Genomic DNA, 57671 nt, shown 5'->3' on the forward strand with positions numbered 1-57671 from the left:
TGCTGTATTTAGCAGGCTGTGTGACATCTACTTGGTACGTCACACCATCAATCACATCAAAATTATATGAGCGGTATTCTTCGTTTAAAATAGGCTGTTCATTTGAAGTATTTGGTTTAATTTGGTTAAACTGACCTACAGACATTTCAAGCCAGTCTTTTACTTCACTGCCTTTTAGTTTTACAATCTGTACGGTGTTATCGTAAAGATAGAGATCGCCGATGTTTTTAATCGCTAAATCACCTTTTGCGATATTTGTATAATAGTTCACACCGTTGCGTCCGCCGGCTTTAAATGGCGCACCCGCAGAGAGAATCGGCAAGTTTTTGTACGAAGTATCTTTCATTTTTTCTTGTGCATACCATTTCTGGGCATCTGTCACGATTTGAATAGAAGGGTCATCCATTACTTGAGCGAAAAAGCTGTTAATGTCTGCTTCTGTTTTTCCAACTGGCTTTCTGACATAATCTAGGGTGTTTTGGTGAGTTGTTTGAATGGCATTTTTCACTGTACTGTTTTGAGATGTTACCCCGGCAACGGATTCAATTTTGCCTGTTCCGTCTGTGACTTTCCAGTTGCTGCCGTCTGGTTCTAGCGTTAGATCAATGACCCCGAGGTAGCTTCCCCAGTTTTTTGACATGACGACAGGAATGCCATTAATGGTTCCCTTTGCGACATCAAATTTGTCAACGCCGCTATATTCAGCGCTTGGGAATGTGCCATGCTGGTGGCCAGACACAATCGCATCAATGCCTTTTGTTTTCGTGGCAAGGTCAAAGATCATATTTTCTGATCCTTTAGGTGAAGCTGTTTTTTCAATTCCTGTATGAGCAAGAGCGACGATGACATCTGCGCCTTTTGCTTTCATTTCTGGAATGGTTTCATTGGCAGACTCCACAATATCTTGCACTTGAACTTGTCCATCTAAATGTTTCTTATCCCACGTCATAATTTGTGGTGGTACGAATCCTATGTAACCGACTTTCACAGTTTGGGAGGCTCCGTTTGCATCTTTAAAGGTTTTATCCTGAATGACATAAGGAGTAAATCGGTGTTCTCCGTTTAACTTTTTGACGTTCGCATTGACAATCGGGAAGTTGGCGCCCGCAATGGTACCGTCAAGAAAAGATAAACCGTAGTTAAATTCATGATTGCCGAGTGTACCTGCATCATATTTTAATTTGTTGAGTGTATGAATAATGGGGTGAACCTTTGTTTGATTGATGATGCTGTCTTTTTCATTTTTATAAACGTATTCTCCAAGAGGGGTTCCTTGAATCAGGTCTCCGTTATCAACAAGGAGTGTATTGGGATTTTGTGAACGGTGCTTGTCAATCAGCTCGGCTGTTTTTGCCAAACCGAATTCATTTGTTTCTTTGTCGCTGTAGTAATCGTAATTCATCATGTTCGCATGAACATCCGTTGTGGCTAAGATACTGACCTTTACGGCGCTGCCGCTTTCTGTTTCTGCATGAGTAGGTACTGCTGGGAGAATGAGACTAATCAACATCATGGAAGTGAGCAGAATAGACAGGTTTTTCCTTCGTTTAGACCTATGTGCTTGCTTCTTCACCTGATCTCCGCCTTTCTAATTTTTTTGACCACAATACCTATTGTAGAAATGTTTCGTTAACTTTTGTAGTTATTTTTTGCAGATTATTGTAAAGATAACATAAATCATACGAATTACCTTGTTAAGGGAATGTGAATGAGTCTAAATGCTTATTTTTCTGAAAGGGGGTTTTCTCATAGGGATAGGATGTTTGATTTCAATTGGCGGGGGTATAGTGTGTAGTGTAAACGATAATCAAGCAGGAGGGTTTCTACATGGGTAAGAAAATTGCAGTTGTCTTAACAGATTACTTTGAGGATGTTGAATTCACCGAGCCTGCAAAAGCCTTTAAAGACGCAGGCCATGAGATCACAGTAATTGAAAACGAAAAAGGAAAAACAGTGAAAGGAAAGCAAGGAGAGGCAGAAGTAAGAGTCGATGCGTCTATCGATAACGTGAAACCAGAAGACTTCGATGCACTTCTGATTCCTGGCGGCTTCTCACCAGACATTCTGCGTGCGGATGATCGCTACGTGCAATTCACAAAAGCCTTTATGGACGAGAAAAAACCAGTATTTGCGATCTGTCATGGGCCGCAATTGCTTATTACAGCGAAGACGCTGGAAGGAAGAGGCGCGACCGGCTATACATCCATTCAAGTAGATATGGAAAACGCAGGCGCCAAATTCAAAGATGAAGAAGTCGTCGTTTGTCAGGATCAGCTTGTCACAAGCCGTACACCTGATGACATTCCAGCATTTAACCGTGAATCATTAAAACTGCTCGCCAAATAAGTAGTTTTGACAGGATAAACAAAGCCAGCACCTTGCGAGGTGCTGGCTTTTTCTGTGCATGGATGTAAGAAAGCGGCGTCAACCGCAATTCAGTATCAGGTGCACGATTATTTTCTTAAGCTTTTCAGCTCGCTTGCAATGGCTTGCATTTCACTTGGGCTGAATGAAGATTTTTTCATCACCATTTGGTGAAGAAATTCAATATCTTCATACTTATCTGGACTGAAGTCTTCGGCTTTGATGACTCCAATATTCAGCATATTGAGCTTTTGCGAAATGTCTTCAATCAGCTGATTGACTTCAGCCGCTTTTTGCTGTGACAAGGGCGGCACGTCCTTTCCTGCATGTGTCGAATAATATGTCTATTTTAACAGAAAAGCAAAAGAATAAAAGGGCTATTATGACGACACTGAAATGTTTTTTTCCTTTTTCTCCTCTTTGATCTTATCAATGATTCGTTTGGATTCAAACACCACAACACCTGATAAACCGATGAGGCCAATTAAGTTTGGAATGGCCATCAGTCCATTGAGCATGTCTGCTACGCCCCAAACGAAGTCATTCTTAAACACGGCACCGAAAAAGACAGCTATCACAAACACGATACGGTAATACATGACGTACGAATCCTTCGCCAAATATGTAAAGCATTTCTCTCCATAATAGGACCAGCCAATGATGGTTGAATAGGCAAACAGGAGCAGCCCGATTGCCACGATGGTTGAGCCAGCTGGACCGAGGAAGTGAGCAAAGGATAACGAAGTCAGCGCATCACTTTTTTCTGTTAAATACATATCTGCCATGACAATCGTAATGCCAGTGATAGAACAAACAATGATGGTGTCAATAAACACTTGCGTCATAGAGACGAGAGCTTGACGGGCAGGCATATCCGTTTTCGCAGCTGCAGCAGCAATTGGTGCTGATCCAAGACCAGCTTCATTGGAAAAGACTCCTCGTGCGACACCCCAGCGAATGACAGTTCCAATTGCACCACCTGCTACGGCTTGACCTGTAAAGGCATCTGAGAAAATAAGACTGACTGCACCAGGAACAAGATCAGCATTCATGACAAGAATGATGAGCCCGCAAATGACGTAAAATAAAGCCATGACTGGTACAAAAATAGATGTCACTCGGCCGATACTTTTAATTCCGCCTAAAATCACGAGTGCCGTAAAGGCAGTAATGATGATACCTGTTACCCATGTTGGAATTTGAAAAGTAGAATTCATGACGCCTGAGATGGAATTAGACTGTACCAGGTTGCCGATCCCAAAGGCAGCACTGGCACCGAAAACAGCAAATAGCACCCCTAGCCATCTCTGTTTTAAGCCATGCTCTAAATAATACATAGGTCCGCCAGACATTTCGCCTTTTTCGTTTTTGACCCTGTATTTTACAGCCAGAACAGCTTCTGCAAACTTGGTGGCCATCCCGAAAAATGCAGCAAACCACATCCAAAATACTGCACCAGGACCACCTGCAATGACAGCTGAGGCAACACCGACGATATTCCCAGTACCGACAGTTGCAGCAAGAGCCGTCATTAATGCTTGGAAATGGGAGATATCTCCCTCTGATGTTTTGTCTTGTTTTGAAAAAGCGAGCTTTAAAGAATAAGGAAGTAATCTAATTTGAATGAAGAGGATCCGAAAGGTGAGGTAGATTCCAGTACCAACAATTAAAATTAATAGGGGAGGCCCCCACAAAAAATTGTTCATCGTCGTGACAAACTGCTCAATGATTCCCATCTAATGTCCCCCTTTGTTTGTGTAATTCTCCTAAAGTTTCTCCTTTTTTTGTGTATTTTGTCAATGCCGATGGGAGTTTTTCTTGCAAAGTTTCCAAAAGAAAAAGGGCTTGATATGATAGAGAAAAGGTTTTCCAAAGGGACTCTTAGGGAAAAGATAGGAGGAGAATGAAGGATGATTCATGTATTATTTGTGTGCCTCGGCAATATTTGCAGGTCACCGATGGCAGAGGCGATGTTTAGAAAACGTGTCGAAGACGAAGGGCTGAGTGAACACTTTGTGATTGATTCAGCAGGCATTGGCGGCTGGCATCAAGGCAGTCCTCCGCATGAAGGAACACGTAAGCTGCTTGATGAAAAGGGCATCAGCTATGAAGGAATGACGGCAAGACAAATCATGGATAAGGATATCACCACATACGACTATATCATTGCGATGGATGCTGAAAATGTAGGCGCCCTCCGCAGTTTAGCCGGCTATGGAAAACATCACTTTATTGGCCGTCTTCTTGACTTTGTAGAAGACGACGATCGAGACGATGTGCCAGATCCTTATTACACTGGGAACTTTGAGGAAGTACATGATTTAATTGAAACAGGAATTGATCGTTTTTTGACGTATGTAAAAAAAGAGAAACACCTTTAACGGAAAGGAGATCAGATGAGATGAAAGAGAACAAACAAATCATGCTTCGGGGAGCTGTTATAGGCGCAGCCTGCGGCATATTGCTGACATTATTTCATCGTCCAACAAGAACTGTACTGAAAGAAAAATGGAATGACTGCCAGCAAAAGCTGGATGAATACCGCCTGGAGCCTGGCAAGATGTCTGCTTGCGTAAAGGAAAAAATGGAAGAAACGAAGCAATTGATGAGAACAGTCTCAGATGATTTGTCTTTTCTGAATGAACAGGTGAATCAGTTAAAGGAAACAACACCAAAGGTATTAGAGATTATTGAAGAAACAAAGGATCACTTTCAAAAGAAACAGAAAGATTGATCATTGGAGATGAGACGTATGGGTTTTGTTAAAGCGTTAATTGGACGCTTTTTGCTGCATGAAGGACCGGCAAAATCAGCTGAGCTTGCGTATTTCTTTTTGCTTTCATTATTTCCGTTTCTCATCTTCGTGCTGACGCTTGTTGGTTATTTGCCGCTGACATCAAAGGATGTTCTAAGCGTCATTTCTGGTTATGCGCCAGAGGGAGCGCTTTCGATGATTGAATCCATTGCCGAAGAGACGCTGAATAACCGTAACGGCGGATTGTTGTCATTCGGGATTATTGCGGCACTCTGGTCTGCATCCAACGGTATTAATGCGGTGGTCAGAGCATTTAACCATGCTTACGAAGTTGAGGAAAATCGTTCCTTCATTCTCGTACGTTTAACATCGATCATCTTAACCATTGCGATGGTGCTTACGATTATTTTTGCCTTGATGCTGCCTGTCTTTGGAAAAGAGCTTGGCTTATTCGTTGCCAAATTAGTAGGGCAGTCAGATGCCTTTCTCACCATTTGGACCGCCATGAGATGGATTATTAGTCCACTGATTTTACTGATTGTTTTTACATCCCTATATTATTTTGCCCCTAATATCAGGCTGAAATTGAAATTTGTGCTACCGGGTGCCATATTCGCTTCTGTTGGCTGGATTCTCGTCAGCATGCTGTTCTCATTTTATGTAGGCGAATTTGCCAACTATAGTGCGATGTACGGAAGCATTGGGGGAATCATTATATTAATGATCTGGTTTTATTTAACCGGCATTATGATCATCCTCGGCGGCGAGCTCAATGCGCTTTTACATAAGCGTAAAATCGTACCAGGCAAGCTGTAAAGAAAACCGGGCATCCTAAAGGAGAACGAACATGTTCAATCTTGACGGATGGGGGAATAACGAATGTCTAAACAATCGAAAAAAGGCGGAAGCAACACAAAACAAAACAAAGGCCATCAGCCAAAGCACAAAACAAGTGGAAGTGCGAATGGGCAAAATGGGTATCACTAGATGAAAAAACTCCTCTGCATAGGTGCAGGGGAGTTTTTAATGAGAAATGGATTCGTTTGGAGTGTCGACCACTGACTGTGTACGCCCAAATCGAACACAACAAAACACAAATAAAATCACAATGCTGACAAGGTAAAGTAAATTCATGCCCTCGAACGTCTGCACAAAGAATCCGCCAAGAACCGGACCGAGAATACTTCCTGCACTAAACGCCATACCGCACATCAAATTCCCAGCAGGCAGCAGATGCTTTGGCAATAAGTCCGTCATATAACTGATGCCAAGTGAGAAGGTCGAACCTACAGCCATACCTGCGATAAAGAAACAGATCGCAACAGCCAAAACGGACTGAATGAAAATCCCTGCTAAAAGGAAAAAGAATGAACCGACGAGTGTCACAACTAAAATCATGCGTCGTCTGCCGAAACGGTCACTCAGCATCCCAAGAGGAAGCTGAAAAACAATACTCCCAATCGCAAACGCAGGTAAAATAAACGCAACAGCATCTATCGTCACCCCGCTTCTCAGCGCATACACAGGGAAGTTACTATTGAGCGTCGTTTCTAAAAAGCCATAGCAAAACGGCATCATAAACGCTACCCAGCCAAATTGAAACGCCTTCTTGAAGCGCTTCAAACTATTTGTCTGCTCTGACGTCTGCATTTCACCTGTATCAGGATATGTATTTTTTAAAACAAACACAAGCAGCCAAATACACAAACTAACTGCACCAGACACAATAAACGGCAAGGATGGATTGATTTCAATGAGTGGTGTTAAAAAAGGGCCAGCGGCAAAACCGAGACCAAATGATAACCCATACAATGAAATATTTCGCCCGCGATTTCTAGATGATGAGGCATAGGTTACCCACGTCTGTGTGGAGAAATGAAGCATATGATCACCGATGCCAATCATCAGCCGCAAGAAGAACCAGACGACATAAGATTGAATAAAGACAAAGCTAAACAAACTTAAAAAGACAGCAGCGCCCCCAATGACGATTAATGGTTTAAATCCGAAGCGGCGCAGCGGGGCTTCCATAAAAGGAGACGCAAGCAACACGCCGAGATATAAGCCGGTGGCATGCAGTCCGTTTAACGTCGGGGAAGTGCCGGCATGTTCGAAAATAATCGAAATAACTGGCAGTAACGCTCCCTGCGAAAAACCAGATACGGATACAAGTAAAATTAAAATCATAAAATGAATTCTCGACATAAGAAGCTCCTTACAAGTTCATGCTTTCATCGTACAATGGAACCATAGGGGTTTCAATAGAAAGGTGGAAAAGGAATGAAGCTGATATACGAAAATGATCGGTGGGTCGCAAATGCTGATCAAAGGCAGCTGTCTATTTCGGGAAATAAAGAAGCGGGATACAGGCCGTATCAATTGTTCACCTCGGCTATTGCGGGCTGTTTTGGAGAAATGGTCATTCATGTATGCCGGAAAAAACGAATATCCTATCAAGGACTGACCATTACGCCTGAAACGACAAGAGAAGGAACTGTAAACAAAATCACTCATATTCATTTACATATGATCTTTGAAAGCATCAGCACCTCTGATGAACAGCTGGAAAAAGTAATGAAACTTGCGTTGAAGCATTGCTCCATGGTGCAATCCGTGAAAGGAACGATTGATATCACCCTTTCACACGAACGAATCTAAATGTATATGATGCCGGCACTCACGAAAGAATAACAGTCAGATATGATGTAAAGGAGATTGGCTGTATGAATCGTTTGTTTCTTGTGATTGTCGCAATCGGTGTTCCATTATCTGTAATTGGCAGTTTTCTTCATTTCCCACAGGCTGTCATGTTCGCCGTCTATTGTATCGCCATCATCGGTCTTGCAAGTTTTATGGGAAGAGCGACAGAGAGTCTTGCCATTATAGCGGGACCAAGAATTGGCGGTTTGTTAAACGCTACTTTTGGAAATGCAGTTGAATTAATCATTTCATTTTTTGCATTAAAACAAGGACTCACCGCTATTGTCCTTGCTTCACTCACTGGCTCAGTGATCGGCAATTTACTGCTCGTGGCTGGACTGTCATTTTTCGTTGGCGGATTGAAATTTAAACGACAAGAGTTCAATGTCCACGATGCAAGGCATAACTCTGGGCTGCTTATGTTTGCGATTATTGTGGCATTTGTCATTCCAGAAGTCTTTTCCATGGGGATGGCAGAAGATCGTCAATTTGTTTTAAGTATCGGCATTAGCATCGTGATGATTTTGCTTTATGTCGCAGCACTCTATTTCAAACTGGTCAGCCACAGAGGTGTTTATGTTGCCAAGCAGGAAATTGCTGAAGGGGAAGCAGCGACGGAAAAAGAAACACCAGAGTGGTCGGGGAAGTTTGCCACGGCGATTTTACTCCTTGCGACAATTGCTGTGGCGTATATTTCAGAGCGGCTCGTCCATACATTTGACACAGTCGGAGAACAGTTTGGCTGGAGTGAGCTGTTTATCGGGGTCATCATTGTTGCGATTGTCGGTAATGCAGCAGAACACGCTTCTGCTGTCATTATGGCATATAAAAACAAAATGGATGTCGCGGTCGAAATTGCTTTCGGTTCCACGCTTCAAGTCGCCATGATGGTCGCACCGATCCTTGTGATCAGCTCTCTGTTTTTTGAAAAGCAAATGCCACTGATCTTCTCATTACCAGAGCTCATTGCCATGGCATCCGCTGTTTTACTAACGGTCATCCTTTCAAATGATGGGGATACGAACTGGTTTGAAGGTGCTACATTGCTCGCTGCCTATTTCATTATGGCGATTGGATTTTTCCTTTTATAATCTTTTGTGGATAAGGGACGTCTTTCGGGAAAATACTATGGAAAAATGAATGAGAAAGAGTGATGATATGAAAAAGATGCCCCGCATCATGTTTGTTGTTCTCTTATCCTTAAGTTTTCTATACAGTTTTCCAGCCGAGGCAGCAAAGCCGTTTAAGGTGCCATCGTCTGTCGCCAGTATCTCAAAGGAAAATACGTATCCAAATGCATCACAGGATCAACCGCTGCTCCAGCCGAGCGAGCTGACGGCCGAATTATTTAAAACAACAAGTGTACCAATTGAAAATACACATTTAATTAAAATGCTGAATGAATCCAGTATCTCAGGTACACCGCTAGCAGTTGGCTACAGGGCAACGATTTTTCTTGGAAGATGGGCACTCAGCTATGATTCAAACGAAACCGTCGCCAATTGGGAATACAAAAAGGTGAACACGAATCACATTGATAATAGAGGCGGAAACAAAACAGCCATCGGCAAATATGTGCAAAAGCAACAAGTAAAAGTAAGTGGAGGGCTCACAGCAAAAGTACCAAACCCAGAAGATGTGAAAACATTGATGATGCAAAAAGCCATCCAAAAAACAAAACTTCCGCTCGCCTTCGACACAGTGATTGGTGCAGGAACAAAGCGAGATCAGTCCTACCACGTATCTCCGAAAAAAGCAGCAACCCTGCATGCATACGCTCCAGCCATTAACGAAAAAGGAAAGGTTACTTACGGAGAAGTGTATCTTGTGCTCAAGGGAAATAAACGCAAACTTGTCGTAAAAAATGTGACCTCACAAGGAATCGGCGCTTGGATTCCTGTTCAGGATCACCTGACGTTTGGGTTTCAAGGGATGAATTAAAAACAGTCATCTCCTCTTACCAAGGGGAGATGACTGTTTTTTGATTAAGATGTCCTATCTTTTTTCTTTTTCATTTCATGAATGTAAAAATCAAAGGCGTTATATAAAAACCATACAAAGAAAAGAAAGAGAAAGACTTTAGTGAATATCGTCAAATTGTTGAAAATTAAGCATAGGCCAATAAAAGGGAGGATCATAAAGCCATAATACGAAAACCACCATGTTTTAAAAATGAAACTCAGCTCCTTGGTTATTTGTGGAAACGACTCTTTCTTCATATTACATGGTCTTGAGTAGAACGTAAACCTTACCTAGACAATAAAAAAGCCAACGCGGAAGTTGAATGAATCCAACAACTACGATGGCTTAGCTGATTATTCCCCTAAATCCACATTATGATAAACTTGCTGCACGTCTTCAAGCTCTTCTAATACATCGATTAGTTTCTCGAATTGTGCTTTCGATTCATCATCTAATGTCACTTCGTTTTGAGGCAGCATTGTGATTTCAGCGACAGTAAATTCTTCTACGCCTGCCTGTTTGAACGCTTCTTGAACTTGATGGAATTGATCTGGTTCAGCGTAGACGATCACCGTATCATCTTCTTCCATAATGTCACGTACATCAATGTCTGCTTCCATTAAAAGTTCAAGCGTTTCTTCTTCACTTTTCCCCTCGACACCGATCACCGCTGTTTGGTCAAACATGTAAGCAACAGATCCACTGACGCCCATATTTCCGCCGTTTTTCCCAAATGCTGCACGAACATCAGACGCTGTGCGGTTGACGTTATTGGTCAGGGCATCAACGATCACCATAGATCCGTTTGGACCAAATCCTTCGTAACGCAGCTCATCGAAGTTCTCTTCTGCACCGCCTTTTGCTTTTTCAATCGCACGGTCCACAATGTGTTTTGGGACACTATATGTTTTTGCACGTTCTAGGACAAAACGAAGTGCTTGGTTTGATTCTGGGTTTGGCTCACCTTGCTTGGCAGCCACATAGATTTCACGCCCGAATTTTGCGTAAATACGACTTGTATTGGCATCCTTTGATGCCTTCTTTTCTTTAATGTTGTTCCATTTACGACCCATCTTATTCACTCTCTTTCACTTAGTAAATACACAGTATGAGGGTCCCCATGCTGCATGAAATCAATCTGCTTTCTATTATACATGAATCAGTCAAGAGGATAGAAGTAAGAGGGCTGAAAAGAAAAGGATTCCTTAGCTGATATGTCCAAGTTGTTCAAGCGTCTTATTTTTCTCATGCGGTCTAGTCAGCTCATCACACCGAATGATTCTACCATCTAATAAAGTAAATAACGCCATCACATCTATTAGACCGTGGTCTCCTGTGGACAGCTCAATATGTACAGTGTAACGAAAACACCCTTGCTGAGTCTCTTCATCAAACAACATATCATGAAAGGCGGGGATGTCGAGCTGTTTGGTCATGACTTTTAATGTGGAGAGATGCTTTTTAAATTCATTAAGGGAAGAGACCTTTCCATCAGTGACTTGCTGATAATCTGAAGAAAAATAAGTCTCCACCTTTTCTATATCTAATTGGATTAACACCTCTTGATACATTTGCTTAATAAAAAAATCGCTTCAGTTTTTCTCAATGTAAACACCCTTTCTTTTAGTTAACTGGTGAACTATATAATATTATAATTAACTGGTTAACTAAAAACAATTAAAAAATAACCCCATCACAAATGAGGTTATTTTGCAGGCTGTGGATAGACGAGATCCTCAAGCAATTTCACATCATGCTGGTGAAGTTGTGTGATCATTTCTTTTCGCACAGCGAGGGCGGCTTCGAAGTATTTTTCATCCTCGACCATTCCTTTTACGGTGATCTCAATCCCGCGATTCAATTTATTGAGCCCCATAATGCCATGAACCTGAAAAGGTTCAATGGCGTTTTGGAATTCATCTTTTTTCAGTAAATCATGATGCATTTGATTTAACTGATCACATGCTGTTTCTAGCGCCTTGAAAGCAATGTCAGGATTTTGGTTTGCGCTGATCAAGACTGACTCTGTGATACGCATGTAGTGCATATTGTAGTTTTGGATTTGACGAATGTCTCCGTTTGAAATGGTTAACAGCTTGCCGCTCCATTCTCTAATTTGCAAAGACCGGAGACCAATTTCTTCAATGGTTCCGTTAAAAAGATTATTGACCGTCACATAATCACCTTTATGAATTTGCCTTTCATAAATGAGGAAGATGCCGGCTAAAATATCACGAATCAAGGTCTGAGCGCCAAAACCAATGACAATTCCAGCAACACCAGCCCCCGCAAGAATCTTCCCAAAGTCATGAAAGAATAGAGAAATCACATATAAGACAAAACATATGGAAGCTGTATACTTTGAAACCGATTTGACCAAGCTCTCAATCGTTTTTTTCTTCTTGTCTTCAATGAATTCAGTGCGTTTAAAGAAAATCTGAAGCGCTTTGTTGATCATAAAGACGGCAAGCCAAAGAATGAGGCCAACAAGGAGAATTTCAATGTATTTGTTCTTGACCACTGTCAGAAATGTTTCGTCCATCTATCGGTTACCCCCTGGCTGTACGAGAAGTAAAATCAACATCTTGATAATAACTGTTTTTCACAAGAACATTCGGACCAAGGCATTGCACACTTGGGCAATGACAATTCAGTTCTTTTGCCAATTTTGTGTTCATCCAGCGTGTATAAGCTGATTGCAACGTATCGGTTTCAATATTTCCTAATGGCGGTGTATCGCCAAAGTCTGTCACAATAATATTCCCATCAAAAATATTCACATTCAATCGTGAACGACCATCAGGGTCATTTCGTACTGTCACATTTTTCGCTTGACGCAATCGAGTCAAGAGGCGCTGGTCTTCTTCATCTGTGCTGCATGAATAAAATGGCAATGTGCCAAACAGCATCCATGTGTTCTCATCACGAACATCGAGCAGCTGATGAATCGCATCCCGCATTTGCGGAAGCGACAATGATTCAAGGGCGCTGGCAAAATCACTTGGATACATCGGATGAACTTCATGGCGCTGGCATTTCATCTCGTCCACGATTTGACGATGGATGTGTTCAATATAAGGAAGCGTACGCTTATTCAGCATCGTTTCAGCAGATACGGTTACACCCGCTTTCACAAGTGCTTGACTATTCTCAATCATGCGGTTAAACAATTTCTCGCGCTGCTCAAAGGTTGGCTTTCGGTCCATCATTGCAAAACCAACCGTAGCAAACTCTTCGACTGTTCCCCAGTTATGTGAAATGTGTAGGACATCCAAGTATGGAATAATCTCTTCATATCGAGCCAAATCAAGTGTTAAATTCGAATTAATTTGGGTACGGACGCCGCGTTCATGGGCATACTTTAATAAAGGAACGACATATTCCCGTACAGATTTCAGAGACAGCATCGGCTCTCCGCCTGTGATGCTAAGGGAACGCAAGAGCGGTACTTCATCTAAACGGCGAAGCAGTAAATCGAGTGGCAGTGCATTCGGATCTTTTGGCTGCAAAGTATAGCCAACCGCACAGTGCTCACATCTCATGTTACACAACGTCGTTGTCGTCAATTCAATATTTGTCAGCTTCATTTCTCCGTAATCCTGCACATCGAGATAGGCTTCCCAAGGGTCGAATGCAGGTGTAATCGGGCGAAGTGCTGTTTTTTGGTTCATGGTATCTATCTCCTTTTCATTCGGGCAAACATAGACCCGCCAACAGTTAATTTTAAGCCCCATCACCGTTATACGCAAGAGGGGACACAATTGATTTACAAAGGAAAAAAAGATAAGCTATAAACAAATGCTAAAGGGAGTGTATCTATGGGCAAGGCAGCAGACAGCAAAGAGCAGCAGGTTGATTATTTAAAGAACCGATTAGATATGTTTATGAATGTGATTGATTCATTAGATCCTGAATCCACAGACGTTGAGGATATAGACAGACTCATCCAGATGATTGACGACCTAGAAGCGAAATATGAACGGTTTAAAACCGATTGGAAGGAAGAATAGCTCGCGCTGATGCGGGCTTTTTTCTTTAAATTGGCAGGTCAAAAAGTGTATGAGTACCCGGTATATTCTGCACAATAGAAGAAAAACCGGGAAGTGACGTAAATGAAAAAATGCATACTGATCTGTCTATGTGCGCTTTTTGTATCGATGCCTTTTTCAAACTTAGAAGCCGTGTCTAATCAGCCGATTCATTGGGGATTTGCTAAAAGCAAAGAGCACAAGCCAGCAGATGCCGGCAAGGAACTGACGACACTCTTAAAGAAATATGATGCTTTCTATTTAGGAAATACGAAAAAGAAAGAGATTTATTTTACATTCGACAATGGCTATGAAAATGGGTACACACCCAAAATCTTGGATGTGCTGAAAAAACATCAAGTACCCGGCACCTTTTTTGTGACTGGGCACTTCGTAAAGGACCAGCCTAAGCTCGTCAAACGTATGGCAGAGGAAGGTCATATTATTGGCAACCATTCCTATCACCATCCAGATTTAACAACAAAGAGCACGAAAGAAATCAAAGAAGAGCTAGATCGTGTCAATGAAGCGGTATACAAAATCACAGGAAAACAAGATAACCTCTACCTTCGTCCACCGCGCGGAGTGTTCAGTGAAAGGGTACTAAAGGAAACGAAACAGCTTGGCTACCAAACCGTTTTCTGGTCAGTAGCGTTTGTAGATTGGCACATCCACCATCAAAAAGGAAAGCAGTATGCGTACAATCAAATGATGAAACAGGCGCATCCGGGTGCCATTTACTTACTTCATACCGTCTCAAGGGACAATGCCGAGGCACTTGATGATGCCATCACTGCTTTAAAAAAACAAGGATATACCTTTAAAAGCTTAGACGATCTCATGCTTGAAAAAGTATGGCATCTCCCTCAGCTATAGAAAAAAGCTTGCAGACATCTGCAAGCTTCAGCGTGTAGCCAAACCCTCGCATTCGTTGTCAGTCCTGCGTGCTGGTGCTCACGAATGTGAAATTCGCTCCGCGCCAGTACTCGTCCTTCCTAGACTGCAAAGGTTTTCTATCACGCTGAAAAGAAGACAAAGGGCTAAAATCAAGTTCATTTTAGCCCTTTGTCAACAATCTGAGGCTTGCAGACACTGCAATCTTTTTGACTTATCCTTCTCTTATTTTACGCTGGAACAAAAGGGGACGATGACGAGTAAAGGAGTCAATCAAGCCCTCACCGAAAATCGTGATGCTTTGCTCCCAAGGATGTCCTAGTAAACCCCAAGTCATCTCTTTTGATAAAAAGAAATAGTAATCTCCATTTGGGAGCACAGGAACTCTCCATTCTCCAAATTCATCTTTTTCAAATGAGCCGTATGGTGTGATCCAATAGCAGTCGTGCTGCCAATCAAGTACCTGCATATATTCGTCCGTTCCGGTGATATTCTCCTGAAAAGACAGCAGTGCCTTCTTTTCAAGGTCTTCATCCCCACTTAGGAGAGAAGGGTCCTCGAAATAAGCAGAGATATCATATGTGATGTAAGGAGATGGTGCTTGAAAACCGGGAAAGCGAGAGATGCTTGGGTTAAATTTAAACTTTTGATCAAATGTTTTCCATGCGTACTTTAGTTCTTTGTCTGTCAGTGGAATCCAGTTTTCCATAGTATCTCCCTTTCAAGCACTTCTCTCAAAAAACTATTTAAAAATCCTAAACCATCCTTTATGTTTAAACCACAAAAGCATCCCTGAGACAAGCAAACCCATGAAAATCAGTACGCCAAAATAGCCATATTTCCAGTGTAATTCAGGCATGTTATCAAAGTTCATCCCATACACCCCAACAATAAAGGTCAGTGGAATAAAAATCGTCGAGACAATGGTCAGTGTCATCATGATGGCATTCATTCGATTGGAATTTAGTGTTTGATAGCTGTCTCGTAAATCGGCTGTCATATCACGGTTTGACTCAACGATTTCTGTTAGTTTCAATAGATGATCATAAATATCATTAAAATATGCTTGCCGGTTTGCATCGCTTTTCATCATATTCGTGTTCACAATTCGATATAAGAGGTCCCTCATCGGGATAATGGTTCTGCGCAGTTTGAGCAAATCGGATCGAATACCGAATACTTCGTTCATTAATGTACCATACGTTTTATGCCCTTCTTCATCCTCGATTTCATTGAGCCGGTCCTCAATTTGATAAATAATAGGAAAATAATCATCGACGAGCTGGTCAATCAGCATATAAGCCATATGCTCTGGACCGCTCTCTCGTGCTTTATCAGACCCTTTGAGCTTTCGAATGACTCGATCAATGTAGGGTGCTTCCTTCAAATGAAAAGTAACGATATAGTTTTCTCCAACAAACAGGTCGACTTCTTCAGATCGAAGTGTTTTTTGATTGAGGGCATGAAGGACGAAAAATAAATACCCTTCATAAAAATCAAGCTTTGGCCGCTGTAAATAATGGAAGCAGTCTTCAATCGCAAGCGGATGGAACTGAAAAAATTCCTTTAATAGTGCTGCTTCCTTTTCCGTTGGCGCATAAAAATCAATCCAATACCAGGCAATATCGGGGCTTGAAAGCTGCTGCAATGTTGCATGTTCAATCAAGTCGCCGTTTTTTGTCACTGCAAGTTTTTTCAGCATGTGCACCCCTCCAGACTTGCATTATATCATGAAGCAGCAGCGGTGAACTTATATGTTTTCACCATAAAAAAGCCGATCTCATCGCTGAGATCGGTCCAATGTGCGTGTATGATTGATGGATAAAGCGAGAATTAAGGACGACGGAAGTTGACGAAACCACCGTTACGGTCGAACCAACCTCTAAATGCCCAGTTGATGTAACCGCCATCACCTTTGTTTGTGAAAGATCCATTTTCAAATACCCAAACTCCGTACGTAATGCTTCCGTATTTAACAGTAGCAAACGTTTTAACACCGTTGAAACGAGTCTCATAGCCTTGGCTTAAGTTAAAGACCATGACATTGTATTTTGCGCCAGCAGCATAGAAAGCAGACTCCATTAATCCTTTGACAAAGCCTTCACGGTTCGTGTTAGCATTTGCAGCATTAATTAATGCATTGGCAATTCCAAGTACGTCAAAGTTAATGTTAACATTTGTCGCATTTGTCGTTGCTTTACCTTCAGCAGCTTTGTTTAACACAGTTTGCTGAATAGTTGTTGAAACTGGAGCAGTTTTTTGCTCAGCAGCGTCAGCGAATACTGGTAGTGTCGAAGAAACAGCAGTGGCAAGGGCAACAGAAAGAATTGTTTTTTTCATTGGTCGGATCTCCTTTGTTTTTAAATTTTGGGTCTTCTTTTAGTAAAACGTGAAACTAGGTGAAGCCGGTTATCAATGAGGTAAATATGTTCCTGCAAGATGAAACAAATGATTGCCTAATCCGCTAATTCCTTTGTTCACCTCCTTGATATGTCATAATTATACAAATATTTTTGAAATAGAAGATATCACCCATAGGTTCTATTTCTAATTTAAGGAAAATGATCCTAAAATGTTGAAGATTGCTGTCGAATTTTAGCTGAATTCGACTAAAAATTTTCATCTATCCAAAAGGAGAATGACCATAAATAAGGAAGATATAACTGATAAATTCTTGTACTCTTTATATTTAAAAGTATTCAATATAGAGAATCATTCATGCAAAGTGAAACAATCACATCTGCGTGTGTTGGCAGAAAGGAAGAGGAAAAACATGTGGGAAAAACACTTATTGGTTGAACCGCCCTATCACTTCGATCAAGTGCTGAGACGTTTGTCGAGCGATCCATTAAAGGCGGTCGATCTGGATAAAAGAGAAATCAAAGTACCGATGAGGCTGAATCATAAACCGTACATTGCAGTCGTTCAAGCGACAGGAACAAAAGAAGCACCTTCGTTCCGGGTACAGGCAAACGGGCCGGAGGAAGCCATCCTTTCTGAGGTGAAGCGGATATTTGGCATGGAACATCAATTACATGCCGTGCATGACCATTTTGCTCAAACAAATCTTGCGCCCATTTTTGACCGTCATATCGGAACGCCGCTTATGCTGGATTTCCATCTATATCATTGCTTGATGAAATGCATCATTCATCAGCAGCTCAATCTTGCCTTTGCTTATGAGCTGACGAAACGGTTTGTTCATACGTATGGTGAGCAAATCGACGGCGTCTGGTTTGACCCTTTACCGGAAACCATTGCATCACTTGAAACCGATGATTTGAGAAAACTGCAATTCAGTCAGCGAAAAGCGGAATATGTGATTGATGTCTCAAAGCGAATAGTGAGCGGCTCTCTGAATTTAGAAGAATTACACGACTTAACGGATATTGAAATTGAAGAACGTCTGCTTCCGATTAGAGGGATTGGACCTTGGACGGTTCAAAATGTCCTCATGAATGGACTTGGAAGACCAAATCTCTTTCCAATGGCAGATATCGGGATTCAAAATGCGATCAAACGTCACTTTGACCTGCCAGAAAAGCCAACAAAAGAAGAGATGGCAGTTTTAAGCAAGGAGTGGGCACCGTATTTAAGCTACGCCTCCCTTTATTTATGGAGAAGTATAGAGACAGATAAATAATTGAAAGGCATTTTCTCTCTTCGTTCAAGTCGTGATATACTATTCAGATGGAATAAAATGAGGACAACCGATAAAGGTTTAAATAGAACGGAGAGAATAAACGTGAAAGAAAAACAGCAAGGAGCCCTTCTGCAAAAGGGGCAGCAGTTCCCGCTTACCATTAAACGCCTTGGCATTAATGGGGAAGGGGTCGGTTATTTTAAAAAGCAAGTGGTCTTTGTCCCAGGTGCACTTCCAGGTGAGGAAGTAGTAGTTGAAGCAACGAATGTTCAAGCGAAATATGCAGAAGGTACGGTGAGGAAAGTCCGCAAGCGCTCAGAACATCGAGTGAAACCGCCTTGCCCAGTATACGAAGAGTGCGGAGGCTGTCAGCTTCAGCATTTGGCATACGAGCAGCAGCTAAAGGAAAAACGCGATATTGTCATTCAATCAATGGAGCGTCATACAAAGCTGTCGGTTGAAAAGATCGACATTAGACCAACAATCGGTATGGAAGATCCGTGGCACTATCGGAATAAAAGTCAGTTCCAAGTCGGAAGATCACATAGTGGCGACATCATCGCAGGGCTTTATGGGCTGAATTCCCATAAACTTGTCCCGATCAAGGAATGTATCGTCCAGCATCCGAAAACGAATAAAACAACAGGCGTCGTCCGCAAAATTTTAGAGAAATTCGGCGTATCTGTCTACAACGAGCGGACAAGAAAAGGCGACGTGCGCTCGATTGTTGTGCGTGTCGGCTTTGAAACAGGTGAAGTACAAGTCGTCCTTGTCACATCAAAGCCTGAGTTTCCAAAGAAAAAAGAAATCGCCGAAGCCATTCAAAAACGTCTGCCAGAAGTGACGTCTATTATGCACAATATCAATGGCGAAAAAACGTCAGTCATCTTTGGGCATAAAACATCGCTCCTAGCTGGCAACATGGTCATCCAAGAATTTTTAGGAGACGTCTCATTTGAATTGAGTGCACGGGCTTTCTTCCAATTGAATCCGAAGCAGACATTAAAGCTTTACGACGAAGCGAAAAAAGCGGCCAAACTGACTGGCAAAGAAAAGGTAGTCGATGCGTATTGCGGCGTTGGAACCATTGGAATGTGGCTCTCAGATGGAGCAAAAGAAGTAAGAGGTATGGATGTCATCAAAGAATCAATTGATGACGCGAAGAAAAATGCCAAAAAACACGGCATGAAAAACGCAACTTATGTGACAGGCACAGCCGAACACTGGCTGCCAAAATGGGTCAAAGAAGGCTTCCGTCCCGATGTTATCGTCGTCGACCCGCCAAGAACAGGCTGCGAACGCACTTTCCTAGACACCGTTAAACAAGTCAAACCAAAACGCTTTGTCTACGTCTCTTGCAACCCATCTACACTAGCAAAAGACCTCGAATACATGTCAAAAGACTACAAGATCGAATACATGCAACCAGTGGATATGTTTCCGCATACGGCACATGTGGAGTGTGTGGTGTCTTTAGTCCTTAAATAATAGTGGGCAAAGAACCGCGAAAGGCCATTATGATCATTTAACCTTCTAATATGAAGTAATCACCAAATTTTTTTTAAGTGAGCATAAATATCACCAGTCATGTTTTATCAATGGAAGTTTTATATGAATATATGCATGGTGTTATCGCAGATGGTATATATGGTCCAAAACCAAAGAAAAAGGCGCAGTTCGAAGCCTTCTTGAAGTAAACAAATAGTCCCCTTGAAATTCCAAGGGGACGTTTTTGTTTATTCGATGATTTATCCTCTTTTTAATACTCGCATACTTTATCTTCGCACTCGGGTTTTTCTTTAGCATCTACAGTGAAAGATATGACTTCGTCATTGCCCTTATCATAGATTCCCCATATTTCTTTTTTCTTATTTTCATTGAGATAACCATTAATTTCAATACCGCCCATTGGGTTTATCTCATAATCATCAGTATAATCAATTCGTTTAATATCATTATAGTTTGTTTTAATAAAGTCAGTCATTCTTTTCTTAGCCAAGGAATACAATTCTTCTTTTTTAGCTTCTTGGGCAGCTGTTTTTTTGTCGTGTTGTTCCTTCATAAATATCCCTCCAAGTGTTATAATAACCAAAGTCACAAGGATAATTATGTATTTTTTCATAAAACCATCCTTTCTATCTTAGATTTTACATGAGAGAAGGGGCATTGTACATGAATACAAAGACGGACATACCTAATTTAACAGATAAAGATTATTTTTCTCTGAGCCAAAATACATATAGTGAAAAGAAAATGAGAAAAGCCTATGAGAATAAGACACCACTTGTAAATGATTCAAAAAAAGCTTTTTATGTAGACAAAATCAAAAAAGACCCAGACACAGGGCTAGATGTTTACGTATTTGTCCAAGCCAAGAAAAAAGAAGGTAAATGGGTTAAACCAAAAGAGCCTGAGAATGTTGTCGTAGGTTTTCAAGGAACAAATCAAGAGCAAATCAAAGCTGACGTGATAAGTGCAGATGGCGGCAACGTGGTAATGGGTCAAGACCCGAAAAAGAAAGTCAAATACATCATGAAAAAAGAGGCACCTGAAAACTCTAAAGCGATTACCAAGTATAACGGTAGTATGGAACAAGCCATGTTGTTGAAAAGTGGAGATTACAAAATTGTCACTAAGACATCTCAATTTGATCAAGGTGATAAGCTCGTCGCCAATGAAGTGAAAAAGTATGCTGGCACTAATACAGTGATTTCAACAACGGGTCACTCACTTGGAGGGGCAGATGCGGAATACGCTGGTGTAAACAATCATGTTTACAGTGTAGCCTTTAACAACCCTTCCATTGTTAAGCTGCATGATGAGGAAACACAGAAGAAAATCAGAAACGGCGAATTTGATTTATATCATAAAGCCATCATTAATCCCGATGATATGGTGGGGGCAGGTTGGTTGTTAGAATATGACAGGCACAACGGAACGACAATTTATACGAAAAATCCTAGTCAATCACGAAGAGAGCGTATAGATCGGTTTGTGTCACCGCTTGGTGTTCCTGGGGTTTTAGGAAATTTGATTACTTCCTTCTATGGCCAAGCATTCGCAAAAGATCCGGATACTCATAGTTTAAATGAGTCGAACTTTACTTTTGATAAGAATGGTCATATCAAAAGTGTGGATGGAAGCAAAGGTGTTTATAACCAGAATATCGAATCATTTTCATCTTATTCAGGTATGAATGGACAAACCATCAAAGTGGATGCCAAATATGCAAAAGAATTAGCTCATCGATTACAGGCAGCTATCGAAGACTTAAAAACAAAAAAGCAAGCAATTGAACAATTCCCTCATGATCACAGCAAAATGGTGTATGACGTGAAATCTATTTGCGGAAAGAGATTAGGAGAATTCAAGGATTTAGATCCAAGTGACGTTGAAAAAGCTATATTGTTTCACGCCCCTTTTGTGAAAGATGGAGCAGCATTTTATGACTCAGAAGAACAGTATCAAACTGAGGCTTCTCTACATTATTTGATTAGAGATTTAGAGGATATTAGTGAGTTTATTGTGAAAATGGCGGAGGATTTAAAAGATAAGGATAATGAATTAGCAAGATGGTTACGGTTGTAAGGGGGATTTCAATTGCCATATGGGGTTAATATGGATGCAGATGAGTTTTACAGACGATTACAACAGAATGAGGAATTAAAAAAAATTGTAGGTTCAAGTTTAAAAACGCATTGTCAGCATCTAAAAGAAGACACAAAACATGCGTCAGACTTTTCTTCAGCACAACAGGTTGTAGCTGAAGTGTATGTTGCTTTACTCTCTTCATTTAAAGGAAAAGCTAAGGATGCATTGGTACAAAGACTCAATGAAAATGCGAAGATGCTGACAAATGCAACAGAGAACAGAAGTGCCTTTCTAAGAAGTATAAAGACAAAATAGTGAACATAACCTCTTCGCAACGATGTGACAGAGGTGTTTTTTTATTTGAGAATCGTCTTATAAATTCCTTGACGCTTTATTCACAGCTGGTATCAGCTTATTATTTAATATGACACATAAGCGTTGACGAGCAAGATGATTAATACCGTGCATGTGAAGACAGTTGTATCGATGGTATGAGTGTAAAAAGTGAAATGAATAAAAATGGTTCGTGACTTGAATACTGGCTTCTAGTTTGTACGATCATCACGGACTTTCTTATTAACTTATTCAGAGAGATCGATCAAAGAATTTTTAATTCATGGAAAGGTGGAGGATGAGATTGAGTCAATTTAACATCTTAACAAACTATATCCCTATGCTTCAAGGCGATGATATTGGTGAATGGGTCATAGATCATGAAAATGATGGAACAGCAGAACACCCGATTCAGATGCCCTTTGTGAATTATTCCGAAACGGTCCGTCGTTTTATCGAGGATGTCTATACCTTTGCAGAACAACATCAAGAAATGGAGCTTACCCGCTACAGTGAGATACTCAAAGAAAATGGCATTGAGGGTGGAACGAACGATATGGAGAATGTGGACACCTCAAATGTAAATGCGCAGTGTGTACTGGCTCTCATCATGGGGGTTCTGAGAGCCGAACGATTTTGCGAGGGTGTCATACTCGATGTCTTTACAAAAGGAACTATTGTCAAGTGGCTTGAAAGATTGGAACGTTTGGAGTAAGAGAGACTAGATTTCGGGGTGATCAAATGAAAAACAAAACAGATGTAGCCCACATGTTTCCTCCTACGAAAATAGAAGAAATTGATCATATTTTATTATATGATCTTGATGCAATAAAAATGGAAAAAGAAGATGAACGTATAAAATTCATTTTACAAGATCCCTATTGTCCTGATAAACATCATATTCACAGTGTGTATGTCATCTATAAAAGGTCTATACTCAATTTACTTGAAGGTAGGCTTCGTTCTATTCATAGTCATGAATTCATGACTGCTAAGAAAAAGGATCGAACGATTTCTATAGAAGATATAGAATATGTATTAGAGATCGCTACAGTTGTGGTTCTTGCAAGTGAAAATAATGGAATATTGACGAATTATTTTTATAGTGGAGTCGGAGAAAGGTTAGATTGTATTTTTAATCTATGCTTAGGTTATTCAACAGATTTACAAAAGAAAGAGCATAAAGTAAGTTTGCAACGATTTATGGATGATATAAAGATTGTTGAAGAGATGGGATTGTTAGAAAAAATAGTAGGATAATGAGCAAAACCTAGATTTTAGAGAAATCTAGGTTTTTTCGTGCTTTTGAAAAATTTAATCAACTTCATGTTGACCTTCCCCTTAACTGAAAGGTTTATACTGTGATCAGATCAACAAATCGGAGGAGATGCAGGATGTTCAAGATCGGCGACTTTTCTATGTTAAGTAAAGTGTCTGTCAAAACCTTAAGGTATTATGACCAAATTGATTTATTAAAGCCTCAGCAGATCGATCAAGATTCGGGATACCGTTATTACTCAGCTGAGCAGTTACTTGAGGTCAATCGAATTTTTCTCTATAAGGAATTAGGCTTTACGTTAAAGCAAATGGGGCAGCTTCTTCGTGAAGATATCTCAGTAGAGCAAATTCAGGGCATGTTTCTCTTGAAAGAGAGTGAGATTCAGCAATTGATCGAGAGAGAACAACAGAAATTAGCCCGTATTAAGGAGCGGATGCATCTCATCAAACGAGAGGGGTGTGTTGAAAAAGAACAGGAGGTCATCATTAAATCTGTTGAAAGTAAACGCATCATGTCTTTTCAATCCCACGGAACTGTTGAAGAAATCCCTTCATTCTTTCAAATGTTTCATCATTTATTACATAAACATCAACAAGAATCGATCTCGGGACCACAAGTAGTGTTATGGAGAGAATCATTGGATAAAGAAAGTGAGTTCGAATTTGAGGTGGGGTATTCCGTCAAATCGTTAAGGTGCTCGCTTCCTCAGGGAATGACAATTCGCACGTTACCTGCAGAAGACACCATGGCAACACTCTTATTTCATTCACATTCTCCATCCGCACAAACTGCTTGTGTTGACCTGGCGACATGGATTGAACATAACGGATACCGCGTGAAAGATGATCAGCCGGGCCGAGAAATCTATTACCCATTGTCAGAAAATGAAGAAGGCAGACTCATTGAAATTCAAATTCCTATTAAGAATGAAATCAAATCGTAAACATGGCCCAAAGGAGAAACGTCACGATGCAAAATAAAACCGTTGTCTATTTACTTGCTTTAGCAGCTTTTTTAATCGGAACGATCGAATACATCATTACTGGCATTATTCAAATGGTCGCACATGATTTACATGTCACAACGTCTACTGCAGGCTTATTGGTCACATCTTTAGCACTTTCGGCCGCAATCGGTGCACCGATTGTCATCGCACTAACCATCAATATGGACCGCAGAAAAATATTAACATGGACGCTGATCATTTTTATTTTAAGTAACTTTATCACAAGTATCAGCCATTCGTTTGAAATGGTCATGATCACAAGAATTTTACAAGGAATCAGTGGGGGAACGGCGATTGTAGTGGCGATGGCGGTTGCAACTCGTCTTGTAGAACGGGAAAAAAGAGGAACAGCGATTGGCATCATTTTAATGGGATTAAGCAGCTCCTTGGTTTTAGGCGTTCCAATCGGGACATTTCTAAGCAGTATGATCGGATGGAAAGCATTATTCGCAGCCATTGGAGTGATCACGCTTATTCCGCTGATTGTGGTGTATAGGCGAATCCCCTCTATGAAAGAACAAGAGCCGGTGACGCTTCGTATGCAATTATCGATTTTAAAAGATAAGCGGATATTACTTGCGGTGGCAGTGACGCTATTTTATGTAGGTGGATATTCCACGTTATTTACCTATTTAACGCCCTTCCTGCAAGCATCAGCAAACCTTAGCATCACAGAAATCAGTGGCATTTTGTTACTAGCGGGAATATGCAGCTTTTTAGGATCAAGCCTTGGAGGGATGGCAGCAGATAAAAAAGGACCCATCTTCACGATTTTTTCTGGCATCATCTTGCAAATCATGATGCTCATGCTACTAGCATTTGTCACAGGGAATCTCGTAGTCATGGTGGCTGTTATCATGATATGGATGATCGCTACATGGAGTACATCACCAGCTCAGCAGCTATATCTTGTAACCCTTGTTCCAAAATCTCCTGATATCGCATTAAGTGTTAATACATCATTTATTCAATTCGGATTTGCTTTAGGATCGGGGTTAGGGGGGATTGTGTTAAACGGAACCTCTGTATTGAACCTAAGCTGGCTCAGCGCCGGTACGGTTTTCCTTGCGTTACTCATGACCATTCTCATGGTGGCGTTTGACCGATTTTCTCAACATAAGCGTTTGAAGGTGATCGAGCAAGGAAGGTAACTTAAATTCAATTTTGTATGGAAGGGACTACTTATTTCGGGTAGTTCCTTTTTGGTTTGAAGAATGCACCAGTAAAGTTGTTTATTTGATACAATAGGGGGCAATATCCAAAGATTGAAGGCATTCATATATTTCTTTTAAAAACGATGAATATCAAACAAAAGAACCACTAGACGAGGAGAGAAAATAAATGCAAATAAGCGAAGAGATCATCAATCGAAAAGGTGCTCGAAAGGGAACTGATATCCCTCATGACGTCTTGTTCCTTTTGAATCAGGGAAAAATAGAGAGTGTGAATTTAACTGAATGGCTGGCTGTCAATCATATGACGTTATTACGTCATGTTTTGCCATCCGTTGGTTTAGACCATCATTTAGACGGTTTAACATCTAAGATCACTCAACAAAAGGCTGAGTCTGGAATGAAAGCAATTCGTCTCATCGGTCAATTGTTAGATGAATGGCTACAGAAAGAGAATGGGGAAAAACAAGCGGAAGTGCTACAGGCATTTACTCACCATGTATCTGATAGCGTCCGCTGTTGGGCTGCTTATATGAACAAACACCGTTTATCAACTTTGGAAGAGAAATTGGCGTACATTCAACCATTTGCAGCTGATCATCATTTTGGAGTTCGAGAAATTGCGTGGATGTCAGTGAGAGAAAGCCTAACGGATCAGCTCGATCAAAGTATAGAACATTTAACAGCATGGGCTAAAAGTAAAGATGAAAATATTCGCCGATTCTCAGTAGAAGCTATTCGCCCAAGAGGTGTTTGGACAAAGCATATTGAGTCATTAAAACAAGAGCCAATGAGGGCACAGCCTATTCTAGACTTGCTCAAATCTGATCCATCAACATATGTTCAAGATTCTGTTGGAAACTGGCTCAATGACGCTAGTAAAACACAACCAAATTGGGTCATAAACCTGTGTGAACAGTGGTTAAAAGATTCTGATACAAAAGCAACCAGCAGAATTGTCAAGAAAGCCAAAAGAACGATTGTGAAGGGGAACTTGTGAAGAAATACATAAACTGAATTTCCCTTTTTGGAGGGTATTTCTATCAATAGATCATTAGAAAGAAAGTCTCAAAGTTAGCTCAGTAAACTGACTGCCCCATTTCGTGGGGTTCTTCATTTTTTATAAAAAATCTAGTCTCCCCAATTCTGCATTCTTTATATAGGTCTTATCCTCTCATCGTCGTACTTTTGAATGAAATTGACTCAATAGAATTGACGTAAGAACCATGAATAGGCGAAGATGATATAAAATGTAAGATAAAGGGAGACGAATAATGATACATATCGTATTTGGGGCAGCAACTGCTGGTAGTTTAAAGCAAGCATTACGTGAAATGAAGCAAAAACCAGTGGAAGACATCATCACCTTTGATGATATCTACTCCATTGGCCCACTTACACACTTACATGAACGTCAAGGACAAGAGACTCGTATGGAGTGGCTTCGTCATGTCATGTCCAATGAGTTTGGTAGATTTGATGATATGGTAATCGATCAGCAAATAATGATTCAACAAGTGAAGGATATAAAAGATGGCTCACATATGATGATATGGATAGGCAACAATGCACACGAACAAATAGGTCTACGATTTGCCATCTATTTATTAAAAGGAAAAAACGTGGACGTGTCTGTCATTAATACAGCGATTGCATATGATCACCATTTTAATACAAAGACGATTCGCATGGACCTTCGACATACTGGGGAAATCCCATCTGAAAAATTTAAAATCATTTATGAAAGTAAAAATCACTTTCACACCATTTCCAAGGAAGAAAGAGAACGATTACAAGAAGAGTGGCTTCACATTGCCGAAACAGATCATACACTTAGGATATGGCGAAATGAACAAACGCTCAATGTATCAGAGGATGAATTTGATGCTTATTTAGTAAAAATGGCTAAGCGGCTTCATCTGTCCGAGCCAGAAGAGGAATACATCGTAACTCCACGCTTAATTGGAGAAGTCCTTGGTCATTTAGAACAATATATCGGAGATGATTTTATTGAGTATCGGCTAAAGAAGCTGATTGATCAAGGTGTTTTTGCTATGAAAGGAAAACGAACGTCCATGCGTTATTACTCGATAAAACTGACAACATTTGGTCAGGAATTCAAAAAATGGGTATGCTGTCGTGATTTTGAGCACCAACCTTATGTGAAAATTGAAGGAACCTATGGTGGCGAACCTTTTCAATGCGGACATTGTCAATGTCATTTAGAAAGAGATGATGTACCTATAAGCGATGTACTATTCTCTAAAATATGGAATTGGGCCATACAGTATGGTTGTTGGTTTGATGAAGAAACAGATGACTTGTTGCCAGAAGGGGTAGAAATGGAAAAGAAGTTTAATCAAGCAGGGGAGTGTATAACGGAAGAAGTGAAGAATGCGTTATCTCCTAAGTATCAAGTCGAATATAGCCCCAGTGAAATGACAAGACATTTCATTTAAAGAATAAAATTCAATAGCACTGTACAAAATAAATCTTTACATCATTCCCCATCATCATGTAATATATGGAGAAATCAAAAGCGAAGAAAAGGACATGAGCAGCTTTTATCGGTTCACAGAGAGGGAAGTCACGGTGAAATCTTCCTAACGCAGAAAAGTTGTCTTACCACCTTTGAGCTGTATTGGGGAAATTACAGTATCCAATACCGTTTACGCCACGTTACGGCACCAGAGCCATAAAGCGAATATGCATTATGGGAATTTGGGTGGAACCACGGATCACACATTCGTCCCTTTATGAGGGATGGGTGTGTTTTTTTGTTTACTTTTATAGCATGATTGCTTTGAAAAGGACATGAGCAGCTTTTATCGGTTCACAGAGAGGGAAGTCACGGTGAAATCTTCCTAACGCAGAAAAGCTATCTTACCACCTTTGAGCTGTATTGGGGAACATTGCAGTATCCAATACCGTCTACGCCACGTTACGGCGCCAGAGCCATAAAGCGAATACGCGTTATGGGAATTTGGGTGGAACCACGGATTACACATTCGTCCCTCTATGAGGGATGGGTGTTTTTTTTTATTTCAAAAAAGAGAAAGGTGTGTCAGTGATGAGAGAAAAAATGGTAAAAATTCAATTTCCAGATGGAAAGATCAAGGAGTTCTCCGCAGGTACGACAGTCGCAGAGGTTGCCTCCCATATTAGCCCAAGTTTAAGAAAAAAAGCAGTAGCGGGAAAGATCAATGATCAGACAGTGGACTTAAGTTATCCGTTAAACAACGATGCGGGGGTTTCGATTCTAACACTTGATTCAAAAGAAGGGCTGGAAGTGTTACGTCATACAGCTGCACATGTATTAGCCCAAGCTGTGAAAAGGTTATATGACAATGTGACACTGGGGATCGGACCTGTCATTGAGAATGGATTTTACTATGATATGAAGCTGAATCAAACGTTAAGCGTAGAGGATTTGGCAATGATTGAAAAAGAGATGAAAAACATCATAAACGAGAATCACCTTATTCAAAGAATGGAGGTCTCTTACAAAGAAGCTGAAGTGATGTTTGCACATGATCCATATAAACTGGATATTTTAAAAAGTCTCCCTCGACAAGAAGCCATCACGATTTATCAGCAAGGAGAATTTATAGATTTGTGCCGTGGACCTCATTTGCCTTCTACAGGGTATTTAAAGGCATTTAAACTAATGCGTGTGGCAGGGGCATATTGGCGGGGAGATAGCAATCAGGATGTCTTGCAGCGAGTGTATGGTGTAGCATTTCAGCATCCAAATCATCTAGCTGATTATCTTCATTTCATGGAAGAAGCAAATAAACGTGATCACCGGAAATTAGGGAAACAGTTATCCCTCTTTATGTTTTCAGAAGAAGCGCCAGGCATGCCGTTTTATTTACCAAAAGGTCAGATTGTCAGAAATGAATTAATGGCCTTTTCTAGAGAAGTGAGAGGTCAAGCGCAATATGAAGAAGTAAGTACTCCATTTATGATGAACCAAGAACTTTGGGAAAAGTCAGGCCATTGGGATCATTATCATGAGAATATGTATTTCTCAGAAGTAGACGATACAAGTTTTGCTTTAAAACCGATGAACTGTCCAGGGCATATGCTCATGTTCAAAAATAACTTATATTCCTATAGAGACCTTCCAATTAGAATGTCTGAATTTGGTCAAGTGCATCGTCATGAATTTAGCGGAGCATTAAATGGATTGTTCAGGGTCAGAACATTTTGCCAAGATGATGCCCATATTTTTTTAAGAGAAGATCAAATCGAAGCTGAAATCAAACGGATTTTTCAATTAGTTGATCATGTGTATCGGACATTTGGTTTTGAGTATTCAGTCGAACTATCCACTCGCCCAGAAAAAGCATTAGGGGATGACGCTATTTGGGATATATCCGAAATAGCGCTAAAAAATGTGCTTGATCAGTTAAAGATTAACTACTACTTAAATGAAGGAGATGGGGCATTTTATGGTCCGAAGATCGACTTTCATATTCAAGATGCACTAAAGCGGAGCCACCAGTGCGCCACAATTCAGCTGGATTTTCAAATGCCAGAGAAATTTGATTTAACATATATCAACGAGAAAAATGAAAAGGTGCGGCCAGTTGTCATTCATAGTGCCATTTTTGGTTCACTTGACCGGTTCCTTGGTATTCTCATTGAACATTTTGCCGGCGTCTTCCCGTTATGGCTCGCACCAATCCAAGTACAAATCATACCTGTCTCAAGCGTTCACCTTGATTACTGCATAGAGGTGCAGCAGCAATTAAGAAATATCGGAATTAGAGTCACAATCGATGAACGGAATGAAAAACTCGGCTATAGAATGAGAGAAGCACAAATGCAAAAAATTCCTTATATCGCTGTCATTGGAGATACAGAAATGCAAGAAAAAACACTGAACATCAGACAACATGGAGAAAAAATGTCAAAGATGCTGTCTATTGATGACTTTAAACACTTGGCAGCCCAGCAAATAAAAGACAGAACAGCTCAAATATGATGTGCTGATTTCATGAAGAAGGAAAAGACGTCCATTGAATGTGGACGTCTTTTCATTTGTGAAAAAGCCGAATTGACAATTGAAAGGGAAAATATTGAAACATTTTTTCGTTAAAATCGTAATAAGGATAGAGCGTTTATCAGAAAAATTTGAAACGAGGAGGAGTTTATCACATGGAACAAGCTGCACTAAAAAAGATGAGGACAAAACAAATCGCTATCTCTAATTTATTTGTCGGACTTATGATCATCATTTTTTTTATGTTGATTCAAATTGTTAAAATCCAACTGACACATTTCCTTTTTTGTTTAGGAATTCTAATGCTTATTCAAGGCATTTTAGGCTTTATTAGAAAAGGAACAACAAAGTCTTTCATACCTATTTTAGAGCAGGTAGCTATTTATGAAAAAGAGAAATTAGGGAAAGAGTGGGAAAAGGAAAAACGGTTAGATCATGTGTGGAAAATCATATTGAGTGTCATTATGTTTATTCAATCATTCACTTTACAAAATGTGGATAATGCATTCAGTGACGTCGATCCTGCATTGATCATTTTCTTGTTTTTGATGGTTCTAGCCATTTTAAATATAAGCATGCTTTTTCGTTTTAGAAAAATTGACCGATCGACTGTAGGTGAATTAACAGGCTACACAAAAGAGTCAAATATAATGGCAATCGCTTTAGGATTTTTTATGGCAATCATCATCTTCATCTTTATCGTTATTTTTGTTCTTCCATAAAACATCATCATTTTGAGGTGAATTCATTGAATGCAAACATTCAACAACTAATCGATCAGACAAAGGCGAAATTTGGCTTAGATCTTTACTACCTAAAAAGACACAGTTTTCATCGCTACGTCAATATGTTCAATGAAACGGTGTATACATTGAATATGGAATGGTTTCCCTCTCATGAAACGGAACCCGAAGACCATGATCTAAACCCAGACGGCACAGCTGTCATTGAAGTGAACTTGAATACAGGACAGACCGAGTCGGTTATTTTTGTTATGGACAAAACCTATGCGCAGCATGGTGTCACGTTTAAGAGACCTTATCCAGCTCATGTCATTCAATGGATCGAACAAGAAACAGGATTGATCTATGGAGAGCATTTTCATATGCATCAGAAGGAGAAAGGGGAACTTTCTTTCGAAGAAGCAATAGATGGTGTGAAAGTAGCACCTTCAGGCGGAATCGAAGTGAAATGGAATGAACATGGACAGCTCATGTACTTTACACACCACGGTCCATTTTTAGCCAAAACATTACTGAAAGATGAGAAATATGTGCTTTCCCTTGATCAGGTGAAGAACTTAGCCAAGCAGCAAGTACAGATGTTTCAATGGCCTTCCTTCGAGCACAATCAAATCCGTTCTATTTATGCTTTAGAAGAAATCTATGTGAAGAACGATGGAACGGGAACTCTTCCGTTTGAGGTTGGGCGTGAAGAAACGCATTGTATACACATGAATGAAGTCATTGAGTGGAATGAACCGATAAACAATGCCTTTGAAAAAAAGGAAATGGACATTCATGAGAACATTTCAGCTGAACAAGCTTTCTCATTGGAACCGTCACCAGATTCCCTCCCGATATCAAAAGAAGACCAGGATGAGTGTATCAAAGCGGTTCGAACCTTTTTGGCGCAAAAATATTCAAACGATACAGGGAAGTGGGTTCTAAAAACACTCCAACGTGATCATGGATACATCCATGCGATATTAAAAACGAATGAGCAAGAAGGCAGTGGATTTATGGATAAAATCAAGGTCTTCATTGATGCCAACACTTTTGAAGCCATTAATTACATAGATAAAAAAGAGATGTTTCAAGTATGTGGGATACTCAATCCATCTCAAACAGCTAGTGAAATCACCATAACTCAGAAACAAGCCTTTGAAACATTGAGAGAACGCCTCGAACTTACACCCATCTATGTCTATGACGATGTGCAAAAACAATATGTTTTATGCGGCAAGCTCGATTGTCATGATGGCGTTGATGCAGTGAGCGGCGAAGTGTTCTCTTTGACAGACTTTTCATAACTTCCAAAAGAACAGTCAGTGCTGTTCTTTTTTTGTCCCATCTCCCTCTTTTTTGCAGAAAAATGGAATTTTGTAGCAGGAAGTTGTCGTTTCATCACGAAAGAAAACAGGTAAGAATATGATCATAGGTCCATTGATTGAATTCGTGATGGAGTCAATGAGAAGACATAGGAAACGTTATACATATTGAACATTCGTGACAGTACAGTCGATCTACAGTTCATGTCTAAAAAGTGAGTGATCATGTCTCAAGCCGTATGCGAAAATACGTGTACCGAGATCATATGATGAGTTGGTTCCGTTTGTTTTTAGGTGAGTTTGAAGCCAAGTTAGAAGAAAGTGAGGATATCTACCTTGAGTACATTGGAAGTGTTTCGTCAGTTTTTGGTTGACCATTATCCTGCGTTACAAGATGAGCTTTGGCTGAAAGATGTTGATACCCTTCGAATCTCTCCTATTCTTCATCCTTTTCTGAAAAGCAAGCTGCCAGATGGGATTGAAAAATTCACTTGTGTCCTATTCACACAGCAAACAGATCAAACCACTGCCCCGCTCAAAGTATACCTTCTATTAGATGAATATGAGCAATCGCTTTACGCCATTGATTTGATGAATGAACAAATCGTGCTTCATTAATACAGAACCAAAAAGCTGCTTGAGAATGTCTCAGCAGCTTTTTTTTATGATGAACATTAGTTTGTCATATCAACCAATCTTCGGTGTAAGTTGTCCAATTCTTTTTTTGTTGGAAAAGAGCTGATCAGCAGCGTAGATCGACCGAATTGAAGAGGAAGCTCAGTATCGGTCACAATCATATCAACCCCAAGTTGATCCATCGTGACATCATTTAACGTATTTTCTGGACTTGTGAAAATGTGAATGAGAGGAGGCACGCTTAATTTAATTAAATCAGCAATAAACAAACTATGATAATAACCTAATGTTGAAGTAACAAAAATGTTCAGCACGTTTCTCCGTTCCATCTCCAAATGAACAAGCCCTCTCCAAGAAGATGTAATGATACGAATCAATTCCCGTTCATTTTTCACAAAAGAAGCGAGGATATCGTCTGTTTTTAACTCTTGGATGATATGACTAATCCTCGAATAGAAGTAAGGAAACTGTTTTTTCACCTCTGATAAATAGCTCGATTTCTTTTTGAAAAGGAATCCATCTCTCACGGTAATTTCATTGGAATACACATAATATTGGAGGAGAACGAGTGTCATCACCTTACGATTCGCTATTTCTTGATGAAAAATCGACTCCAACTGGGTGATAAATGAATGAATGGCATCATAGAGGCGTGGTGTATGCGACTGAAAGAACGTCAATTTTTCTTCGACAGACTCAATTGATTTAAAGTGTCCAATAGCTGGTTCGATCAATAGCAAAAAGACAAATTCATGATGATCCAGCGTCACATCAAATACGTCTTTGGCCATACGGCAGATGTGCTCTTCCCATCTTCTAATTTGATCATAGATTCCTTTAGCTGTAGAGGTTTGTTTTTCTTCATTCATTGAGTATGTATATTTACGGCTGATTGTAAAACCTTTTCGCATTCGGTGAATGGAAACGCCGAGCCACAGGCAGTATTTATCTATCGCGACATCTGGTACATTGACTTCGAGCACCTGAAATAGTTCTTGTAATAAATGAACTGCGTCTTGTTTTTGAATATCATCAAATGGCCAAAGGCGGCTTCCATACACTTCAAATAAAAATTCAACAAAGAATTGACGAATCTCCTTCTCATTTCCATGAAACTGCATACTATCTGGGCGTAACTCGATGTCATAGGATGTAAGGATCGAGTTGATTTTATGAATCGTGTTATACAGTGTGGATCTACTGATATTCAGCGTGTCCATCCATTCATAGAAAGATCTGTTTTCTTCGAAAAAAATGCCGTCAATCAATCGAATTTCAATCGTATCCTTTAGAATTTCTTTGATATAGTAATCCACTCGTATCGTCTGCGTATTACAAATGGATATGCCTTGTCTTGGCTTTATGTGGATTAACGGTTCTCCGTTCTCGGTTTGGAACGATTTCATTTGTTCTATATCGCTTTGAATGGCTCGAACAGAACCGATATGTTCATTCGATATCTCTTGAAGGCTCCACCACTTATTTTTGGATACAAGCAATTTTAAAATGTTTATCCATCTCTTTGATTTATTATCAATGAGCTCCATCAAACAACTAACTCCTTTCTTTGGCTTACCTCTATATATTATGAAGTTCAGATGAAGAACATTTGAGCTCAAAATAGGCATGAAATGATTGTAATGTTTTGCCTAAATCGTTTTGTCTTCACTTTTGATGATAAATGAGAAAAAAATTAGACGAAAACAAATGTTATTCGCTGATTCTCCATATTTTTCTTTTAAAAGGTGATAAGTATGCCATGAATCCTATAAAAATGGATCATTTTGTTTATTTTTTTGCTGCTCAAACGGTAAATGTAAGAATAAAAAGCATCGGCTTTTTGATTACCATATGGAAGGGAGTAGAAGGAATGCGATCTATATGATGCTGAACTATCTCACCATACATACCATATGAGTCATGCTTGTTTTATATGAACGTTCTATATGTGAATACATGCTTATATATGCATGTACTAATCATTTGTTGTTCATTCCAGTATAAATAGAAAAATTCACATGTATTCTTTTCATGTTCCCTCTCACTATTCCCCATTGCTATAGACCCCTATCCAACTACTATATCTACTACTCATGATGACCTTTCAAACTCATGATTCATCAACTCATTTTATTCATAGGGTCTTAAGGTGCAATTTTTAGAAAAATTTGATCAGAAGCGGAGTGATGTATCAGACAGTATACAAATGATTTTTTAATCGTTGTTGAAAATTAATTGTAGAAAAGGGTGGATGTATTGAAAAGAATATTGTCGCTGGCACTGATGACCGTGTTAGTCATACAGTCTAGTATATTAGGAATCTTGCCTTTAGCAGGGGCACAAGCTAAAGACATTCAAGAGAATATTTATGGGAATATTGAGTTTGCTGATAGCGAAGGAAACAAGTTATCAAGCATAGAAGATCAGCAAGTTAGAAAGGCCATTGTGCATTGGTCTATTAAAGGAATTGATCTCAAAAAGCAATATCCGTATATTCTCTCTCTTCCTTCAGTCATTCAGGTAGAGAAGGAGCAGAAAGAACTCATTACTGTCGATGACATACCTGTTGGTGAGTATACCGTTTCGAAACAAAATGAAGTGACGGTCACATTCAATGAGGATATTGAGCTTGATCCGAATTTAGAAGGATCTATAGATATTGACGTCACCAGTATAGCTGAGAAAAAAGAGAAAACAAAGCAAAACGAGCGTGAAGAAAATCTTTCAAAAGATGATTCAACCTCATCGGAGAAAGACAATGCTGCTAACAATCAAGAAACTGTTCAAAAGACACAAAGCGATGAAGATGAGTTACTAAAAAACAAAGTGAACGTGTCTAAGCGTTTAGGGCTGCAAAGCGTTTCAAAACAAATGCAGATACAAGAAAATCTCCTTACTGATGCGAAATTAATTTTTGAAGATCAGGAAGGAAATTCAGTTGATAAGCCTGACGTCAACTCACTGATTTCCATTAACTATAAGTGGGCCATCCCGAATGGTCATAACTATAATGGCGGCGATGAATTCCATTTCAAGGTTCCAGAGGAATTAGTCATTTATGAAAAAATCGATCGTCTCGAGATGAAATTTAATCAATCGACCATCGGTTATTTTTCTGTAGATGAAAGCGGAAATGCCTCCATCGAGTTCACAGATTTTATTAAACAATATTCAAATATCCAAGGAACACTTCAAGTATGGACACAATTAGATAAAAAAACAGTGATCACTGAAGAAAAAGAAGTGGTGATTACCCCGATTGAAGGCAAAGATACGATATCGATCCCGATTCAATACATTCCAAATGGTCCAAATGTCTCTAAAAAGGGAGAACCCAATCGATCTTACAATGCTGAAACCATTCAATGGACAGTCGATTTTAATATGGACTTAGATGATGTGAAACAAGCGAAACTGTTAGATCCGATTCAAGAAGGTCAAGCGTTAAAAAAAGATTCAATCAAGCTTTATCGTGTAGATACAAAGCTAAATGGTGAAACATCGCTTGGACAGCTGCTTGACGAAAACCACTACACAATCGGCCAAACAGCAGATGGTCAAGATTTCACGATTGAATTTAAAGATGACGTGCATCTCGCTTACCGTTTAATGTATGAAACGGACATTACGAATCAAGATCAGTCTGCGTTTCGTAATAAAGCGTCCCTTGTCTCTGCTGATAAAGTGATTAGTTCAGCAGAAGGAACAGTAAATGTGACAAGAGGCAGCCCTTTAAATAAAAAAGCCGCCCACTACGATCCAGTCACACAAACGATTACTTGGGAAATTCGGTATAACTATAACGAAAAAAAGCTGGCTCAAAAGGATGCTTTGTTAGAAGACTTCTTTAACGGTACACAGGCGCTAATATCTGACTCAATTCAAGTCAAAGAAGTCACAATTGATCAGAACGGCAACGAAGCAGGAACAAAAGCATTTGAAAATTACGTGGTTCAACCTCAAAAAAAGGATGAACAAAACGGGTTTACCTTACAATTCAATCAAGAAATTCAATCGGCTTATCTCATCACATATCAAACAAAAGCAATCGAGCGGATTTTCGAAGCTGAAGAGATTATCAATACTGTAACAGCTGGTAAAGAGAGCAAACAAGGGAAGCAAAGAATTGATCAGCAAATCCTAACGAAAAACCACGGAACACCGAATTACAAGAACAAGACCATTCCATGGCGTATCACCTTCAACAAAGATCAACAAACCATGAACAACGTGATATTAAAAGATACGTTTACAAACGAAGGATTGACGCTGCAAAAAGATAGTTTAAAAGTGACGACAGGTAATACAGTGCTTGAAGAAGGCACAGATTATCAAATCGTTGAACATGCAAATGGATTTGATATTCAATTTACGAAAGAAATCAAGACAGAACATACCATCACATATACAACGTCTTTTGATTATGAAAAAAGAGCAGATAAAGATCAAAAGAACCTACGTAACCATGTAAAACTTGAATGGGTAAATGAAGATGGCAAGGATTTGACGAAGGAAAATCAATCTGTCTTTACGCCTGACACATACACGCAGTCAAATGGATTCAAAAACGGAACATATGATGCAAAGAAAAAAGAGATCACATGGAATATTGGTGTGAACTATAATTTGAAACATCTAGAAGAGGCGAAAATCGAGGATTTCATTCAAGGAAATCAGCGTTTGCTTAAAGATTCAATTATCGTCTACTCGCTTGATTTACAAGGCGGGGAAAATGGTGCGGAAGAAAAAGAGGTATTAGCGAAAGAACATTATGACATCAAATTCCTTGAAAATGAAAAGGGAGAATCAGGCTTCGAAGTCATTTTCAAACATGCCATTGATTCCCCATACAAAATCATGTATCAAACAAGTGTTGAAGGAATGGATTTAGTACAGAAAACCTACGAAAATAAAGCGACCCTTTATGATGGAAAGACGACAGAATCAGACGTGAATGCTGTGGTGTCCATTCCAAATGGAGGGAAATACACGAGCAAATCAGGAAATCAGCAAGGAAAAGTCATTGATTGGAAACTGAATATCAACTTTGGTCAATCAACAGTCCAAGATGCGACGATTATAGACCATCCGAGCAGTAACCAAGCCATAATAGAAAACTCATTTCATCTGTATTCGACGACAATAGATGAAAAGGGGCAAGTGACCAAAAAGGAAGAACTGGAAAAAGGGAAGGATTATGAGCTAGACCTTGAATTCGATCCAGATTCTTTTCAAATCAAATTTAAAGAAGAAATCACGAGACCCTATATTTTAGAATACCAATCTCTCATTTTAGATAAGGTGGGAAGTACACTTCAAAACGAAGTAACGTTTAGAGGTGAAAATGTAAAAGAAATCAAAAAGGAATCCGAAGCCTCAATTGTGGTCAAACGTACCGCTGGCATGGGAGATGGCACAGGAGCGATTGGCGCTTTAACCATTCATAAGGTAGATGCGAGTAGTGGAAAAGCGCTAAAAGGAGCAATCTTTTCTCTGACAGATGCTGCGAGCGGTATCGTCATTGGAACAAAGACAACAGATGAAGAAGGAGCTCTTCGATTTGATCGTCTTCTGTATGGTGACTATATCGTGACAGAAGAGAAAGCACCAGATGGTTATATTAAGACGAAGGAACCGATCCATGTAACAATTGATCAGCCTTACGAATCAGGAGATCAAGCGAAAACAGGAAATAGCATGACGGTGCAGAACCAAGAAATCCGCCAGCATGTGAAGCTCACGAAAAAAGATAAAGAAACGGGTGCGGCATTAGAAAATGCAGAATTTGAACTGAAAAATGAATCTGGAGATACTGTCCAAACCCATTTGAAAACGGATGAAAAAGGAGAAATCCTTTTCAAACATCTTGAGCCAGGTTCCTATTATTTTGTTGAGACAAACGCACCGATAGGCTATCAATTAAATCAGCAAAAATGGCCGTTCACCATTAAAGAAAATCAAACAGAAACAACGGTTGTCACCGCAGTAAATGACATCATCAAAGGCTCTGCAGAATTGAGCAAAATAGGTGAAGGCGGAGAGAGACTAGAAGGTGCACAGTTCAAGCTCTTAGATCAAGACGGGCATGAGCTAAATGGTTCGCTTGTCACAGGAGAAGATGGCAAGATCACGATCAACGAACTAAGGCCGGGTACGTACCAGCTCATTGAAACAAAAGCACCCGAGGGTTATGTGTTAGATGAAACGCCAATTAAATTTGAAGTACCACTTGATCCAAAGGAACCAGTCGTCATTTCGCAAAAGAACCTATATGAAACAAGTGCATTAGAAGTGATGAAAGAAGGGGAAGATAGCAAGAAGCTTCAAGGTGTTCGATTTGAAGTCTTGGATCAAAATGACAAAGTCGTACGTAAAGATTTGACAACAGATGAAGGTGGAAAGCTTTTGGTCGATCATCTCAAACCGGGCAAATATCAGCTTGTGGAGACAGAGAGTATTGATGGTTACCAAAAGAAAAATAAACCTTATCCGTTTACCATCGAAATCGCACAAAAAAAACCGGCAGAGATCAAAGTGATCAATGATCTCAAAACTGGAGCTGTCCAGCTCACGAAACTCGGTGAAAAGAATGAAGCGCTTGAAGGAGCAGAATTCAAGCTTGTAGATGCAAATGGAAAAGAGATAAAAACAGGTCTCGTCACTGATGAGAACGGGGAAATCATCGTCAACGATCTGAAACCTGGAACCTATCAGTTTGTTGAAACGAAGGCGCCATTCGGTCATGAGCTTGACGAAACACCTGTCACTTTTGCTATGCCATTTAACCCTGAGAAGCTGGTCAGTGTGACAAAAGAAAATAGCCGCACAACTGGCGGAGTGCTGTTACACAAAAAAGGTGAAGATGGGAAATCATTAGAAGGGGTTGTCTTTGATCTATCTGATGCCAAAGGAAAGATAGTGGCAGGAGGAGAAGGAATTACAACCAATCAGGATGGAAAGATTACCTTCACAGGTCTAAAACCTGGAACCTATCAATTTGTTGAAAGAAAGAGTCTTGAAGGCTATGAATTGAGTGGGAAACCACTTGTCTTTGAAGTTGAATTCGGTCAAAAAGAATTGATTCAAGTGGAAGCCATCAATCAGCTCAAGAAAGGCTCTGTAGAACTCACAAAAATAGGGGAAGAAAAAGAAAGATTGAAAGGCGCAGAATTTACCCTGTTCAATGACGATGGTAAAGAATTGATGTCAGGTTTAACAACCAACGAAAAAGGCATCATCACTGTCAACGATTTGAAACCAGGCGCTTACCAATTGGTTGAAACGAAGGCTCCTTTTGGACATCAACTTGATGCAGAACCAGTAGACTTCAAGATTGATTTCAATCCAAATCAACTGGTGAAAGTGACAAAAGAAAATATTCGGACGACAAGTGCTGTAAAGCTTCAGAAAAAAGGGGAGGATGGTCAATTGCTCGCTGGCGTGACCTTTGACCTGATTGATGCGCACGGTCAGCGTGTGAAGAAAGACTTGAAGACAGACAAAAACGGTCAACTGACAGTCGATCAACTGAAGCCAGGAACCTATCAATTTATCGAAACAGCAAGCATTGCCGGCTATGAATTGGATCAGACACCTGTCTCATTTACGATTCGTTTAGGTCAAGACAAACCAGCAAAAGTAGAAATGATCAACAAACTGACGCCGGGAGCAGTGGAACTGACCAAAGTGGATGCTGAAGGACACACGCTGGAAAACGCAGAGTTTGCTCTTCAGAGTAAAGACGGGAAAACGTTGAAGAAATCACTTGTAACGGATCAAAAAGGAAAGCTTCATATCAACGATCTAAAACCGGGAGAATATCAATTCGTTGAAACGAAAGCGCCTCACGGCTATGAATTAGATGATCAGCCGATCCGGTTTACGATTGAGATAAATCAGCAGAAGCCTCTTCAATTAACAGCGAAGAATCACTTGATTTTAGGAAGTCTGCGTATCATAAAGGTAGACCAGCAGACAGATAGAACCTTAAAAGGTGCAGCCTTTGACATTCGTACAAAAGCTGGGAAAACGATAAAATCTGTGACAACAGGAAAAGACGGAGAAGCCATTGTCAAAGGGCTTAAACCTGGGGATTATACACTCACAGAGACGAAAGCTCCAAATGGTTATGTAGCGTTAAAAAAACCACTCGCTTTTACAATTCAAATGGGCGAAGTGGAGATCAAGACATTGATTGTAAAAAATGCTCCAATGAAGAATGAAGGGGACCACACGAATCCTCCAGCCTCAGATCAAGGGGATCAACATCCGCCTCATGACTCAAACGGTGAATTGCCAAAGACTGGAGAAGAATGGCTACGTTATTTGATGTATGCAGGGATTTTACTAGTAGTGTCTGGAACTGTTCTTCTTGTAGTCAGAAGAAGAACCATTCAGTAAAAGGAAGGAACGAGTGTATTGATGAAAAAAAGAACCTTATTAGGCAGCTTTTTGGTGGTCGCGGGACTAATGCTCATCTCCGTTCCTTTTCTATATGAGTGGCGAACTTCTCAGGAGACAGCAGCCATGGAACAGGCATTGAAAATGATTGAAGAAAATGACAGTGGTGCCCTTTCTTCTATTCCACATTTAACTGTGTCAGAAGAAGACCTGCGAGATACGATGGAGCTTGAGATCCCGTCAATTGATTTAAACGAAAAAGTGCTTCCTGTTACAACAAAAGAAAATTTAGGGATTGCACTGACTCAAATCAAATCTCATCAAATGCCAGGTGAAGGAAATTTCACGATTGCAGGCCATAGAGGGTATAGAGGCGACCGGCTTTTCCGGCAGCTGCCAGAAGTACCGAAAGGAGAAAAAGTCGTCTTACATCATCAAGCAGAAACATACGAATACAAAATTGTCAGCTCAGCTACGATTGAACCGACGGATGTTGATGTACTAAAGGATCGCGGAAAAAATGAACTGACATTGATCACTTGTACTCTTGATGGCCAGAAACGATTTGTCTTAAAAGGAATACGAATCAATGCTTCAAAGGATAAGCAACCGTCGGATGTATAACACCAACATAATAGATGATGGGTATGCTGGAAAAGCAGCGTTCACGACCGACATGTTACACCAACTGTTAGTAGAGCATTATCCCACTTTAAAAAACGAACGTTGGGATGTGGATATAGATACAATTCGGACTTCGCCTATTCTTCATCCTTTATTAAGAAGAAAGATTCCGATAGGTATTGAAAAATTCACCTGTGTTTTGTTCACGCAGCAGACAGAGTCCTTTGGAGAGCCTTTGATTGTGTACTTTTTATTGGATGAAAAAGGCGAATCGATTTACGCAATGGATCTCTTGCTAGAGCAGCATGATCCACATTAAACAAGAAATAAAAAAGGAAGGTCTTTAATTAACGGGTACGGTTTTAAGGTGGGAAAGTTGTATTAGTCATATAATGAGGACTCTAATTCGGATATGAATTGGAGTTCTTTTATTTGTTTATATGAAAGAGTACGAGCTATCGTCAAGACCTGTGCAGAATATATGGAGTATAGTGAAAGCGAAGTCGTTGATATGTTGTTGCTCCATATTTTAGATGATAAAATTTTATAAAATGGATTTGAAAATAGACGTAATCATCGGCGGATTGTGGTTAAACGGACCAAAGAAGATCATCTAGTTTTTATCCCTTCCCCTATTTCTTCGGCAGAAATATCGGAAAGAACAATGTTTTGACTCCAAACTTCTGATAAAATTCATTTAGATATCCATCATTCGTAGGTGTGGAGGTAAAAGAATGCTCAAAGAAGACCCTGATTATATTTTTCGTCATGATGCCCAACCAGAAGTTGTTCATGATTTAGCCGATGTAGATGAAAATGCCACCGAGTTGTTAATCACAGGAAAAACAAAAAATATTGAAAGGTTGAACTCTTTTTCTAACCTCACGAAATTGTGGATTTACAAAGTGAGCCAAAAGGAATTCAATACGATCTTGAGCTTAGTTAATCCCAAAATGCTCTATATGCGTGAACTGAGAGTAGAAGATTTATCAATCATCAGTTCTCTTCAAAATGTTGAGGTATTGGCACTTGAATGGAATACAAAGGCACAAAGTTTATGGGATCTATCAAAAAACACTTCTTTAAAATCTTTATCCTTAACAGATTTTTCAAAGTTGAATGACATAGCCCCTTTGCAAAAAAACACTGGTTTAGAATGGTTGCAATTGTCAGGTGGGATTTGGAATACATTAAATTTAAATACTCTACAACCTTTAAGATACCTTAAGAATTTAAAATATCTGTGCTTATCAAATATAAAAGTGAAGGACGAGTCTTTAGAACCAATATCGGCATTAGAGGGACTCAAGGAGCTTGACATTTCAAACCAATTCCCGACAGAAGAATACGCTAGATTATCCGTAACTCTTCCAAATACGAAGTGTGATCGTTTTGCACCATACATCTTTTTATCAAGTCCTATTGTAGATAAAGATGTAATGGTAATTGGAAAGCGGAAACCGAAATTAAATTCAAAAGTCGATGGGGAAAAGTTGCAAAAATACGAAAAACAATATAAAGCGTACCAAGAAAAGTATAAAAATTAACTTAAAAAGCAATGGATAATCTATTCCATTGCTTTTTCTATTACGCAAACAACTTCAGCCCAACGACGCCAATCACAATCAGCAGCAAGCTGAGGATACGAATCATGTTTTTCGGCTCTTTAAATAGAATCATATTAAACAAGACAGAACCCGCTGTTCCAAGTCCAATCCAAACCGTATAGGCAACGGAGACTTGAACGGAAGAGAACGAGGCGTACAAAAACAAAAAGGATAAGGCAAATCCGCCGACAAATAAAATGCCTGTCGTGAGTTGCTTTTTCTTACTGAACATATTGAGACCAATGGTTCCGCCAATTTCGCAGGCAGAGGCCAACAGTACAAAAAACCAGCCCATTTATACCGCTTCTCCTTTCTGCTCATGTGCATCTCCATCAGACACTTTCAGTCCAATAATTCCGAGAATTAAAATGCCCATAAATAAAAGCTTTTCTAATGAAAACGAACCGCCGAACAGCGCATAATCCATCAAAGACGTACCAATCGTTCCAACTCCGGCAAACACGGCGTACACAGTCCCAGTCGGCAGCTTCTCGCAAGCTTTCATTAAAAAATAAAAATCAACCGGGATCAGGCAGATAATGATCGCCCACTCCCACACAGCATCAGCTCTATTTAAACCAAACACCCAAAGTAATTCAAATAAACATGTGAGTGCAACATACATCCAGCTTTTTTTCATTGTATTTCCTCCTAAAACTGAAAACTGACGATTCGTCATTTTGAAGCCAAAAAAGAGCGTACAGCAAGTGCTGTACTAAGTTAAGGTGTCTCTATGCCGAGTGCGTAAAGGAGAAATTGCTTCACCTCTCGCTTTTGAATCAGAACCTCTTCTGTATCTGTTTCTGTAAATAAGTACATTTGCTCAGCAGACGATTCAAGTAAACCGATAATGAATTTGGCTGCATATTGACAGTTCAGATTCGCACGGACTCTTTTGTCCTGCTTTGCCTTTTCTAAAAAAGCAGCGACCCATTTGTAAATCGGTTCATAAATATCTTCCCATTCCTTTAAATGCTCGGTGGCAGCTAAACCTGAGTAGGTCAGGGCAAGGACATCACGGTATTGTCTTGTAAAAGCGAAAATGAATTCAACAAGCGCATCTGCTTGATCGAGGACATCTGCATGCTGAGTTAATTCCTTTTCGATCGCAGGCACCATCTGTGCAATCAGATGTTCAGCGATGGCAGGCATGACAGACAGCTTTGAAGGAAAATATAAATAAAAAGTTCCTTGCGCTACTCCTGCTGTTTTCACAATATCCGATATGGTCGTCTTTTCAATTCCTTTTTCTTTAAACGCGTCAATGGCAGCAAGCATAATTTTTTCTCGTTTTGACACAGGATCACCGACCTTAAAATGACTGAATGTCAGTCAGTTTAGCGGAAAAATGACGATTTGTCAATATGGGTTTCTCGTCATTGAATAGGAGAATAAGTGATGAATAGATGCGGGCAGGCCTGAATAAGCTGTAAATATGGTCAAGCATGATGTGAGAAAGGGGCAGCTCTCCGTATGACATTCAGTGCGATGTTTTCCATGACTTATTTTCTCTTGCTCGTCCCGCTCTATTTACATATGAGATACAGACAGGCGAAAAAACAAAAACGATTTATCTATTTACGAACTGAAATCGTTCTTGCCTGTCTGTTTATGTATACAAATGTTTTATTATATTTGACGGTCTTTCCTAATCGTTTTTCCGCACCAAGGGATCAGGTGAGTGTCAACCTCATGCCTTTGCAGTCCATTTATCAAAATCTCCATGCCTATCATCATGGCTATCCCAATCTTGTTTTTTTAAATTTGGCAGGGAACATTTTGTTATTTGTGCCACTTGGTTTTTTTCTTTATCAAGCATTCCGAACCTTGCGCTGGCAAAAGGCGATTCTTGCTGGCTTTTTCTTGTCAACAATAATTGAAGTGCTTCAATGGATATTCTCGCAATCTGGTATGATTACAAGAAGCAGCGATATTGATGATATTCTCTTAAATACACTTGGCACAGCGCTAGGTTGTATGTTGTATCGGATGTATCAACGAAGGAAGGAGAAAATCAAGTGAAGCGAGTTTGTATCATTCCATGTGGGGCGAAGAAAATGTGGGACGTCCATCCAGAGGCAGGGAGCCAGCCGGCGAACCTCGTTTATTTAAGTCCGCTGCATCAGCGTACGAAAAGCTATGCCCGAACGTTCTTTTCAGACTACCTAATCATTTCAGCGAAGCATGGATTCTTAAAGGCAGATGATATTATTCATGAAAATTATGATGTGGCTTTTGGTACACCGCATACTGATCAGATAACAAGAGAAGCACTAAGTCAGCAATTTCATGAAAAACATCTCACTGCATATGATGAATTAGTGATACTAGGTGGAAAGAAATATCGAAAGGTGATCGATCCTTTATTACTTCCTCATCAGACAGCGATTTATCCGCTGGCTCCATATAAAGGAATTGGCTATATGCTTCAGGCGTTAAAGCAAGCCGTTGAGACAAAAGTAGAACTTCCGCCGCATATTTAACGTATTCACATCTACCGGTAAGCAGGGTTTTGATCATTAAAAAGAGAATGAATGAAGTAGCGATGCTGATTGTTTCATATCTTTTCAGCAGCCACTTGGATGTCCGCATCGCTTATTAGAGTGGCTAGATGAAAAAGGGGGCGTATGAACATGACAACCATCTATTTAGCTGGTGATTCAACCGTTTCATCTTACCCAGATCGTCCTGTTCAAGGAGGGTGGGGAGAGTTTTTACATCGCTACACAGCGCAGGGTGTGAGCGTCGACAACCGCGCAATCGGTGGAAGAAGCTCAAAAACATTCATTGAAGAAGGACGGCTTGATAAAATATTGGCTGACATTCAGCCTGGGGACTGGCTGTTTACACAAATGGGGCACAATGATGCTTCAACGGAGAAGCCCGAACGGCATACAGATCCTTTCACAACGTATAAAAGCTATTTGTCTCAATATATTCACGGAGCAAGAGCGAAAGGAGCTACACCGCTTTTATTAACGCCAGTCGGCCGCTTTCATGAAAAAGACGGAGAATATATCAATGATTTCCCTGATTACTGTGCCGCGATGAAAGAACTAGCTGATGAAGAAGAAGTCCTTCTTGTAGATTTAAATACGGCAAGCCTTCAGTTTTATCAAATTTCCGGCATAGAGAAAACGACTTCTTACTTTATGCTGTCAACAGGCATAGAGGATCGCACGCACTTTACAAAAGAAGGAGCAGATGCGATTGCAAGGCTTGTTTCGCTGGAATTAAAGGACCTTGGATTAACGATTGTGTGATGGATGACAGGACGAGAAAGCGCTCGTCCTGTTCTTTTTTTGCAGAAAGCTATTGATTCCCTTCACCAGAGTAGACTACAATAGGTACATATGATAATGAGAATCAATATCACTTATAAATAGATCAATCGATGAAAAAACGGAGGGACTCAAATGACAGATCAGCTTGAATTGTTTGACGTCACCATTATTGGCGGCGGTCCAGCAGGAATGTACACCGCCTTTTATAGTGGGATGCGGGATTTAAAGACGAAGGTACTGGAGTATAACGAAAGCCTTGGCGGGAAAATCCTCCTCTATCCTGAAAAAGTCATATGGGATGTGGGTGGTTTGCCACCAACAAGAGGTGAACAGCTGATTCAGCAGCTAGAAACGCAGGCGAAAACATTTGAACCAGAGATTGCGTTGAATCAAAAAATCACGCAATTCGAGCGGGATGAGAATGGTCATATCCTGCTGACGGCTGAAAATGGCGATCGTCATTTGACAAAGACCCTCATCTTAGCCATGGGTCACGGAATTCCAGTTCAGCGAAAACTTGAAATCGAGCATGCAGACCGTTATGAGGTAACAAACCTTTATTACACCGTGCAGGAGCTAAAGACGTTTGCAGGGAAGCGAGTGGTCATCTCTGGAGGCGGAGATTCAGCTGTTGATTGGGCAAATGCCCTCGTTCCAATTGCTGAAAGTGTGACCGTTGTGCATCGTCGTGATATGTTTGGTGGACATGAAAAAAACGTCGCCAACATGAAAGCATCTAGTGCTCGCATTCTCACACCGCATGAACTCACAGAGCTTCATGGTCAAGGTGACAAAATTGAAGCCGTCACCATTCAGCACTTAGAAACAGGCGACATCGAACGAATCGAAACCGATGCTGTCATCGTCAACCATGGCATGAAAGGTGATTTAAGTGTTCTATCAGAATGGGGACTCAAGCAAGGTGAGTGGGGACTCATCGAGGTCAATGAAAAGATGGAAACCAATTTACCCGGTGTCTATGCAGTTGGCGACTTATGCACACATAAAAGTAAAGTGCGTTTAATTGCCGGTACGTTTGTTGATGGAGTCAATGCACTCAATAGCGCAAAGCTATACATCGAACCAGAAGCAGAAAAAGTAGCGTACGTGTCTTCACATAATGAACGCTTTAAAGAGAAAAACAAAGAATTACAAACGGCTGGAGCGCGATAATCACCATTCAGTCAGACATTGAAGTGCTAAAATGGTTTATTTTAGCACTTTTTTATATGGAAGGAGAAAGAGGAAATGACCGCCTATACTCATACAATTCTTCGCATGAAAGAAAGCAGTAAACGATCTCTTTCTGTGAAACAAACGGACTCATGGCAAACATCTTCACTGATGTTCTTGACTACGGACGGTGCGGTGAGACTTGACATGGAAGGAATTCGATATGAGCTAAACGCCAAAGACAGTGTGTTGATCCGCTCAGGAATAGATGTCATGGTTCAATCTTTATCGAGCGAGCAAGTGGTGATCTATACTGTCACATTTGACCAATTCACTCTGGCACAAGATGCACAAAATGAATTGGTCTATAAGGTGAATCACGATAATCTCCCTGATAACGGGGAAGTGGTGAAAGGCTCTGCCGTTCTTTTTTCTTACATCAAACAAATACAGACGAGCCAAATCATACAAGAACAGGCAAAATGGCTGGAAGAAATCATGTTCATTTTCCGCAAACAATCCAAGCCATACAACGAAAAAGTGCATTATTCGATTAACATGATCTTGCAGTATATGGCTGAGCATTATGATCAAAAACTAACAAGAAAAGACTTAGCTCATAAGATGGGGTTTCATGAGAGTTACTTTTCTACCTTTTTCAAACAAAGTATGGGGATGAGTGTGACAGAATACATTGCACAAATTCGAATAGACGAAGCCAAAAAACGTCTTTTACAAACAGACGATCAAATTCAAATCATAGCACGGCAAGTCGGGTATGCAGACAGTTTATATTTCAGCAGGAAGTTCCGTCAAAAAACAGGGAGAACGCCCAGTCAGTTTCGAATGAACCGAAGACCAGAGCGTATTGCTGCTTTTCAATTTGTCGGGTCATTGGTTGCAATAGGCATTGAGCCTGTTTGTATTGACGAAGAAACCTATCTCCATTCAGATATATTGAAAGAACAACTGGCCGGTTCGCTCGTCATAAATGAACATACGCCTGATGACGTCTTTAAATCACTTCAATTAGATGTCATCATCGTCCCTAACTATTATTATTCAAAACCTGCATTGATCAAGCGGTTGGAGCAAATCGCACCAGTTCTTGTTCTGCCATACGCCGGTCATCATGCTGTACCAGAGGTACTGTCTATAGGACGCCTTTTAGGAAGAGAAAATGAGGCAAACGATTGGGTGAAGCGATTTGAACAGCATAGTCAACAGGCAAGAAACACCCTGTCTTCCTTTAGAGAAAAAGGCGAGACCGTTGCAATCTATGAAATGAGAGGACATGACAAAGTGTATATGTGGTCCTATGAGGCAAGAGGGGCCTTCTATCTTTACGAAACGCTTGGCTTAAAACCTCCAAAAGCCATTTTAGAAGAAGTTCTTCTTCCTAATCAACATACAGTCATTCCTTTAGAGAGACTTGGAGAATACGAGGCGGATCATATGTTTTTTATTGTCTCTGACCAATATGGGTGGTATAAGCAAATGGACAAGCGAATGGAAGAAAGTGATGTACTTCGTCAATTATCGGCTGTGAAAAATGGTACCTTTTATCCAGTAAAACTGGAGGAGTTTCGATTTGATGAAGGAGAGCGTGCACTTCTTTTGATGGACCGGTTTGTCTCTCAATTGACACAGCCAGCCTATCCAACAATTGTCCATATGTAAGTTGCGAGAATCCTCCATAGACCACGACAGGTGAGGTTGATAGAATACATGAGACTAGTAATTGATAACTATTCTCATTTGTAGTGGCGAAAATGAAGGAGGAATATGGAGATGAAAAAGACGTATTGGATATGTGCTGTCATTCTTCTAATGATATTGACGGCTTGTGGCAATAAAGAACAAGCCAAAACAGCAGAATCAAAGCAAGAAACGAAAACGGTTGAAACAGTGAAAGGAAAGATAGAGATTCCAGCTGAACCTAAACGAATTCTCGTAGATGGATATTTAGGGAGTGTGATTGCACTTGACGTTCAGCCTGTGGGATCGACCACGCAGGATTTAAAGAACGTACACTTAAAGGACAAGATAAAAGGAATAGAGGACATCAGTGACGAGCGTTCAGCTGAAAAAGCACTTAGCTTAAAGCCTGATCTGATTATCACAGCAGTACAGGATGAAAAAGTCTATGATGTTTACAAAAAAATAGCCCCTACCATCGTGTATCCTTACGGTTCTTTCAAAGATGCACATGAAGAATTAACGACGCTGGCAAAAATTTTAAATAAAGAAGAGGAAGGAAAAGCATTCCTCACCGCTTTCGATCAACGAATCGAGGCTGCTAGGAAAAAAGTGAAGTCTGCTTTAAAAGAGAATGAAACGGTCTCGATCATGGGTGCTTTTAAAAATGATGTCTATGTATATGGTAACGGTATTTATCGAGGCGGGCAGGCATTATATCAGCAATTACAGGTAAACCCGCCAAAACAGGTCAGAGATACGATTTTAAAAAGTAAGACAGGGTATGAAGTCATTTCGTATGAAACCCTTCCTGAATATGCAGGAGATTACATTTTCATTGATGAAAGCAACGGCGGAACATTTGATAAAAACAATTCTATTTGGAAGAGTCTAGAATCTGTCAAAAAAGAGCAGACCTATCAAATGGATACAGAGTTCTTCTGGCCTTACGATCCGATTGCAGTAGCCAATCAAGCGGAAGAGTTTGCTGACATATTGACAGAAATGTCTGATCGGTAGGAGGTCTGTCAATTGTTAAAGCGTTTCTTCTCATACTACAAACCATATATGGGGCTGTTTATATTAGATTTTTCCTGTGCGGTACTGGCAGCCTTACTCGAATTATCCTTTCCCCTTGCCATCAGTAAAGTGATGGACGATTTGCTGCCAAATGGTGATTGGGACGCCATTTGGTTTTGGGGCATTCTGCTCCTCATTTTATACGTGATCAGTTCTACGATGCATTATGTCGTGACCTATTTTGGGCACAAATTAGGCATTAATATAGAAACGGATATGAGGAATCAGCTATTTTCTCATGTACAAAGAATGTCCTTTCGCTTCTTTGACAAAAAGAAAACGGGAAAACTCGTGTCCCGTATGACAAATGATTTAATGGATATTGGTGAAATTGCGCATCATGGCCCGGAGGATTTATTTATCGCGATCATGACACTCACGGGTGCCTTTGGCTTGATGCTGTCGATTAATTGGCAGCTGGCAGTTCTCACATTTATTGTCGTTCCATTCTTGATCGGATTATCCGTCTACTTTACGAAAAGAATGTCTGCTGCTTTTGATAAAATGTTCTCGAGTATTGGTCAATTCCATTCACGTGTGGAAAACAATATTAGTGGCATACGGGTTGTGAAAGCATTCGGAAATGAATCACATGAAATGGACCGATTTATTGAACATAACGAGCAATTTAGAAAGACAAAGCTAACCACATATCAAATGATGGCTGTGCATACCGCTGTCAGTCATTTTCTTATTAAGAGTGTGACAGTGTTTGGCCTTGTATGCGGCGCATGGTTTGTGCTGCAAAAAAATATGACGTATGGGGAATTTGTGTCATTTGTACTATTAACAGGCATCTTCTTAGGACCCATTCAACAAATCAATGCAGTCATTGAAATGTATCCAAAAGGTGCAGCGGGCTTTAAACGATTTGCATCACTCATCGATCAATCGCCAGATGAAAAGGATGCGGATGATGCCATTGAAGTTGATCAGTTAAAAGGGGATATCGTTTTTGAGCACGTGTCTTTTCAATATGAATCAGACAAACCGGTTCTTCATGACATCAATCTTGAGGTAAAACAAGGAGAGACCATTGCGGTCGTAGGTCCCTCTGGTGCTGGGAAATCGACGCTTTGCAGTTTGCTGCCACGTTTTTACGAATGGCAGGAGGGTACCATTACAATTGATGGCATAGAGACAAGAAAGATGACACTGCCTTCGCTGCGGAGACAAATTGGTGTCGTCCAGCAAGATATTTATTTATTCCATGGGACCATCCGAGAAAACATTTTATACGGAAAACTCGATGCATCTGATGAAGAAGTGTGGCAGGCAGTGGAGAAAGCCCAACTGAAGGATCTTGTAAATAGCTTGCCAAATGGGCTTGATACGATCATCGGTGAACGCGGAATGATGCTATCTGGCGGACAAAAACAGCGTATCTCCATTGCACGTATTTTCCTTAAAAATCCGCCAATTTTTATTTTAGATGAAGCCACATCTTCTCTGGATACGGAGACAGAATCCTTTATTCAGGGCTCACTTGAAGAACTATCTGAAGGACGAACCACGTTTATTATTGCGCATCGCCTAGCGACCATCCAGCATGCTGACCGGATTGTGGTTTTAACAAAAGAGGGCATCAAGGAGCAAGGCAGGCATGAAGACCTGCTGGAAATGGACGGGATGTACCGGCGTTTGTATGAAACACAGTTTAGAATGTAAAAGAGGAAAAGCCGGCATATGGCTGGCTCGGCGTGTAGACAAACCCACGCATTCGGTGTCAGTCCTGCGCTTCGGTGCTCACGAATGTCAAATTCGCTCCGCGCCGATGCTCGTCCTTCCTAGGGCTGCAAAGGTTTTCTATCACGCTGAAAAGAAGACAAAGGGCTAAAATAAAGTTCATTTTAGCCTTTTGTCAACAATCTGAAGCCGGCATATTGCCGGCTTTTTAGCGTGTGATCATCATCCGACCATTAACTGCGGGGGGCAAATAACATCACACTGACACCAGCTAAACAGATCAAAGCACCCATCCAGTCATAGAAATCAGGGGTTTTGCGATCGACCCACCAGCCCCAAAACACAGCGAGAACGACAAAAACACCGCCATAGGCCGCATAAACCCGCCCAAAGGTCGGGAACTGCTGGAATGTAGGGATGACGCCGTAAGCGACCAAGATGAGGCTACCTGCGATTCCGTAGCTGACGGGTTTTGCTTCACGCAGCCACAGCCAGACAAGATAACCGCCACCTATTTCAGCCAGACCAGCTAATAAAAAAAGAACAATCGTTACAATCATTTTCGGACACTCCAGTTCTCCAGTTTCGTTCTATTATGACATGATGAAAGGATGCGTTCTACCTGATATAAATTGAGAGCCTGACGAGAGTTTGCTAAAATCAACTGAACAGTGAATGAAACACATGGATTCTTGACTTTCCTTGAGGCGAGTGATCCAAATGGTCAATCCATCCGTTGAGTAAGTACATTCTCATGAGGAACACATTTCCTTTTTCAGCGCTCTTTTTTTCTCCTTGAAAAAAGAGTAAAGTACAAAGGAGGCTTATCTCAGCAATTTGAGAGATGAGCCATACGTGAAGATTTCATGATGAATGCATAATGCTCTTTCTCATGAAAAAGGAAGGAGATGACCATGGACACACTGAAGGATTTTGAGCTGTATCACAAGATCAAACATGATCGACATAAGCCCTCGCTTGAATTATTGTACGATCGCTATGAACGTGTGTTATATTCGTTTATTTATAAAATGACTGGAAACCGTGAGCTGGCGGAGGAAGTGCTTCAAGAAGTCTTTATCAAGCTTTGGCGCGGCATAGGAGAATACAATACAGATAAAGGGAAATTTTCCTCATGGTTATTTATGATGTCACGAAACACGGCAATCGATCTATTAAGGAAACACCGAAATGAAACAGCTCTTGAAGATGAGCATATTGAATACTTGGCAGATCATCAAGAAGATGTGTCAAAAGAAGTAGAATGGAACGAAGAAAAACTAATTATACGTGAAGCAGTATCAACATTGTCGAAAGAACAGCAAACCATCATCGAAGATGTCTATTTTAAAGGAATGACACAAAAGAGCATTGCGGAAAAACTAGGCATCCCTATTGGAACGGTGAAGGGAAGAGTTCGATTGTCATTGAAGCATTTACGAACGAAACTGTCTCGCGGAGGAAAGGAGGAAGAGGCATGACTCAGTGTAAACATCAAGTCATTGATTACTTTAACGGGCATTTACAAGGAGAAGAAAAGACGCAGTTTGAAGAACACATCAAACATTGCTCGGATTGCAAAGAAGAGCTTGAAGAACTGACATCGCTCATGTCTGATATTCCGTTTCTAGCAGAGGACGAAACGCCTCCGGCAGGGATGAAAGACCGCATTTTATCAAGAGTATTTGAAGAAGAGATACGAGAGACAACAATCGCTGCAAAATCGAACCCGCCTCAAGATCTCAAAATAGTTCGTGATGCAAATGAGACGAAACCGCCAATGAAGAAGAAAAATCAATGGCTTTTGCCTCTCGTTGCCGCACTACTTCTCATTTCTGCAGCTGGGAACGTGTATTTCTTAACAAATGGAACAGATCAAGCAGAACAACCTGTCAAAGTTGTTGCGACAAAATCACTGGCATCTGCCGAATCGGCAAAAACAACGGGTGCTTTTTCAGTGATTGAGCATCACGGCAAAAAAGAGCTTGTAGTGAGTGCCGACGGATTAAAAGGCCAGCTTGATTCATCAGCTGTTTATCAAGTATGGCTCATTAAAGGAGATCAGCCCGTTCCGGCCGGTGCCTTTAAAACAGATAGCAAAGGGGAGGGCACCGTCACCTATGCGTTATCTGAAAAAGAAGCAAACGAATCATGGGATACTGTGGCTGTCACCCTTGAACCAAAAAAGGATAACAAGCTTCCGCAAGGCCCTGTCGTACTGAGTGCTGCATTTTAAGCTTGATTCATGAAGGATGCCTTTTTCAGGGCATCCTTTTTTGATAGGCAGAAGGAACCTTATGACAAATGAGACGTACTACATATAGAGGTGAGACACATGCAGCGATACATAGAAAAACAATTATTTCTCTTATCAGGTAGACACGCATTTACCGCATTTTATTTTTTGGTGATCCCATTCATTATAAAAGACCTTTTTAAATCAACTCCTTTACTTATGGTCATGATCGCTCTTTTTATCATTCATCATCTAGTGACAAGTATCGTATGGTTTTATAAATCAAGAAACATTCGAAAGCGTCAATCAGGTGACCTAACCAAACGAGGACATCTCGTTGTCCAGATCATGCAGAGGCTCGAACAGCTCATGATGCTCGGTTTTGTGATGGTATTGATCAGTGGAAGGATGCAGGGAGACATTGTGACGCTATTATTCACAATTTTTCTGTTCATCGTCGTTTTCTTGCAGCACATTCAGTTTTATTATGTTCAGTACTTTTTTAAATCGAACGGCTGGTTCACCTATGTCCTCTCTTTACAAAAGGCTCGTCCTTCTTACATAGTGAGGGAACGAAAGGCTTTGAAGAAATCCTAAATGTGCAATCGCTTGCTGACTGATCCATCAGCATCAGAAATGTATGATAAAATGTGGAAAAGAAGCATGGAGAAAGGGAGTGCGAGCGAGTGAAAGCAGTTGGATTATTTGAGTATTTGCCAATTGAGCATAAACAAAGCCTGATCGATCAGGAGGTGGCAAAGCCCAAAGCAGCTGGCAGGGATATTTTGGTGAAAGTAGAGGCTGTGTCGGTGAATCCAGTGGATACAAAGGTGAGGTCACCGAAGAATCAGAAGGAAGAAGAACTGAAAATTCTTGGCTACGATGCAAGCGGTACGGTGGTGGAAGTAGGTGAAGCGTGTACGTTGTTTCAGCCGGGTGACCACGTCTATTACGCAGGAGATATCACGCGACAAGGCTCAAATAGTGAATACCAGCTTGTGGATGAGAGAATTGTGGCGAAAAAGCCTGCAAATCTCTCTTTTGCCGAAGCAGCTGCCATGCCTCTTACAACAATTACGGCATATGAAGCGCTATTCGACCGAATGCATATGAAGCGGAATGCAGAAGGCTCGACCCTGCTGATCATCGGTGGTGCAGGCGGAGTGGGCTCCATTGCCATTCAACTCGCCAAATTAGCGAAAGCAACTGTGATCGCCACTGCTTCAAGACCTGAAACAAATGAATGGTGTCTCTCATTAGGGGCTGATCATATCATTGACCATCACGAGCCGCTCTTAGCGCAGCTTCAGGAAAAAGGGATTGGCGAAGTGGATTACATTTTATGCTTAAATGATACAGATGGCCATTTCAAAGGCATGGCAGAAGCGATTAAACCTCAAGGTACGATCTGTACCATTGTTGAAAATCAGCACCATTTAGACATTCAATTACTCAAAAATAAAAGTGCTGCATTTGTATGGGAATTCATGTTCACACGGCCGATGTACAAAACCTCGGATATGATGAAGCAGCACGAGCTTTTAAAAGAAGCGAGTACATTATTTGAAGAGAAGAAGTTAAAACATACATTAACAAAGGTGCTCAGCCCCATCAATGCAGTTAATTTGAAGCAGGCACATCAAACACTTGAGCAAGGGAAGATGATAGGTAAATTTGTTCTAGAAGGATTTTAAGGAGGGGCAGCAAATGACGACGTCATTACAATATCCGATTGGCTTATATGAACGGGTGGACCAACAAACGAAAAAGCAGCTGGAGGCATGGATTGATGAGCTGGCACTCATTCCTCAAAAGTATGAAGAGGCAGTTGTTCCATTGACAGATGATCAGCTGGATACCCCATACCGGCCAGGTGGATGGACCGTTCGTCAGCTCATTCACCACGTAGCCGACAGCCATCTGAACGCCTACTTGCGATTTAAACTTGCGCTGACAGAAGAAACACCGCACATACGTCCATATGATCAGGAGGCATTTGCTTCACTTCCTGACAGTAAGGCGTCTATCAGTCTATCGCTGCCGTTAATCAGCAGTCTGCATCGCCGATGGGTCACATTACTTCGCGAGATGACAGAGGAAGATTTCAACGCTGCATATTACCATCCAGCCGATCAACAAACGGTGTCCTTATATGATGCAACAGGAATGTACGTCTGGCATTCACAGCATCATCTTGCCCATATCACGGAATTAATCAAAAGAAATCAGTGGAATTAAAGGAGTCAACACACATGTCTAGTAGAAGAATTGTTGGCGCTATGTTTATCTGCATGGCGGCATTGTTTTATATAGCGAAATACGTTTTGTTTGAGATTCGTTATGGTGGAAATGTAGGCGCAGAAAGAACGATCGAGGAACTGGAACATATACTCCCAGGCGGTACGTGGATCAGCATCATTTTTCTCATTATCGGTTTAGGTTATCTCTTGTGGGATGACCGG

At 40.5% G+C, this 57671-nt stretch carries 58 protein-coding genes and 2 other annotated features (2 of these 60 running past the window's edge); of the genes, 41 read left to right on the forward strand and 17 right to left on the reverse strand.

The window, feature by feature from the left end; all coding sequences use genetic code 11:
• Window positions 1-1573, reverse strand: the beginning of a protein-coding gene (locus MHH31_RS03800) for a multifunctional 2',3'-cyclic-nucleotide 2'-phosphodiesterase/3'-nucleotidase/5'-nucleotidase (protein ID WP_342495302.1). Its footprint begins 2708 nt before the window's first position; 1573 of the gene's 4281 nt are visible here — the first part of the coding sequence; the start codon lies at window positions 1571-1573; its stop codon lies off the left edge, out of view.
• Between the two features lie 254 nt (window positions 1574-1827).
• On the opposite strand from MHH31_RS03800, the gene MHH31_RS03805 reads away from it, so the two are divergent.
• Window positions 1828-2346, forward strand: a complete 519-nt coding sequence (locus MHH31_RS03805) for a type 1 glutamine amidotransferase domain-containing protein (protein WP_007496591.1) — start codon at window positions 1828-1830, stop codon at window positions 2344-2346.
• 107 nt (window positions 2347-2453) lie between these two features.
• Here MHH31_RS03805 and MHH31_RS03810 read toward each other — a convergent pair whose 3' ends face one another.
• Complete coding sequence (locus MHH31_RS03810; protein ID WP_008341757.1) at window positions 2454-2669, reverse strand: DUF1128 domain-containing protein; 216 nt, start codon at window positions 2667-2669, stop codon at window positions 2454-2456.
• A gap of 75 nt (window positions 2670-2744) precedes the next feature.
• Window positions 2745-4100, reverse strand: coding sequence for a sodium:alanine symporter family protein (locus MHH31_RS03815; protein WP_203144183.1), 1356 nt, complete (start codon window positions 4098-4100; stop codon window positions 2745-2747).
• 174 nt (window positions 4101-4274) lie between these two features.
• Between MHH31_RS03815 and MHH31_RS03820 the strand changes: the two genes are divergently transcribed.
• Genes MHH31_RS03820 through MHH31_RS03835 form a run of 4 tightly spaced genes read left to right on the forward strand, consistent with a single transcriptional unit; the run spans window position 4275 to window position 6110 of the window.
• Window positions 4275-4745 (forward strand): low molecular weight protein-tyrosine-phosphatase, encoded by a 471-nt coding sequence (locus MHH31_RS03820; protein WP_008341755.1) that lies wholly within the window; start codon window positions 4275-4277, stop codon window positions 4743-4745.
• A gap of 20 nt (window positions 4746-4765) precedes the next feature.
• Entirely contained in the window at window positions 4766-5098 is a 333-nt protein-coding gene (locus MHH31_RS03825; RefSeq protein WP_342462360.1) for a hypothetical protein, read from the forward strand.
• Between the two features lie 18 nt (window positions 5099-5116).
• A complete protein-coding gene (locus MHH31_RS03830; RefSeq protein WP_060832167.1) occupies window positions 5117-5935 on the forward strand; it encodes a YhjD/YihY/BrkB family envelope integrity protein in 819 nt (272 codons plus the stop codon).
• Window positions 5936-5966: 31 nt separating this feature from the next.
• A complete protein-coding gene (locus tag MHH31_RS03835; protein ID WP_162484020.1) occupies window positions 5967-6110 on the forward strand; it encodes a hypothetical protein in 144 nt (47 codons plus the stop codon).
• A 32-nt stretch (window positions 6111-6142) separates the two neighbouring features.
• Here the strand turns inward: MHH31_RS03835 and MHH31_RS03840 are convergent, their stop codons facing one another.
• Complete coding sequence (locus MHH31_RS03840; protein ID WP_342462361.1) at window positions 6143-7324, reverse strand: MFS transporter; 1182 nt, start codon at window positions 7322-7324, stop codon at window positions 6143-6145.
• A gap of 75 nt (window positions 7325-7399) precedes the next feature.
• On the opposite strand from MHH31_RS03840, the gene MHH31_RS03845 reads away from it, so the two are divergent.
• The 3 genes from MHH31_RS03845 to MHH31_RS03855 all read left to right on the forward strand — a co-directional run bounded on the left by MHH31_RS03845 (window position 7400) and on the right by MHH31_RS03855 (window position 9760).
• The gene (locus MHH31_RS03845; RefSeq protein WP_024720244.1) at window positions 7400-7777 is read left to right on the forward strand and encodes an OsmC family protein; all 378 of its coding nucleotides are present in this window, start codon (window positions 7400-7402) and stop codon (window positions 7775-7777) included.
• 65 nt (window positions 7778-7842) lie between these two features.
• On the forward strand, window positions 7843-8910 hold the full coding sequence (gene cax, locus MHH31_RS03850) for a calcium/proton exchanger (protein ID WP_342462362.1): 1068 nt from the start codon (window positions 7843-7845) through the stop codon (window positions 8908-8910).
• A gap of 88 nt (window positions 8911-8998) precedes the next feature.
• The gene (locus tag MHH31_RS03855; RefSeq protein ID WP_224559743.1) at window positions 8999-9760 is read left to right on the forward strand and encodes a YfkD famly protein; all 762 of its coding nucleotides are present in this window, start codon (window positions 8999-9001) and stop codon (window positions 9758-9760) included.
• 374 nt (window positions 9761-10134) lie between these two features.
• On the opposite strand, the gene MHH31_RS03860 is transcribed toward MHH31_RS03855, so the two are convergent.
• The 4 genes from MHH31_RS03860 to yfkAB all read right to left on the reverse strand — a co-directional run bounded on the left by MHH31_RS03860 (window position 10135) and on the right by yfkAB (window position 13452).
• Window positions 10135-10854, reverse strand: a complete 720-nt coding sequence (locus MHH31_RS03860; protein WP_007496614.1) for a YebC/PmpR family DNA-binding transcriptional regulator — start codon at window positions 10852-10854, stop codon at window positions 10135-10137.
• 132 nt (window positions 10855-10986) lie between these two features.
• Window positions 10987-11340 (reverse strand): nuclear transport factor 2 family protein, encoded by a 354-nt coding sequence (locus MHH31_RS03865; protein WP_235672226.1) that lies wholly within the window; start codon window positions 11338-11340, stop codon window positions 10987-10989.
• Between the two features lie 146 nt (window positions 11341-11486).
• Entirely contained in the window at window positions 11487-12323 is an 837-nt protein-coding gene (locus tag MHH31_RS03870; protein WP_025206933.1) for a mechanosensitive ion channel domain-containing protein, read from the reverse strand.
• A gap of 7 nt (window positions 12324-12330) precedes the next feature.
• Window positions 12331-13452: a radical SAM/CxCxxxxC motif protein YfkAB gene (gene yfkAB, locus MHH31_RS03875; protein WP_017358799.1), complete on the reverse strand. Its 1122-nt coding sequence runs from the start codon at window positions 13450-13452 to the stop codon at window positions 12331-12333.
• 147 nt (window positions 13453-13599) lie between these two features.
• Here yfkAB and MHH31_RS03880 point away from each other — a divergent pair, with 147 nt between their 5' ends.
• Both MHH31_RS03880 and pdaA read left to right on the forward strand, forming a co-directional pair.
• On the forward strand, window positions 13600-13791 hold the full coding sequence (locus tag MHH31_RS03880) for an SE1561 family protein (RefSeq protein WP_003218031.1): 192 nt from the start codon (window positions 13600-13602) through the stop codon (window positions 13789-13791).
• A gap of 102 nt (window positions 13792-13893) precedes the next feature.
• Window positions 13894-14685 (forward strand): delta-lactam-biosynthetic de-N-acetylase, encoded by a 792-nt coding sequence (gene pdaA / locus MHH31_RS03885; RefSeq protein WP_039168013.1) that lies wholly within the window; start codon window positions 13894-13896, stop codon window positions 14683-14685.
• 232 nt (window positions 14686-14917) lie between these two features.
• On the opposite strand, the gene MHH31_RS03890 is transcribed toward pdaA, so the two are convergent.
• The 3 genes from MHH31_RS03890 to MHH31_RS03900 form a co-directional block, all read right to left on the reverse strand.
• Window positions 14918-15412, reverse strand: a complete 495-nt coding sequence (locus MHH31_RS03890) for a DUF2716 domain-containing protein (protein ID WP_135010384.1) — start codon at window positions 15410-15412, stop codon at window positions 14918-14920.
• A 33-nt stretch (window positions 15413-15445) separates the two neighbouring features.
• Window positions 15446-16405 carry a magnesium/cobalt transporter CorA gene (gene corA, locus MHH31_RS03895; RefSeq protein ID WP_007496624.1) on the reverse strand — a complete coding sequence of 320 codons (960 nt, stop codon included), beginning with the start codon at window positions 16403-16405 and terminating at the stop codon, window positions 15446-15448.
• A 131-nt stretch (window positions 16406-16536) separates the two neighbouring features.
• Window positions 16537-17043, reverse strand: coding sequence for a hypothetical protein (locus MHH31_RS03900; RefSeq protein WP_007496625.1), 507 nt, complete (start codon window positions 17041-17043; stop codon window positions 16537-16539).
• A gap of 433 nt (window positions 17044-17476) precedes the next feature.
• Between MHH31_RS03900 and MHH31_RS03905 the strand changes: the two genes are divergently transcribed.
• Complete coding sequence (locus tag MHH31_RS03905) at window positions 17477-18346, forward strand: DNA-3-methyladenine glycosylase (RefSeq protein ID WP_073415303.1); 870 nt, start codon at window positions 17477-17479, stop codon at window positions 18344-18346.
• A gap of 96 nt (window positions 18347-18442) precedes the next feature.
• Window positions 18443-19834 carry a 23S rRNA (uracil(1939)-C(5))-methyltransferase RlmD gene (rlmD, locus tag MHH31_RS03910; protein WP_125590612.1) on the forward strand — a complete coding sequence of 464 codons (1392 nt, stop codon included), beginning with the start codon at window positions 18443-18445 and terminating at the stop codon, window positions 19832-19834.
• Between the two features lie 271 nt (window positions 19835-20105).
• Here the strand turns inward: rlmD and MHH31_RS03915 are convergent, their stop codons facing one another.
• Window positions 20106-20468 (reverse strand): DUF1433 domain-containing protein, encoded by a 363-nt coding sequence (locus MHH31_RS03915; RefSeq protein ID WP_007496632.1) that lies wholly within the window; start codon window positions 20466-20468, stop codon window positions 20106-20108.
• A 50-nt stretch (window positions 20469-20518) separates the two neighbouring features.
• On the opposite strand from MHH31_RS03915, the gene MHH31_RS03920 reads away from it, so the two are divergent.
• The 12 genes from MHH31_RS03920 to MHH31_RS03975 all read left to right on the forward strand — a co-directional run bounded on the left by MHH31_RS03920 (window position 20519) and on the right by MHH31_RS03975 (window position 33403).
• A complete protein-coding gene (locus MHH31_RS03920) occupies window positions 20519-21934 on the forward strand; it encodes a lipase (protein WP_342495303.1) in 1416 nt (471 codons plus the stop codon).
• Window positions 21935-21946: 12 nt separating this feature from the next.
• Window positions 21947-22252, forward strand: coding sequence for a hypothetical protein (locus MHH31_RS03925; RefSeq protein WP_342495304.1), 306 nt, complete (start codon window positions 21947-21949; stop codon window positions 22250-22252).
• Window positions 22253-22574: 322 nt separating this feature from the next.
• Window positions 22575-22985 (forward strand): DUF6508 domain-containing protein, encoded by a 411-nt coding sequence (locus MHH31_RS03930; RefSeq protein ID WP_342495305.1) that lies wholly within the window; start codon window positions 22575-22577, stop codon window positions 22983-22985.
• 26 nt (window positions 22986-23011) lie between these two features.
• The gene (locus MHH31_RS03935) at window positions 23012-23530 is read left to right on the forward strand and encodes a hypothetical protein (protein ID WP_342495306.1); all 519 of its coding nucleotides are present in this window, start codon (window positions 23012-23014) and stop codon (window positions 23528-23530) included.
• A 134-nt stretch (window positions 23531-23664) separates the two neighbouring features.
• Window positions 23665-24492 (forward strand): MerR family transcriptional regulator, encoded by an 828-nt coding sequence (locus MHH31_RS03940; RefSeq protein WP_342495307.1) that lies wholly within the window; start codon window positions 23665-23667, stop codon window positions 24490-24492.
• Window positions 24493-24518: 26 nt separating this feature from the next.
• Window positions 24519-25706 (forward strand): MFS transporter, encoded by a 1188-nt coding sequence (locus tag MHH31_RS03945; RefSeq protein ID WP_342495308.1) that lies wholly within the window; start codon window positions 24519-24521, stop codon window positions 25704-25706.
• Between the two features lie 190 nt (window positions 25707-25896).
• Window positions 25897-26727, forward strand: a complete 831-nt coding sequence (locus MHH31_RS03950) for a DNA alkylation repair protein (RefSeq protein ID WP_217967430.1) — start codon at window positions 25897-25899, stop codon at window positions 26725-26727.
• 274 nt (window positions 26728-27001) lie between these two features.
• A complete protein-coding gene (locus MHH31_RS03955; RefSeq protein ID WP_251211133.1) occupies window positions 27002-28186 on the forward strand; it encodes a DUF1835 domain-containing protein in 1185 nt (394 codons plus the stop codon).
• 74 nt (window positions 28187-28260) lie between these two features.
• Window positions 28261-28484 (forward strand) — a binding site (T-box leader).
• A 37-nt stretch (window positions 28485-28521) separates the two neighbouring features.
• Window positions 28522-28746: a binding site (T-box leader), on the forward strand.
• A gap of 51 nt (window positions 28747-28797) precedes the next feature.
• Window positions 28798-30717, forward strand: coding sequence for a threonine--tRNA ligase (gene thrS, locus MHH31_RS03960; RefSeq protein ID WP_217967428.1), 1920 nt, complete (start codon window positions 28798-28800; stop codon window positions 30715-30717).
• A gap of 173 nt (window positions 30718-30890) precedes the next feature.
• On the forward strand, window positions 30891-31457 hold the full coding sequence (locus MHH31_RS03965) for a hypothetical protein (RefSeq protein ID WP_342495309.1): 567 nt from the start codon (window positions 30891-30893) through the stop codon (window positions 31455-31457).
• 17 nt (window positions 31458-31474) lie between these two features.
• Entirely contained in the window at window positions 31475-32767 is a 1293-nt protein-coding gene (locus MHH31_RS03970) for a hypothetical protein (RefSeq protein WP_342495310.1), read from the forward strand.
• Window positions 32768-33121: 354 nt separating this feature from the next.
• Window positions 33122-33403 carry a hypothetical protein gene (locus MHH31_RS03975; protein ID WP_008341718.1) on the forward strand — a complete coding sequence of 94 codons (282 nt, stop codon included), beginning with the start codon at window positions 33122-33124 and terminating at the stop codon, window positions 33401-33403.
• 56 nt (window positions 33404-33459) lie between these two features.
• Here MHH31_RS03975 and MHH31_RS03980 read toward each other — a convergent pair whose 3' ends face one another.
• Window positions 33460-34968 carry a helix-turn-helix domain-containing protein gene (locus tag MHH31_RS03980; protein ID WP_342495311.1) on the reverse strand — a complete coding sequence of 503 codons (1509 nt, stop codon included), beginning with the start codon at window positions 34966-34968 and terminating at the stop codon, window positions 33460-33462.
• Window positions 34969-35668: 700 nt separating this feature from the next.
• Between MHH31_RS03980 and MHH31_RS03985 the strand changes: the two genes are divergently transcribed.
• The 4 genes from MHH31_RS03985 (at window position 35669) to MHH31_RS04000 (ending at window position 43992) form a co-directional block, all read left to right on the forward strand.
• Window positions 35669-41821 (forward strand): SpaA isopeptide-forming pilin-related protein, encoded by a 6153-nt coding sequence (locus tag MHH31_RS03985; RefSeq protein WP_342495312.1) that lies wholly within the window; start codon window positions 35669-35671, stop codon window positions 41819-41821.
• Between the two features lie 21 nt (window positions 41822-41842).
• Window positions 41843-42445, forward strand: a complete 603-nt coding sequence (locus tag MHH31_RS03990) for a class D sortase (protein ID WP_342495313.1) — start codon at window positions 41843-41845, stop codon at window positions 42443-42445.
• A complete protein-coding gene (locus tag MHH31_RS03995) occupies window positions 42438-42764 on the forward strand; it encodes a hypothetical protein (RefSeq protein WP_024720266.1) in 327 nt (108 codons plus the stop codon). The genes MHH31_RS03990 and MHH31_RS03995 overlap by 8 nt, the downstream gene beginning before the upstream one ends.
• 415 nt (window positions 42765-43179) lie before the next feature.
• Entirely contained in the window at window positions 43180-43992 is an 813-nt protein-coding gene (locus MHH31_RS04000; RefSeq protein ID WP_342495314.1) for a leucine-rich repeat domain-containing protein, read from the forward strand.
• Window positions 43993-44032: 40 nt separating this feature from the next.
• Here the strand turns inward: MHH31_RS04000 and MHH31_RS04005 are convergent, their stop codons facing one another.
• From MHH31_RS04005 to MHH31_RS04015, 3 genes are all read right to left on the reverse strand, one after another.
• Window positions 44033-44347: a multidrug efflux SMR transporter gene (locus tag MHH31_RS04005; RefSeq protein ID WP_007496650.1), complete on the reverse strand. Its 315-nt coding sequence runs from the start codon at window positions 44345-44347 to the stop codon at window positions 44033-44035.
• Window positions 44348-44692 carry an SMR family transporter gene (locus MHH31_RS04010; protein WP_003217798.1) on the reverse strand — a complete coding sequence of 115 codons (345 nt, stop codon included), beginning with the start codon at window positions 44690-44692 and terminating at the stop codon, window positions 44348-44350.
• Window positions 44693-44772: 80 nt separating this feature from the next.
• Window positions 44773-45351: a TetR family transcriptional regulator gene (locus MHH31_RS04015; RefSeq protein WP_216895773.1), complete on the reverse strand. Its 579-nt coding sequence runs from the start codon at window positions 45349-45351 to the stop codon at window positions 44773-44775.
• A gap of 174 nt (window positions 45352-45525) precedes the next feature.
• Between MHH31_RS04015 and MHH31_RS04020 the strand changes: the two genes are divergently transcribed.
• The 7 genes from MHH31_RS04020 (at window position 45526) to MHH31_RS04050 (ending at window position 52955) form a co-directional block, all read left to right on the forward strand.
• Window positions 45526-46074 carry a VanZ family protein gene (locus tag MHH31_RS04020; RefSeq protein ID WP_045034495.1) on the forward strand — a complete coding sequence of 183 codons (549 nt, stop codon included), beginning with the start codon at window positions 45526-45528 and terminating at the stop codon, window positions 46072-46074.
• The gene (locus MHH31_RS04025) at window positions 46071-46535 is read left to right on the forward strand and encodes a DUF6884 domain-containing protein (RefSeq protein ID WP_024720270.1); all 465 of its coding nucleotides are present in this window, start codon (window positions 46071-46073) and stop codon (window positions 46533-46535) included. The genes MHH31_RS04020 and MHH31_RS04025 overlap by 4 nt, the downstream gene beginning before the upstream one ends.
• Before the next feature lie 150 nt (window positions 46536-46685).
• Window positions 46686-47315 (forward strand): rhamnogalacturonan acetylesterase, encoded by a 630-nt coding sequence (locus MHH31_RS04030; protein ID WP_039167979.1) that lies wholly within the window; start codon window positions 46686-46688, stop codon window positions 47313-47315.
• 153 nt (window positions 47316-47468) lie between these two features.
• A complete protein-coding gene (locus tag MHH31_RS04035; protein WP_024720272.1) occupies window positions 47469-48509 on the forward strand; it encodes an NAD(P)/FAD-dependent oxidoreductase in 1041 nt (346 codons plus the stop codon).
• A 75-nt stretch (window positions 48510-48584) separates the two neighbouring features.
• The gene (locus MHH31_RS04040; RefSeq protein WP_256689107.1) at window positions 48585-50189 is read left to right on the forward strand and encodes an AraC family transcriptional regulator; all 1605 of its coding nucleotides are present in this window, start codon (window positions 48585-48587) and stop codon (window positions 50187-50189) included.
• Between the two features lie 111 nt (window positions 50190-50300).
• A complete protein-coding gene (locus tag MHH31_RS04045) occupies window positions 50301-51227 on the forward strand; it encodes an ABC transporter substrate-binding protein (protein WP_024720274.1) in 927 nt (308 codons plus the stop codon).
• 12 nt (window positions 51228-51239) lie between these two features.
• Window positions 51240-52955: an ABC transporter ATP-binding protein gene (locus MHH31_RS04050; protein WP_342495315.1), complete on the forward strand. Its 1716-nt coding sequence runs from the start codon at window positions 51240-51242 to the stop codon at window positions 52953-52955.
• Window positions 52956-53206: 251 nt separating this feature from the next.
• Here the strand turns inward: MHH31_RS04050 and MHH31_RS04055 are convergent, their stop codons facing one another.
• Window positions 53207-53533, reverse strand: a complete 327-nt coding sequence (locus tag MHH31_RS04055) for a YnfA family protein (RefSeq protein WP_017358827.1) — start codon at window positions 53531-53533, stop codon at window positions 53207-53209.
• A 354-nt stretch (window positions 53534-53887) separates the two neighbouring features.
• Between MHH31_RS04055 and MHH31_RS04060 the strand changes: the two genes are divergently transcribed.
• From MHH31_RS04060 to MHH31_RS04085, 6 genes are all read left to right on the forward strand, one after another.
• Window positions 53888-54454, forward strand: a complete 567-nt coding sequence (locus tag MHH31_RS04060) for a sigma-70 family RNA polymerase sigma factor (protein ID WP_212361207.1) — start codon at window positions 53888-53890, stop codon at window positions 54452-54454.
• Window positions 54451-55209: an anti-sigma factor gene (locus MHH31_RS04065; RefSeq protein ID WP_268373721.1), complete on the forward strand. Its 759-nt coding sequence runs from the start codon at window positions 54451-54453 to the stop codon at window positions 55207-55209. Before MHH31_RS04060 ends, MHH31_RS04065 begins: the two co-directional genes overlap by 4 nt.
• A gap of 99 nt (window positions 55210-55308) precedes the next feature.
• Complete coding sequence (locus MHH31_RS04070; RefSeq protein ID WP_342495316.1) at window positions 55309-55806, forward strand: hypothetical protein; 498 nt, start codon at window positions 55309-55311, stop codon at window positions 55804-55806.
• 89 nt (window positions 55807-55895) lie between these two features.
• The gene (locus tag MHH31_RS04075) at window positions 55896-56903 is read left to right on the forward strand and encodes a zinc-binding alcohol dehydrogenase family protein (protein ID WP_268356824.1); all 1008 of its coding nucleotides are present in this window, start codon (window positions 55896-55898) and stop codon (window positions 56901-56903) included.
• 13 nt (window positions 56904-56916) lie between these two features.
• On the forward strand, window positions 56917-57447 hold the full coding sequence (locus MHH31_RS04080; RefSeq protein WP_268356825.1) for a YfiT family bacillithiol transferase: 531 nt from the start codon (window positions 56917-56919) through the stop codon (window positions 57445-57447).
• Window positions 57448-57461: 14 nt separating this feature from the next.
• On the forward strand, window positions 57462-57671 hold the 5' portion of the coding sequence (locus tag MHH31_RS04085; RefSeq protein WP_060832187.1) for a hypothetical protein. 54 nt of this gene lie beyond the right edge of the window; only the first 210 of its 264 coding nucleotides appear in the window; it begins with the start codon at window positions 57462-57464; its stop codon lies off the right edge, out of view.

Source organism: Bacillus sp. FSL K6-1033 (genome assembly GCF_038630765.1).
Classification (GTDB): domain Bacteria; phylum Bacillota; class Bacilli; order Bacillales; family Bacillaceae; genus Bacillus; species Bacillus altitudinis.

Excerpts from the sequence above, each read along its gene's own strand:
- MHH31_RS03920 (WP_342495303.1), top strand. The coding sequence starts at position 20,519 with ATGAATACAAAGACGGACATACCTAATTTAACAGATAAAGATTATTTT.
- MHH31_RS03890 (WP_135010384.1), bottom strand. The coding sequence starts at position 15,412 with ATGGAAAACTGGATTCCACTGACAGACAAAGAACTAAAGTACGCATGG.
- MHH31_RS03880 (WP_003218031.1), top strand. The coding sequence starts at position 13,600 with ATGGGCAAGGCAGCAGACAGCAAAGAGCAGCAGGTTGATTATTTAAAG.
- MHH31_RS03935 (WP_342495306.1), top strand. The coding sequence starts at position 23,012 with ATGAAAAACAAAACAGATGTAGCCCACATGTTTCCTCCTACGAAAATA.
- MHH31_RS04060 (WP_212361207.1), top strand. The coding sequence starts at position 53,888 with ATGGACACACTGAAGGATTTTGAGCTGTATCACAAGATCAAACATGAT.
- MHH31_RS03830 (WP_060832167.1), top strand. The coding sequence starts at position 5,117 with ATGGGTTTTGTTAAAGCGTTAATTGGACGCTTTTTGCTGCATGAAGGA.
- cax (WP_342462362.1), top strand. The coding sequence starts at position 7,843 with ATGAATCGTTTGTTTCTTGTGATTGTCGCAATCGGTGTTCCATTATCT.
- MHH31_RS03965 (WP_342495309.1), top strand. The coding sequence starts at position 30,891 with ATGGAACAAGCTGCACTAAAAAAGATGAGGACAAAACAAATCGCTATC.
- MHH31_RS04040 (WP_256689107.1), top strand. The coding sequence starts at position 48,585 with ATGACCGCCTATACTCATACAATTCTTCGCATGAAAGAAAGCAGTAAA.
- MHH31_RS04065 (WP_268373721.1), top strand. The coding sequence starts at position 54,451 with ATGACTCAGTGTAAACATCAAGTCATTGATTACTTTAACGGGCATTTA.
- MHH31_RS03805 (WP_007496591.1), top strand. The coding sequence starts at position 1,828 with ATGGGTAAGAAAATTGCAGTTGTCTTAACAGATTACTTTGAGGATGTT.
- MHH31_RS04005 (WP_007496650.1), bottom strand. The coding sequence starts at position 44,347 with ATGGGCTGGTTTTTTGTACTGTTGGCCTCTGCCTGCGAAATTGGCGGA.
- MHH31_RS03955 (WP_251211133.1), top strand. The coding sequence starts at position 27,002 with ATGATACATATCGTATTTGGGGCAGCAACTGCTGGTAGTTTAAAGCAA.
- MHH31_RS04020 (WP_045034495.1), top strand. The coding sequence starts at position 45,526 with ATGACATTCAGTGCGATGTTTTCCATGACTTATTTTCTCTTGCTCGTC.
- MHH31_RS03995 (WP_024720266.1), top strand. The coding sequence starts at position 42,438 with ATGTATAACACCAACATAATAGATGATGGGTATGCTGGAAAAGCAGCG.
- MHH31_RS04055 (WP_017358827.1), bottom strand. The coding sequence starts at position 53,533 with ATGATTGTAACGATTGTTCTTTTTTTATTAGCTGGTCTGGCTGAAATA.
- MHH31_RS03840 (WP_342462361.1), bottom strand. The coding sequence starts at position 7,324 with ATGTCGAGAATTCATTTTATGATTTTAATTTTACTTGTATCCGTATCT.
- MHH31_RS03945 (WP_342495308.1), top strand. The coding sequence starts at position 24,519 with ATGCAAAATAAAACCGTTGTCTATTTACTTGCTTTAGCAGCTTTTTTA.
- pdaA (WP_039168013.1), top strand. The coding sequence starts at position 13,894 with ATGAAAAAATGCATACTGATCTGTCTATGTGCGCTTTTTGTATCGATG.
- MHH31_RS03820 (WP_008341755.1), top strand. The coding sequence starts at position 4,275 with ATGATTCATGTATTATTTGTGTGCCTCGGCAATATTTGCAGGTCACCG.
- corA (WP_007496624.1), bottom strand. The coding sequence starts at position 16,405 with ATGCTGAAAAAACTTGCAGTGACAAAAAACGGCGACTTGATTGAACAT.
- MHH31_RS04035 (WP_024720272.1), top strand. The coding sequence starts at position 47,469 with ATGACAGATCAGCTTGAATTGTTTGACGTCACCATTATTGGCGGCGGT.
- MHH31_RS03980 (WP_342495311.1), bottom strand. The coding sequence starts at position 34,968 with ATGGAGCTCATTGATAATAAATCAAAGAGATGGATAAACATTTTAAAA.
- MHH31_RS03990 (WP_342495313.1), top strand. The coding sequence starts at position 41,843 with ATGAAAAAAAGAACCTTATTAGGCAGCTTTTTGGTGGTCGCGGGACTA.
- MHH31_RS03835 (WP_162484020.1), top strand. The coding sequence starts at position 5,967 with ATGTTCAATCTTGACGGATGGGGGAATAACGAATGTCTAAACAATCGA.
- MHH31_RS04070 (WP_342495316.1), top strand. The coding sequence starts at position 55,309 with ATGCAGCGATACATAGAAAAACAATTATTTCTCTTATCAGGTAGACAC.
- yfkAB (WP_017358799.1), bottom strand. The coding sequence starts at position 13,452 with ATGAACCAAAAAACAGCACTTCGCCCGATTACACCTGCATTCGACCCT.
- MHH31_RS03915 (WP_007496632.1), bottom strand. The coding sequence starts at position 20,468 with ATGAAAAAATACATAATTATCCTTGTGACTTTGGTTATTATAACACTT.
- MHH31_RS04080 (WP_268356825.1), top strand. The coding sequence starts at position 56,917 with ATGACGACGTCATTACAATATCCGATTGGCTTATATGAACGGGTGGAC.
- MHH31_RS04045 (WP_024720274.1), top strand. The coding sequence starts at position 50,301 with ATGAAAAAGACGTATTGGATATGTGCTGTCATTCTTCTAATGATATTG.
- MHH31_RS04030 (WP_039167979.1), top strand. The coding sequence starts at position 46,686 with ATGACAACCATCTATTTAGCTGGTGATTCAACCGTTTCATCTTACCCA.
- MHH31_RS03825 (WP_342462360.1), top strand. The coding sequence starts at position 4,766 with ATGAAAGAGAACAAACAAATCATGCTTCGGGGAGCTGTTATAGGCGCA.
- MHH31_RS03860 (WP_007496614.1), bottom strand. The coding sequence starts at position 10,854 with ATGGGTCGTAAATGGAACAACATTAAAGAAAAGAAGGCATCAAAGGAT.
- MHH31_RS03905 (WP_073415303.1), top strand. The coding sequence starts at position 17,477 with ATGTGGGAAAAACACTTATTGGTTGAACCGCCCTATCACTTCGATCAA.
- MHH31_RS03950 (WP_217967430.1), top strand. The coding sequence starts at position 25,897 with ATGCAAATAAGCGAAGAGATCATCAATCGAAAAGGTGCTCGAAAGGGA.
- MHH31_RS03940 (WP_342495307.1), top strand. The coding sequence starts at position 23,665 with ATGTTCAAGATCGGCGACTTTTCTATGTTAAGTAAAGTGTCTGTCAAA.
- MHH31_RS03855 (WP_224559743.1), top strand. The coding sequence starts at position 8,999 with ATGTTTGTTGTTCTCTTATCCTTAAGTTTTCTATACAGTTTTCCAGCC.
- MHH31_RS03845 (WP_024720244.1), top strand. The coding sequence starts at position 7,400 with ATGAAGCTGATATACGAAAATGATCGGTGGGTCGCAAATGCTGATCAA.
- MHH31_RS04000 (WP_342495314.1), top strand. The coding sequence starts at position 43,180 with ATGCTCAAAGAAGACCCTGATTATATTTTTCGTCATGATGCCCAACCA.
- MHH31_RS04010 (WP_003217798.1), bottom strand. The coding sequence starts at position 44,692 with ATGAAAAAAAGCTGGATGTATGTTGCACTCACATGTTTATTTGAATTA.
- MHH31_RS03815 (WP_203144183.1), bottom strand. The coding sequence starts at position 4,100 with ATGGGAATCATTGAGCAGTTTGTCACGACGATGAACAATTTTTTGTGG.
- MHH31_RS03900 (WP_007496625.1), bottom strand. The coding sequence starts at position 17,043 with ATGAAAAAAACAATTCTTTCTGTTGCCCTTGCCACTGCTGTTTCTTCG.
- MHH31_RS03870 (WP_025206933.1), bottom strand. The coding sequence starts at position 12,323 with ATGGACGAAACATTTCTGACAGTGGTCAAGAACAAATACATTGAAATT.
- thrS (WP_217967428.1), top strand. The coding sequence starts at position 28,798 with ATGAGAGAAAAAATGGTAAAAATTCAATTTCCAGATGGAAAGATCAAG.